The sequence below is a fragment of the Rhizobium sp. NPDC090275 genome, assembly GCF_044772225.1.
GTDB lineage: Bacteria > Pseudomonadota > Alphaproteobacteria > Rhizobiales > Rhizobiaceae > Rhizobium.
This window is the reverse complement of sequence record NZ_JBIVYL010000012.1, coordinates 110,701-166,429: the sequence shown is the minus strand read 5'-3', so window position 1 is coordinate 166,429 and position 55,729 is coordinate 110,701. Positions and strand designations below refer to the sequence as shown.

Below are 55,729 nucleotides of genomic sequence, written 5' to 3'. Positions count from 1 at the left end.
GTTCGGCGTGCTGCAGATAGTTTTCAGCCATGACACGGTCGCCGGAGCTCTGCGCGTCGCGACCGAGCTGCGAGTATTTTTCGGCGATGTGCTGCGCGGTGCCGCGGATCTTCACGTCTGGGCCGGAGCTGTCGTAGGTCCGCGTCAGCGGATTGCCGCCCTTGCGGTTGAAATTGTTGTTATTGTTATTGTTATTTCCGCCGCCGCCGCCGTTATTGTTGGTACGCCCGCGACCGCGTTTGTTCTGCTGTCCTGGCCTCATCGATCGTTCACCTGAATTCTCTGTTTGTGTGGAGTGATGGCACCGTCAACCGTGGTCGTTCGTCCGACTCAGGGTATTCGTGCCGCAAGCATAATGCGCCTTTGCGCCAACCTGCCGCTTGTTCTCAAGTCAGTTTGACTGATTCACGCATTGGGTCGTCTTCAACCTTTGAAACTCTCGTTTAAGAGAGTGGACCCCCGAGGCCGAGCTAGCTTCGAACGAACAATCGTTCTGACCTATCTCTCCAATACGTGGGGGCAACCTATATTGCTTCCCGTTTAAATCCAAGCCTTTTCTTCGCAATGACACCAATGGACTAGTCTATTCAGCCGCTTGTTGCCGATCAGTTACGGGCGAACACGAGCACACGGTCGTTGTGGCCGTAATCCTTCACCGATTCCAAGCATTTGAAGCCTTCAGCCTCAAAAACTTCGGTCACTTCCGTTCGCTGATCGTAGCCTATCTCGAGCCCTATAACACCGTCTGGATGCATGAACCTTGCGGCATCCTTGGCAATGGAACGGTAGGCGTCAAGCCCATCCATGCCGCCATCCAGTGCGGCGGCCGGATCAAATTTTGTCACTTCGGGAGCAAGAGTGTCAACGACACTGGACGCTATATAGGGCGGATTTGAGACAATAGCGTGAAACTTCCCGTCTATGGCCTGAAACCAGCTGGATTGCACCGCCTTGAAGCGCTGCTGCAGCCCGTTTCTTTCCGCGTTGGATTGCGCCGTCTTCAGCGCGTCGACGGAGATATCGCTGCCGATGCCCGATGCCTCGGGACATTCCTTGAGCAGCGCGAGGCATATCGCCCCGGTTCCCGTTCCCATATCCAGTATATGGAGATCGCCATGCTTACCCGCAAGGTCTCTCATATAAGGAAGCATTGTATCGACGAGGATTTCGGTATCCGGCCTGGGCTCCAGCGTCTCCGCCGAAAGCGACAAAGGCAGGCCGTAGAACTCCCGCTCGCCCAGAATGCGATGCACCGGCTCATGCGCCAGCCTGCGGGTGATCGCGTCCTCGATGCGCACGGCGGCCGCGTTCTCGACGACGTCGCCACCCCGTGTCAGCATCTCGGTCGTCGTGAGCCTGAGCAGCCCCGAAATCAAAACGCGCGCGTCGGCGGCCGGATCGGCCACGCCGGCCTCGGTGAAGCGTCGCCGCGCCTCTGCCAGAAGCTGGGAAACCGTCGCGCCGACCTGTTTCCCTTGATCGCTCATGGCTGCTGCTCGCCGAGCTGCGACAGCTGGCTCGCCTGGTAGTCGGCCATCAGCGCATCAACGATCTCGTCGATTTCGCCGACCATCATCCGGTCGAGCTTGTAGAGCGTCAGGTTGATGCGGTGGTCGGTGACGCGGCCCTGCGGGAAATTGTAGGTGCGGATGCGCTCGGAGCGATCACCAGAGCCGACCTGGCTCTTGCGGTCGGCGGAGCGCTCGCTGTCGGCGCGCTGGCGCTCGGCGTCGTAGAGACGCGACCGCAGAACCTGCATCGCCTTGGCGCGGTTCTGGTGCTGCGACTTTTCGGAGCTGGTGACGACGATACCCGTCGGCAAGTGGGTGATACGCACGGCCGAGTCGGTCGTGTTGACGTGCTGGCCGCCGGCGCCCGACGAGCGCATCGTGTCGATGCGGATATCTTCCGCGCGGATCTCGATGTCGATCTCCTCGGCCTCCGGCAGCACGGCAACGGTCGCCGCCGACGTATGGATACGCCCGCCCGCTTCCGTCTCCGGCACGCGCTGCACGCGGTGCACGCCGGATTCGAACTTCAGCTTGGCGAACACGCCCTTGCCGGTAATCGTCGCGATGATTTCCTTGAAGCCGCCGGCTTCACCCTCGCTGGACGAGAGAACCTCGACCTTCCAGCCGTGCGCCGCCGCATAGCGCTCGTACATGCGAAACAGGTCGCCCGCGAATAGCGCGGCCTCCGAGCCGCCGGTGCCGGCGCGGATTTCGAGGATGGCGCTCTTCTCGTCGGCCGCGTCCTTGGGCAGAAGCAGGATCTGGATTTCCTGCTCCAGCGCCTCGATCCGCTCCTTGACCTCGGGAAGCTCCATCTCGGCCATATCCCGCATCTCGCGGTCCACCGACTTGTCGTCGAGCAGCGTCTCGAGATCGGCAAGCTCCGACAGCGCCTTTTCATAGGCGCGGATCTTGGTCACGACGGGCTGCAGCTCGGCATATTCGGAGGCAAGCTTGACGTAGACGTCGGCCGAGGGACCGGCCGACATGCGCGCTTCGATCTCGCCGAAGCGGCGTTCCAGCTCGCGCATCTTTTCAACGGGAAGCTTCGCCACCCTCACTCCAATTCTGTTTGTCTCTGGCTACAGAGGGATGTTGTGTGTTTCGGCGAAATGGGCAAGCAGTTCGCGCATCGATGTCGGCGTCGTCGTATCGTCGAGCGCCTCGTGCATCGCCTTGGACAGTGCGCCTACGTCGAGGCCGAGCAGCATCGCCTTGACCGGACCGATAGAGGCCGGCGACATCGACACCGAGCGGAAGCCGATGCCTAAGAGCGCCATGGCCGAAATCGGCTTGCCCGCCAGTTCGCCGCAGAGCGTCACCGGCGTGTTGTTGCGCTCGCCGGCGCGCACGATATCGCGCAGGATACGCAGGAACGGCTTGTCCAGCGTATCGAAGCGATCGGAGACCCGCGCATTGCCACGATCGACGGCCATCGAGAACTGGAACAGATCGTTGGAACCGACCGACACGAAATCGACCGCCGCCATCAGCTCGTCCAGCTGCCAGAGCAGAGCCGGCACTTCCAGCATGGCGCCGAACTGCAGCTTGCGTGGCAGCCCGTGGCCGAAGCGCGACAGGCGCTGCACTTCCTTCTGCAGCAATTCGCGCACCGCGGTGATTTCCGATACCTCGGTCACCATCGGCACCATCAGCTTCAGTTCCATGCCGGCGGCTGCCTTCAGCATGGCGCGCAGCTGCGTGCGCAGAAGACCAGGGCGGTCGAGCGACAGGCGGATCGCCCGCCAGCCAAGCGCCGGGTTCTCTTCTTCATGGCCGCGGAAATAGGGCACGACCTTGTCGCCGCCGATATCGAGCGTGCGGAAGGTCACCGACCGGCCGGCGGCCTGCTTCAGGACGTTGCGGTAAAACTGCTCCTGCTCTTCCGCCTTGGGAAGCGTGGAGGCGATCATGAACTGCAGCTCGGTGCGGAAAAGCCCGATGCCCTCGGCGCCCGATTCAGACAGCTGCGGCAAGTCGACCAGCAGGCCGGCATTCATCTGCAGCGACACGCGCTGCCCGTCCTTGCTCAGCGGCTCGACCGCGCGCAAGGCCCGGAACTGCTCCTGCCGGCGGGCGCGGAACCGCACCTTTTCCTCGTAGGAGCGCTGATGCTCCGGCAGCGGCCGCAGATGCACATGGCCGCCGTCGCTGTCGATGATCACGGCGTCGCCATTATCGGCCAGCGCCACGATACCGGCCGCCTGGCCGATGACGGGAATGCCCATGGCACGCGCCACAATGACGACATGGCTGGTCACGGCGCCCTCTTCGAGCACCAGGCCGCGCACATTGGCGCGCGGATAATCGAGCAGTTCGGCGGCACCCATGGCGCGCGCAAGAATGATCGCGTCCGCAGGGAAGCCATCGCCCGAGGTGCGGCCGGTATAGCCGGTGAGCTGCCGCAGCAGTCGGTTCGCCAGATCCTCGAAATCATGCATCCGCTCGCGCAGATAAGGGTCCGTCAGGCGCATCATCCGCGCCTTGGTGTCGCTCTGCACCTTCTCGACCGCGGCTTCCGCCGTCAGACCGTTGCGGATCGCCTCTTCGAGCTTGCGCACCCATCCCTGGTCGTGCGCGAACATGCGGTAGGTCTCAAGCACCTCGCGGTGCTCGCCCTCCATCGAGACGTCGCGCTGCGACAAGAGATCGTCGATCGAGATGCGCAGCGAACCCAGCGCTTCGGCAAGCCGGCGGATTTCCTTGTCGGCATCGTCGTTGAGCAGATTGGTGACGACGATGCGCGGCTCGTGCAGCACGACATAGCCGAGGCCGATACCTTCATTATAGGTGTCGCCGTCGATCGTGACGGAACGGGTGAGATCGAGTTCGAGCCCCGGCTTGGTGAGCTTCTTCAGCTCGCCGGTGGCGATCATCTCGGCCAGCACCATGGCCGTCGTTTCGAGTGCTTCCAGCTCCTCGTCGCGATAGTTGCGGCTGGCCTTGTTCTGCACGACGAGAACGCCGAGCGAGCGGCCGGCGCGCAGGATCGGCACGCCAAGGAAGGAGTGATAGATCTCTTCGCCCGTCTCCGGCAGGTAGCGGAAGGCAGGGTGCGACTGCGCGTCGGAGAGATTGAGGGGGGCGGCCGACGCGGCGATCGTGCCGACGAGGCCCTGCCCCATTTTCAGCTGCGCCAGGTGGACAGCTTCGCGGTTCAGACCTTCGGTTGCATAGAGTTCGAGAACGCCGTCGGAACGCAGCACGTAGACGGAGCAAACCTCCGCCACCATGTTGCTGGCGATCTGGCGAACGATCCGGTCAAGACGCTCTTGTGGCTCCAGCGGCTCCGCCATCAACTCGCGCAGCCGCTTGAGCAGCACGCGCGGACCGCCGGAAAGGTCTCTCATTGCGTCTCAAGCTCCAAAAACAGAAGGCAAAGTGGCCCGGCAGATCGCCGCGCCACTAATCAACTTGTACGCGCGGCGGCCCTGCTGGGAATCAATTCTTATCCAGACCGTAGCAGGAATGCAAAGTCCTGACAGCGAGTTCCGCATAAGGACCATCAATCAGGATGGAAATCTTGATTTCCGAGGTGGTGATCGCCTTGATGTTGATGCCTTTATCGGCAAGTGCCTTGAAAGCGGTCGCCGCGACGCCGGCGTGGCTGCGCATGCCGATGCCGATGACCGACACCTTCACCAGGCCCGATTCGTTCTGCACGACGTCGTAACCGATCGTATCCTTGTGCTCGCCGAGCACCTTGATGGCCTTGTCCACGTCGCCCGAAGGCACGGTGAAGGTCATGTCGGTCTTCGAGCCATCTTCCGAGATGTTCTGGACGATCATGTCGACATTGATGTGGTTCTCGGCCAGCGGTCCGAAGATCGCGGCGGAGACGCCCGGACGGTCGGCGAGACGGCGAAGCGAGATCTGCGCTTCATCCTTGGCATAGGCGATGCCGGTGACTACTTCCTGTTCCACGATTTCTTCCTCGTCACAAATCAGCGTTCCGGGCGGATTCAAGAAATCACCCATGCCCGGAGCATCGGGATCTTCAAAAGACGAGCGCACGAAGGTGCGCACCTTGTGCACCATGGCAAGCTCGACGGAGCGAACCTGCAGCACCTTGGCGCCGAGCGATGCCATTTCGAGCATTTCCTCGAAGGCGATCTTCTTCAGGCGGCGCGCCTGCGGCACGATGCGCGGATCGGTCGTGTAGACGCCGTCGACGTCGGTATAGATGTCGCAGCGGTCAGCCTTGACGGCTGCGGCGATTGCGACCGCCGACGTATCCGAACCACCACGGCCGAGCGTCGCGATGCGGTTATCGGGGCCGAGACCCTGGAAGCCGGCGACGACGGCCACCTGGCCCTCGCCCATGCGCTTGATCATTTCCGAGCCGTCGATCTCGAGGATACGAGCCGCGCCATGCGCGTTGTCAGTGCGGATCGGGATCTGCCATCCCTGCCAGGAGCGGGCGTTGACGTCCATGGCCTGCAGCGCGATCGCCAGCAGACCGGATGTCACCTGCTCGCCGGAGGCGACGATGGCGTCGTATTCGCGGGCATCATAGAAAGGCGAGCTTGCGCCGACGACCTTCGGCGTGTTCTGCACCCAGCCGACCAGCTCGTTTGTCTTGCCCGACATGGCGGAAACAACGACGGCCACTTCATGACCGGCATCGACCTCGCGTTTGACGTGGCGGGCAACGTTCTTGATACGGTCCAGGTCAGCGACGGATGTTCCGCCGAACTTCATTACGATGCGTGCCATAAGCCTCTACCACAGCAAACCGCCGGGAGAGACGAACGCCAGACCCGGCACGACGAAGCCTTGGAAGCCACGGGCCGAAGAGCCGGAATTGGGAGGTTCTGGAACCCTTCTAAAGCCCTGCGCCCAAGGGCCCAAGTTGCGGCGTCTCTTAACGAGTTTGTGAGGGGGTGGCAAGGTGGGGAAAGGAGAATGACGGCCTCAATTGCGCGTGTAATTTGCAGGCCGCGCGAGGCAGCGCCGAACCGCATGTGACATGACTATGACAATCCCGCGAGGCGCTGGGCCACCAAAGCGCGCTGCCCCGTCGCCGCACATTTTTCGGCGTAAAGATTAGATTCAGCTTTTTTTGGTAATTTCCCGTTAGCAATACCCTTTGATGTTCCTGGCGCCACTCGAGTTCGGCGTCCGGCCTGTAATGAGTAACGGGTTCCCAATGCGTTTTTCGGCTGCGCCAGCAATCTTCCTTGCCTGTCTGACCCTTGCGGGTTGCACGTCGACGTCCGGCCCCGACGTCTTGGCTTCAGCCGCCCCCTCTCGCGAAACGACAAGCTCGGTGGCCCCGCCTGCAGCCGTTCCATCAGCACCCGTTCCCTCCGCCGGTATCGCCGCCGGCCAGCAGACCGCTCCGCACCAGGAAGTGCTGGCATGGGCCGGCCCGATCCCGGAATCGAAGGCCTTCGAGTCCGCCGACCGCGCTGTGGGCGCGCCGCTTCCGGCCGAGCGCCCGATGGCAGCTACGGAGGTCGCGATGATGACGCCGCCGGCCCGCCCGCCCGTTGTCACGCCCGTTGCCGCCCCGATCATGGCGCGCCCCGAGATACCTGATCTTCCCACCATGGAAGAGGCCACGCAGCAGCGCACGCGCGGCAAGCTCTATAGCCGCCAGTTCCGCGACGCCAAGCCGATCAACTTTGGCCGCGCCTCGCCGCACAAGCTCGCCGTTCACGGCGTCGACGTCTCTCGCTGGCAGGGCGATATCGACTGGCCGAGACTGCGCACCCAGGGCGCCAACTTCGCCTATATCAAGGCGACAGACGGCGGCGACCACCTCGATCCGATGTTCCGCACCAACTGGCGCAAGGCCAAGGAAGCCGGGCTGAAGCGCGGCGCCTATCACTTCTTCTACTGGTGCCGCACCGCCGGCGAACAGGCCGACTGGTTCATCCGCAACGTGCCGCGCGATCCCGATGCGCTTCCGCCCGTCATCGACGTCGAATGGAACGGCGAATCCGCCTGCAAGCGTCGCCCCTCGACCGAAAATGTGCTCGAGAAGATGCAGGTCTTCATGGACAAGCTCGAGCGCTATTACGGCAAGCGTCCCGTGATCTACACGGCGCCCGACTTCTATGCTGACAACCTGCAGGGCGCCTTCCAGAACTATCCCTTCTGGCTGCGCTCCGTCGCCGCCCACCCGTCCAAGCGCTATCCGGGCCGCAAGTGGCTCTTCTGGCAGTATTCCGGCTCGGGCCTGTCGCATGGCGTCGAAGGCAGGATCGACCTCAACGTCTTCAACGGCAGCCCGGATCAATGGATGCGCTGGTCCTCGGGACGCCCCAGCGACCGGATGATGGCCGCCAACGACTGACGATCCGACGGCGATCAACCTGCACTGATATCAATTGGGCATAGGCACAACCGTGGCGCGGCACACCCGCTGCCACGGCGCAACTATTTTGTCACACCACTAAAATTCGGGTGTCGCGTATATTTCCAAGCATAGGTAACTGTGATTCTTCTTCAATCGTAAGTATGCGGCGTAGATTGATTCGCGAATGTCTTTGATGCTGAATGATTTGGCGGAGATTCCGAATGGGAAATCTTGATATAGAAACCTGGGCACTGGCCCGCGCCCATCACATTGTGTTGAACGAGGGACTTAACCTTGCGAAAGCGGCGCAGGACCTGGATCGCAAGCGCTCCAGATCGCTGGTTTACGAACTGCGCAAGGTGATCGCGGCGGCAATACTCGAAGCCCATGCTGCCTCAAGCAAGAACGACGCGATGCCGCAGGGCTGACGCCTCGATTGAACCGTCCGAAAGGCGCGGTTGCCTCGCCCGCCTGAAACGGGCAGCTTGAAACAAAAGCTTCAGCCGGACGCGGCTCAAAACTCAGACATATGCACCGACCTCCTCGATAAAGGCTGGTCATGACACGCATGCAGAAAATCGGCGTGGTTCTCGGCCTTGCGCTCGTCGCGAGCTTCACGCTGCTGCGCGCCACCGATCCGCCGCTGCTGCGCCAGATCCGCGACATCACCTTCGACGAATACCAGCGGATCACCCCGCGCAAGTTCGAAAACACCCCCGTCCGCGTCATCGATATCGACGAGGCGTCGCTCCGGGAATTCGGGCAGTGGCCATGGCCGCGCGACCGGCTGGCGCTGCTGGTACAGCGCCTGTCCGACATGGGTGCGGCGGCGATCGCCTTCGACGTGCTGTTCGCCGAGGCCGACCGCCTGTCGCCGCGCTCCATCATGCGCGATGTCGCCGGCATCGACCCCACGCTTCTTAGCCGACTACCCGATAACGACCAGCTTTTCGCGCAAGCCATCGCAGACAAGCCCGTGGTCCTCGGCTTCGGCCTCTCCATGGACGGCAGCTACAAGCCGCCGGTCAAGGCGGGCTTCGCCTTCACCGGCGAGAGCCCGTTCAACGCCCCGCCGCGCATGACGGCGGCAACGCCGGTGCGCCCGCAATTGCAGATCAACGCCACCGGCCTCGGCCATATCAGCCTCAACCCCGGCACCTATTCCGCCACAGTCCGCCGCGTGCCGCTGCTGCTCAGCGACGGCCAGCAGCTCTATCCGAACCTGGCGCTGGAAGCGCTGCGTGTCGCCCAGGGCGCCTCGACCTATATCGTCGCGGCCGCCCCCGATATTCCCGACACGCTGACCTCGATCAAGGTCGGCGATTTCGTGGTACCCGTCACCTCGTCCGGCGAACTCTGGCTCTACACCAGCCCCGATATCGCCGATCGCTATATCTCCGCCGGCAAGGTGCTGGCGCCCGACGGCCCCGCGCCGGATGTCGCCGCAGCCGTGCAGGGCAGCATCCTCTTCGTCGGCACCTCGTCCGCCGGCCTGCAGGATATCCGCACAACCGCGCTCGGCGAAAACGTGCCCGGCGTCTCCATCCATGCGCAGACCGTCGAGCAGATCCTCTCCGGCCACTTCCTCTCGCGACCGGATTGGGCCGATGGCATGGAGATCCTGCTGATCGCGGTGCTCGGCACCTGCCTCGTCATCGTCACCACCTTCGTCAGCCCCGCGGTCGGCCTCGCCTGGGGCCTGATCGTCACCGCGCTCGCCTTCGCGAGCTCCTGGTTCGCCTTTTCGCGATGGGGTCTGCTGTTTGATCCGCTCGCCCCGATCGTCGCCGCCTCGATCATCCACTTCGCCGCCACTTCCTTCCGCATCCTGGTCATCGACCGCGAGCGGCGCGAGGTGCGCAAGGCGTTCGGCCAATATCTCTCGCCCTCGCTGCTCCACCGCATCGAGCACAATCCCGATGCGCTGCGATTGGGTGGCGACGATCGAGAGCTGACCGTCATGTTCGTCGACGTCAGGGGCTTCACGACGCTGAGCGAGCGCCTGCAGCCCGCCGAGGTCGTCCGCTTCCTCAACACGCTGCTCGATGCGCTGAGCCGCCATGTGGTGGCCAATGAAGGCACGCTCGACAAGTTCATCGGCGATTCCATCATGGCCTTCTGGAACGCGCCGGTCGATGTCGCCGACCACCCCGCCAAGGCCGTGCGCGCCGCCCTTGCCATGCGCGAGACGCTGGCGACGCTGAACGCGACCGACGCCTTCGGCTTCGGCGAAGAATACAAGGTGGGGATCGGCATCGGCATCCACACGGGCCTCGCGTGCGTCGGCAACATGGGCGCCGAAAGCCGCTTCAACTATTCCGCCGTCGGCGACGCGGTGAATGTCTCCGCCCGCATAGAAGGCTGCTGCAAGGAAGTCGGCTTCGATATCCTGGTCTCCGAGACGACGGCCGCTGCCCTGCCGCACTTCGCCCTGCTCGACGCCGGTTCGCTGGGATTGAAGGGCAAGAGCACGCGCACCCGCCTCTACGCCACGCTGGGCGACGAGACCGTCGGCCTGTCCGCAACCTTCGCGCTGCTCGAAACCGCGCACCAGGCCCTGGTCGAAGCCTTTGCCACCCGCTCCACCGACAGCCGCAAGCTGCTCGCTCGTGTCCGGCAGCGGGCGCAGCCCTACCCGGCGACACTGCCGGAGTTCTACCGCCGCCTCGCCCGTCGCGCCGATCATTTCAGGGAAAGCCCGGCAGACGATCCCGCCCCGCTATCGGAGCAAGCGTCGTGAGGACGTCCATATCAGGATAAAGCCGGCCTAGTCGCTGCTGCTACCGTCGCCACCACCGCCATCGCCGCCGCTCCGGTCGCGCATATGGCGACCGCCTCCGCCCCGCCAGCCACCGTTCTGGTCGCCGTTGTGGCCATGCCACCCGCCACGATGTTCACCCGAGCCGGCCCCATCGCCGCCCCCGGCGCCAGTGTCGGATTCACTTCCGGCACCGCCTTGGCCACCATCGCCGACAGCGGACCCTGCCCCGCCGGCCTGCGTCTGACCATCATTACCAGGCGAAGCATCGCCGTGCGGCCCGTCGCGATGCCCGCCATGCCCGTTGCGCTCGCCATTGCCGCCATCGGAACGGCCCTCACGATCCCGGCCTCCATGATCCCGGCCGCCATTGTCCCGGCCTCCGCGATCTCGATCGGCATGATCGCGACCTCCATCACGAGTCGCACTGCCGCGATCGGCGTGATCCCGCGCACCGTGATTGTCGCCTCCACGATCCCGCGACCCTTCATGCCGATTGCCCCAACCGTCGCGCGGTCCATGCCCATTTTGACCGTCGTGATTTCCGCTGCGCTGGCCCCATCCGCCGCCGTCATTGCCCCGGTCGTGATGCCCGTCGCGATCCCCTCCGCGTCCGCCCCAATGGCCGTGATCCCCGTCACGGTCATTGTCGCGGCCATGGTGGTGATGATCGTCGTCGTCCCTGTCATGGTGATGCTTGTCGGGGCGATGATGATGCGGTTTGTCCGGCTTTTGCGGTTTATCCGGCTTCTGTGGCCGGTCCGGTGTCTTTGGCGGCGCCTGCTCCTGCGGCGGAAACAGCGTCGGCACCGGCGTGCTCTCTTGCGGCCGATCCTGGCGTTCGGCGCGGATGCTGCGCAGGCCGCAGGTGGTGCGGATATTGCCGAGCGGCCCCGACAGTTGCTGGTTTCCCGAGAGGAAGGGCAGCGCCTTGTTGTTTCGCAGCGTCCGCAATGTCGTCTCGTCGACCTTGCGCGGATCCGATACCCCGCCGCCGCGCGATGCGATCACGCAGTCGCACTGCTCGCGCAGCTGCTTGCAGCCGCCGGCGCCGCAAAATTGTGCCGAACCGTTGAGAAGAACCATCGCCGTGGTGCCGTTGGGCGCGACATAGACGTCGAACGCCGTGCCGCGCACGCCGATAGTTCCCGCCGGCGTCACGATCGAATAGGCCGATGAGGAGGAATTGCCGCTGATCCAGCGAAACGTGCCCTTCGCCGCCTTGATCGTCAGCTTCTTGACCGAGTTGGCATCGTCGTAAACGTAGCTGTCGATCACCACCGACGAGCCGGCGCCGACGGCAAGCTTGGTACCATCCCGGAAGACGAATTGACCAAGCCCGCCGATCGAGGTGCGGATGCGTTCGTCGCGATGAACAGGGTCCTTGACCACCAGAGGCCCGTTTTCCCCAGCCACCTCTGTCTTGATGAGAGTCGCCTCGCCGACCGCAACCTCCGCGTACGCCGGAAACGGGAAACACAACGGAAAACACATGGACAGGCCGAGCATGGCGGCCAATGCATTACGCACACGCAACATCGCCCTTACCCTCAACAACATATTAATTATATCACAATGTGTTGATGTACGTCGCCTTATCCACTTGTAGTAGCCAAGCGCCAAAGCCGGACACTACCGCGACCACGCGACACTGCCTCTGGCTCTTGACTTCGCGTACCGTTCGTCCGACTTCACTCCTGAGCAATCAAGGAGCATGACCATGACGGAAGCGGCGAAGAGCACCATCGACCAGAGCGAAGTGGACCGCTTCTCGGCCATGGCCGCCGAGTGGTGGAGCCCGACCGGCAAGTTCAAGCCGCTGCACAAGTTCAACCCCGTCCGCCTCGCCTATATCAGGGACAAGGCCGCCGAAAACTTCGGCCGCGATCCGCGCTCGGCCCGACCTTTGGAAGGCCTGCGGGTGCTCGATATCGGCTGCGGCGGCGGCCTGTTGTCGGAGCCGGTCGCCCGCATGGGCGCGACCGTCATCGGCGCCGACCCATCCGAGAAGAACATCGGCATCGCGTCGACCCATGCAAAGGCGTCGGGCGTGCCGGTCGATTACCGCGCAGTCACCGCGGAGCAGCTAGCCGAGGCCGGCGAAACCTTTGATATCGTCCTCAATATGGAAGTGGTGGAACACGTCGCCGACGTCGATTTCTTCATGACCACCTGCGCGAAAATGGTCCGCCCCGGCGGCCTGATGTTCGTGGCAACAATCAACCGCACGATGAAGGCAGCGGCGCTGGCGATCTTCGCCGCCGAAAACGTCCTGCGCTGGCTGCCGCGCGGCACCCACCAGTATGAGAAGCTGGTGCGTCCGGAAGAGATCGAAAAGCCGGTCACTGCGGATGGCCTCACCATCATCGACCGCACCGGCGTGTTCTTCAATCCGCTGTCCAACCAGTGGAATCTGTCGCGGGATATGGACGTGAACTACATGCTGCTCGCCAAGCGCGGGGCGTAAGCGCACCCGCCGGCATTTCGCCTAAAGCATGTCGCGCAAAAGTGTGCAGCGGTTTTGCGGCACCGACATGCGACAGAACAAGAACTTAAAGCGTGACGAGCGAATCCGAAGGATCGCGACACGCTTTAGACTTTCAAGGTTCTGACATGCGCAAGCAGATCGGCTTGCGTCTCGGCGTTGCGCGCCGCCAGTTCCTTGACGCGGCCGCGGTCGATCTCGACCGCCGCCCCATCAGGCCCAAAGGGTATCTTGAACGTGAAGGCCCGGGCGCTCGGGCCGTTATCCGCCAGATGCTCAAAGCGCTCGACTGCCTCGGCCCAGTCAGGCCGATGATGCGGCCCCACCCACCAGAGAACGAGCGGCGGCCATGACGGCTTGACGTTCCAGTTGCGCGCGTGTTTCAGCGCATCGGCATGCACGCCGTCATAACTGAACGCCATCAGCGATTCGATATCGGCCCAGAGCGACAGGGACGATGGCGCGCTATCGAAACCACTGTCTTCAATGAAACGCGGAAAGACCTGCGGCCCCCAGCTTCGCACGCCCGGCTCGCCGGCATAGCCGGAGCGGCCGATAAAGCCGCAAGCGCGCCGCGCCGCCTCGAAATTGGCCGGTTCGCGCAGGCGAAAACCCTCGACGGCGTCGCTCTCGAAGGGCGCCACGTGCAAACCGAAGTTATACATCGCAAGGCGCGCTTCAGAACTCATCTCAGTGCACGTCGTCGGGAAGTACGGGAAGGGCGGCAATCTCGATGCCCTCGTCGATAAGCGCCTGCGCCTCATCAGGTGTCGTCTGGCCGATGATCCCGCGCGCATCGGCCTCGCCGTAATGGATCTTGCGCGCCTCCTCGGGGAAGCGTTCGCCGACATCCTCGGAGTTGGCCTTAATCGCGGTTACCGCCTCTTTCAGCTTCTGGAAGGCCTCGCGACGCACCGCATCCATGGCGACCGTCTGCATCTGGTCCTTCTTGCGCGCGGTCGAAACCGACGGCGCCATCAACACCTTGGAGACGGCGGCCGAGTTGCAAGTGGGACAGGTGAGAAAACCGGATGCGACCTGGCGGTCGAAATCGGCGCTTTCGGAAAACCAGCCTTCGAACTCATGGGCATTGTCACAACGCAGCGAATAACGGATCAAGCGGCCACGCCTCCGGACACATCGCCGCCAACCGTCTCGATCGAGAACTCGCGGGCATTCTTCAAATTCGGGATCTTGTCGCGCGCGGCCTTCACGGCGGCTGGATCGATCTCGGCGATCACGATCGCCTCGCCGGTGCCACCAGCCGACGCCAGGATTTTGCCCCAGGGATCGATGATCATCGAGTGCCCGAAGGTCTCGCGCCCATCCTCATGCACGCCGGCCTGGGCGGCGGCGATCACGAACATGCCGTTCTCGATGGCGCGCGCCCGCAGCAGGATTTCCCAATGCGCCTCGCCCGTCTGGCGGGTGAAGGCGGCAGGCACCGTCATCACCTGCGCTCCGGCGACCGCCTGGGCGCGGAACAGCGCCGGGAAGCGAACATCGTAGCAGATCGCAAAGCCCATCTCGGCGAACGGCAGCGACACGACACGCGCCTCCTGCCCCGGCCGGTAGGCAGCACTCTCCCGCCAGCTCTCGCCATTGTCGAGATCGACGTCGAACATGTGGATCTTGTCGTAGCGGTTCAGGATCTTGCCGTCGGGACCGAAGAGATAGCCGCGATTAGCAAGCTTGCCGTCCTCGAGCGCGATCGCCGTCGACCCGACATGCACGTAAATCTGCAGTTCGCCGGCGAGCTCTCGCGCGGTGCGAACGATGATGTCGTTGGCCTCGTCGCGCAGGTGCAGCTTGCCGGCGGCGCGGTCGCGCTGCAGCATCCCGGTCATCTCGGGCGTCTGGACATAAGTGGCGCCCGAGGCGGCCGCCTCGCGCACCAGCCGCGCCATGGCGGCCGCGTTGCGCTGCGGATCGATACCCGAACACATCTGAATGGCGGCGGCCTTGAAGGTCATAGGCTTGTCCTAGGCGGCCAGCAGCGGGTCGAGCTTGCCCGCACGCTCCAGCGCATAGAGATCATCGCACCCGCCGACATGCTTGTCGCCTATGAAAATCTGCGGGAAAGTCGAGCCGCCATTGGCGCGCGCGATCATCTCGGCGCGGAAGGCCGGGGTGGAAGTCGCATTGTGCTCGACGAAATCGACACCCTTCTCGGAAAGAAGAGACTTGGCGCGAACGCAAAAACCGCAGCCATCGCGCGTATAAATCGTAACCGGTACCATCGTAACTCCAGACAAGGCAGTAATCTCCCTGTCATATAGTTTCGGATAGCGCCCTTGCAAAGGTCAAAACCGTGATATCGGCGGCACCTGCGCGGCGCAGCACCCTGGCAGCCGCCGCCACCGTCGCGCCGGTCGTATAGACATCGTCGACCAGCACCAACCGCTTCCCGAACACATCGCCCTCGCGGCCACTGGCGATCGCAAAGGCGCCACGCACATTCTCCTGCCGCGCCTTGGCACCCAGCCCCACCTGCTGGCGCGTGCGGCGAACACGCAGCAGCGTCGCGGACAGCAGCGGGCGCTCTACCTGTTTTGCCATGTGGCGCGCCAGCTCCGCCGCCTGATTGAACCGGCGCGACAGGATACGGGTGCGATGCAGCGGCACCGGCAGGATCGCGTCACAGCGCTCGACGGCGCCATCGGATGCCCTGAGCATCCACGCCGCCATCATCGGCGCCAGATCGGTGCGGTCGCGATATTTCAGCCCATGCACGAGATTGCGCACCGCCTCGTCGTGAAAGGCCGCCGTGCGCAGGCGGTCGAAAGGCGGCGGGTCGGCGATGGCAGCGGCACTCAAAATGCCCGGGCCGAGATCATGCGAAAAGGGAATGCCGAGAACCTCGCAATAGGGTCGCTCGATGAAGCGCAGCGCCGACCAGCATTTTGGGCAGACGCCGCGATGCTGTCCCGTCGATACGCCGCAGACGGCACAGGCGGGTGGATAGATGAGGTCGACCATAGCCGACAGCGGACGCCCCAGCGCCCGGTCGATCCCCGCCAAACCTTGCCACCCGCGCAACCCCATGGCGAAACGATAGCGCATTTCGCGCAACAGGAAAATCGCCTTGCTGCTCCGGCCTAGCAGGATTATTGACGTCGGCATGGACATCATCTTCGATACCACCCGGATCGCGGCGAACCGGCATCGCGCGCTTCGCAACAACGATCCGAAGGCAAGCTTCCTGCTCGATATCGCCGCCGACGAACTGGGCGAACGCCTCGCCGTCGTCGAGCGCACCTTCGAACACGCCGTCGAACTGCATGGCGCGACCGGTTCGGCCGCCCGCGCCGCCAAGGCGACCGGCAAGATCGGCAGCCTCACCCGCGTCGAAAGCGAACAGGCCTACGCCACCTCCGACGATACCTTCATCGAGGCGCCGCTGGAGATGGTTCCGCTGGAGCCGCAATCCGCCAATCTGGTGATCGCGCCGCTCAGCCTGCACCTGACCAACGACACGCCCGGCGTCTTCATCCAGATCCGCCGTGCGCTGCGTCCCGACGGGCTGTTCCTCGCCGCCATTCCCGGCTCCGGCACGCTGCAGGAACTGCGCGAGGTCCTGCTCGCCACCGAGATCGAGATGACCGGCGGTGCCAGCCCGCGCGTCATTCCCTTCGCCGATGTCCGCGATGTCGGCGGCCTGATGCAGCGCGCCGGTTTCGCGCTGCCGGTCATCGATGCCGAGACCTATACGGTCCGCTACGATTCCATCTTTCCGCTGATGCGCGACCTGCGCGCCATGGGCATGACCAACCCGCTCGCCGAGCGCAGCAGCAAGCCGTTGACGCGCGCCTTCTTCATACGCGCCGCCGAACTATACGCGGAGCGCTATTCCGATCCGGATGGCCGCATCCGGGCCACCTTCTCGATCATCTATGTCTCGGGATGGGCGCCGCATGAGAGCCAGCAGAAACCGCTGCGGCCGGGATCGGCAAAGGTCAGGCTCGCCGACGCATTGAAGGTCGAGGAGCACAAGCTCAAGCAGTAGGGCTTTTTGCGAGCCCTAGCGCCGCTCAGGTCAGCGACGGTATCTGGTTTGCAATGTAGGTGAAGACGTTGTTTAGCGATCCGCTGAGCGCGCCGACGCCGGTGATCAGCGCGGTGGCGATCAGGGCGGCGATGAGGCCGTATTCGATGGCGGTGGCGCCGTTGCGATCGGCGACAAATGCTTTCAGAAGTCTCGTCATTCGTCCCTCGTCGCTCGACATCACAGTCGATTTCTTCGCATCGCCTCGGGCCTCACGCCCTCAGCAGCCAACGCCGCTTCCATAGCCCTGCACCACGCAGACGGAACCCGGCGTATCCTGCAGAATGCTGCGGCGGATCGTGTAGCGCTTGCCGTTTTCGCTCTTCGGGCCGTTCTCGCTCTTCGGGATAGAACCCGTCGTGATGGTATCGAATTCAGACGGCGCGCTGGCGAAAACGCTCGACTTCGACTTGTCGGCGAGCATCGGTGTCAGGATCAGCGTCAGGGCCACGACGGCCGTGCCGAACAGCAAGGCAATGTTCAGCGCCCCCGTCTTGCGCGAGGAAACCGAAGCCTGCTCTTTCTCCCGAACTGCTTTCCAGAAATCGTCGTCCATGCGTCAAGCCTTCTACACACACGCCAGTTGCTTGATTGAGGCCGATCTTTGCCAGAATCTGTTAAACGATCGATTAATATCCACAGCCAGATTGGCACAGAAAAAGTTATAAAATAGAAATTTCTAAAGTAAGTCCTGCAGGATGGGGATCAGCGGCTCATCGGCCGGCGGCATGGGATAATCGCGCAGCGCCTGCGGCTTCACCCACTTGATCGCCTGCCCTTCGCGGCCGACGGGAATGCCCTCGAAACGACGGCAGACATAAAGCGGCATCAGCAGGTGGAATTTCTCGTAGGTGTGGCTGGCGAAAGTGAGCGGCGCCAGGCACGCCACCTTGGTGGTGATCCCGAGCTCTTCGTGGAGTTCGCGCACCAGCGTTTCCTCCGGCGTCTCGCCCGGCTCCATCTTGCCGCCGGGAAACTCCCAGAGACCGGCGAGCGATTTGCCTTCAGGCCGCTGCGCCAAGAGGATGCGGCCATCCGTGTCGATCAACGCGCAGGCGACGACGAGAAGAATGCTGTGGCCAGTCGCGCTCACACCTGTCTCGCTCATCGGCAAAGATCCCGCCGCCAGTAGGAATAGCGATAGGCTTCGACGAAGCCGAGGCGCTCGTAGAGCGTGATGGCAGGCACATTGCCGGTCTTGACCTGCAGCCAGGCCGAGCGGGCGCTGCGCATCCGCGCCCAGCGCAGAGCGGACGTCAAAATCTCCAGCCCGAGCCCCTCGCGGCGACGCGACGGCGTGACCGAGAGCGACATGATGCCGGCCAGATCATTGTCCTGCACGCAGAGCACGGTCGCCAGCGGCCCCGTTTCCGGATCTTCCACCATGAACAGGCCGGATGGCGGCTTGATCGCGTTGATGACTTCGGCAAGCGCCGGCTTCAGCTTCGTCGACACCTGGTCAGTCGCCAGATTGGCGTCCACGAAGCGGCTGATGTCATGCGTCGGCAAGTGATCGAGCGTATCCGGCAGGTCGGCATTGGCGAGATCGCAGGTCATGACGATGGTCTCGTCGAACGGCACCCAGCCCTCGGCTTTCACCAGATCGATCAGCACAGGCGAGGCCAGCGGCGTCTGCCGCAGCACGGCCGGGCGGCCATAGGCTTCGAACTTGCGGCTCGCCTTGGCCAGCCTGATCTCGACGTCGCGATGGTCGGACGGATCGAGCGGCACGATCGAGTTCAGCCGGTTCGACGGATGCCCTGCCGTCAGCCGCACCTGCCAGCTGCCGTCGTAGACCACGGACGAGGCAGGCCAGGCCCGGAAACCGACGGCTTCCAGCCTGCGCACGAGCGGCAGATTTGCCTTCTTAGGGAATGCTTCAGTCAATGAAAAATCAGCTCCGGTAGTCACCGTTGATGGCGACATACTCCTTTGTGAGGTCGCACGTCCAGACCGTTGCCGTACCGTTTCCGAGGCCGATTTCGACCTTCACCGGAATGTCCTGCTTTTTCATGACGTTGGAGGCGGCCTCTTCCGAGTAGCCGGCGTCACGTTCGCCGTTGACGGCAACGCGCACGTCGCCGAACCAGATGGCCAGGCGGTCGCGATCGGCCATTTCGCCTGATTTGCCGACGGCCATGACGATACGGCCCCAGTTGGCGTCCTCGCCGGCGGCCGCGGTCTTGACCAGCGGCGAATTGGCGATGGAGAGCGCGATCGTCTTGGCGGCGGCATCGCTTTCGGCGCCCGTCACGGTGATCTCGAGCATCTTGGTGGCGCCTTCGCCGTCGCGCACGACCTGCAGCGCCAGATCCTTGAGGAGATCGTTGAGCGCGGCACGGAACGACGCGAGGCGCGGATCGTCAGCCGTCTCGACGCGAGCCTGGCCGTCTTCGGCGGCAGCTCCGGTGGCAAACAGCATCAGCGTGTCGGATGTCGAGGTATCGCTGTCGACAGTCATCGAGTTGAAGGTCGGGTTGACACCGGCGGACAGCATCGCCTGAAGTGCTGCCGGCGCGATGTCGGCGTCGGTGACGACGAAGGAGAGCATGGTCGCCATATCAGGCGCGATCATGCCTGCGCCCTTGGCGATGCCGTTGATAGAAACAGTAACGCCGCCGATCTCGGCCGTGCGGGTCGCGACCTTCGGATAGGTGTCAGTGGTCATGATCGCCTTGGCGGCCTCGAACCAGAAATCGCCGGTGGCATCCGAATAGAGCGTGTCGAGCACGCCGGAAAACTTGGTGGCGTCGAGCGGCTCGCCGATGACACCGGTGGAGGCGAGGAAGATCTCGCTTTCGCTGCAGCCAACGGCGGCAGCCGCGGACTTGGCGGTGAGCGCGGTCGCTTCACGGCCCTTCACGCCGGTAAAGGCGTTGGCATTGCCGGAATTGACGACCACGGCGCGCGCGATGCCGCCAGCCAGGTTGGCGCGGCAGAAATCGACAGGCGCCGACGGGCACTTCGAGCGGGTGAAGACACCGGCAACGGCCGCCGGCTTGTCGAACACCATCATCAGGACATCGGTGCGGTTCTTGTACTTGATCCCCGCCGAGGCGGTCGCCATGCGGACACCGCGCAGTGCTGGCATGGACACGAAGGTTTTGGGAGCGAGCGGGGAAACGGAACCGGACATGATCATCGACCTGGCATGAAAGGGGATACGGAAGGGCCCGGAAAAACCGGGCCCTCGATGGATAGTGTTACTGCTGAGCCGGCGCTGCTGCGGGCGCGTCACCCGGCTGTGGCTGCTTGTTGGCGTCGTCGTAGCCCTTGCGGAGCGCCTCGTCCGTGATGTCGATCTTGGACTTTTCCTTGGCGGAGGCGAGAAGCGCAAGATACTTGTCGCGCATGACGAGCTGACGAACCTGATCCTTGACCTGGTCGTAAGCCGGAGGAGCGGCGTCGCGCTTGTCCTCGACGAGGATGACGTGGTAGCCGAAATCGGTCTTAACAGGGGTCTTGGTGTAGGCACCCTTGTCGAGCGCGAAAGCCGCGTCTTCGAATTCCTTGACCATGCGGCCCTTGGTGAAATAGCCGAGATCGCCGCCGTCAGCCTTGTTCGGGTCGGTGGACTTTTCCTTTGCGAGGTCGGCGAAGTTCTTGCCGGCGTCGAGCTGCTTGATGACGTCCTTGGCTTCGTCTTCCGTCTTCACCAGGATGTGGCGGGCGTGAACTTCTTCCTGCTTCGGAAGGGCTGCGACTTCCTTGTCGTAGCGTGCCTTGACTTCAGCGTCGGTCACGGTGTCGACGACGTGCTTCTTGAAGTAGGCGTTGTGCAGTTCGCGATCGGCGAGGTACTGCATGCGCTTCTTGAACTCAGCCGACTGGTCGAGCTTCTCAGCAGCCGCGTCCTTGGCGAGCAGCTTCACGTCGATAGCGGCGGAAAGAGCTGCGACCTTCTTCTGGTCGTCAGGCAGCTGCGCCAGCTGCGGATCGAGGTTGGCGATCGCCAGGTCGAGTTCCGACTGGTGGATCTCGACATCGCCGACCTTGGCAACGACGGCGTCAGCGCCGTCCTGTGCCCGCACCGGCGCCTGGAAGGCGACGAACGTGGCGAGTGCCATCACGGCGATTCTGTTGTAGTTCAACATCAAACATTCCTTCACAGTTAACCCACCGGCTTCAACTTCTTGAATCCTGCCCTGAACAGGCATCAACACTGGAATGTGGCCTTTCTATATCAGCCAAATCCGTTGACATCATTCGACCCCCCTCTTATCTGTCACGCAACCTCGCGTCCAGAAAAGTTTCCTGGCGTTTCGATACGTGCGCCCGAAATTCGGCCGGGCCGCCCTTACGAGAAGCCCGGGATGAATATTCAGAAAGGACCAGTCGTATGGTCAGCTTTGGCGGCATCGCCCGCAAACTATTTGGCTCCGCCAATGATCGCCGCGTGCGGTCCTTCCAGCCGAACGTCGCCGCAATCAATGCGATTGAGGAAAAGACAAAGGCGCTGTCCGACGAACAGCTCGCCGCCCAGACGGTGGAGTTCCGCAAGCTGCTCGCCGAAGGCAAGACGCTCGACGACATCCTCGTCCCGGCCTTCGCCGTCGTGCGCGAAGCATCGCGCCGCGTGCTCGGCATGCGCCCCTTCGACGTCCAGCTGATCGGCGGCATGATCCTTCATTCCAACGCGATCGCGGAAATGAAGACGGGCGAAGGCAAGACGCTGGTCGGAACACTTCCCGTCTATCTGAACGCGCTGTCGGGCAAGGGCGTCCACGTCGTTACCGTCAACGACTACCTCGCCCAGCGCGACGCGGCCACCATGTCGCGCCTTTACAGCTTCCTCGGCCTGACCACTGGCGTCATCGTCCACGGTCTGTCGGACGAGGAACGCGCGGCGGCCTATGGCTGCGACATCACTTACGCGACCAACAACGAACTCGGCTTCGATTATCTGCGCGATAACATGAAGTACGAGAAGGGCCAGATGGTTCAGCGCGGCCACAACTACGCCATCGTCGATGAAGTGGACTCGATCCTCGTCGACGAAGCGCGCACGCCGCTGATCATCTCCGGTCCGCTCGACGACCGCTCCGATCTCTACAACACGATCGACACTTTCATTCCGCTGCTCGTCGAAAGCGACTACGAGATCGACGAAAAGCAGCGCTCGGCCAACTTCTCCGAAGAAGGCACCGAGAAGCTCGAAAATCTCCTGCGTGAAGCCGGCCTGCTCAAGGGCGCCAGCCTCTACGACATCGAGAACGTCGCGATCGTCCATCACGTCAACAACGCGCTAAAGGCCCACAAGCTCTTCACCCGCGACAAGGACTATATCGTCCGCAACGACGAGATCGTCATCATTGACGAATTCACCGGCCGCATGATGCCGGGCCGCCGTTATTCGGAAGGCCAGCACCAGGCGCTGGAAGCCAAGGAACATGTGAAGATCCAGCCTGAGAACCAGACGCTGGCGCAGATCACCTTCCAGAACTACTTCCGCATGTACGACAAGCTCGGCGGCATGACCGGTACCGCGCAGACGGAAGCGGAAGAATTCGGCAACATCTACGGTCTCGACGTCGTCGAAGTACCGACCAACCTGCCGATCCAGCGTATCGACGAAGACGACGAGGTCTACCGGACCTTCGAAGAGAAGTACAAGGCGATCATCGCCGAGATCGCGGATGCGCAGAAGCGCGGCCAGCCGGTTCTGGTCGGCACGACCTCGATCGAAAAGTCCGAACTGCTCGCCGACCTGATGCGCAAGCAGGGCTTCAACAACTTCCAGGTTCTGAACGCCCGCTACCACGAGCAGGAAGCCTATATCGTCGCCCAGGCCGGTGTGCCCGGCGCCGTCACCATCGCCACCAACATGGCGGGTCGCGGTACCGACATTCAGCTCGGCGGCAACCTCGACATGCGTGTCGAGCGTGAGCTCGGCGAAGTCGAGGAAGGTCCGGAGCGCGACGCCAAGATCGAGGCGATCCGCGAAGAGATCAAGCAGCTCAAGGAAAAGGCGCTGGCCGCCGGCGGTCTCTACGTTATCGCGACGGAACGCCACGAAAGCCGCCGTATCGACAACCAGCTGCGCGGCCGTTCCGGCCGTCAGGGCGACCCTGGCCGCTCGAAGTTCTATCTCTCGCTTCAGGACGACCTGATGCGCATCTTCGGCTCGGACCGCATGGATTCGATGCTGACCAAGCTCGGTCTCAAGGAAGGCGAAGCGATCGTCCATCCCTGGATCAACAAGGCTCTGGAACGCGCGCAGAAGAAGGTCGAAGCCCGCAACTTCGACATTCGTAAGAATCTGCTCAAGTACGACGACGTTCTGAACGACCAGCGCAAGGTGGTCTTCGAACAGCGCCTCGAGCTGATGGAAGCAACCAACATCTCCGAGACCGTTTCCGACATGCGTCGCGAAGTGATCGAGGATCTGGTTCAAAAGCACATTCCCGAGCGCGCCTATGCCGAACAGTGGGATGCCGTCGGCCTCAAGGAGCAGGCCAACGCGCTCCTCAATCTCGATCTGCCGATCGAGGACTGGGTCAAGGAAGAGGGCATCGGCGAAGACGATATCCGCGAACGCCTGACGGAAGCGGCCAACGCCGTCTTCACCGAAAAGGCCGAGCGCTTCGGCGACGACATCATGCATTACGTCGAGCGTTCGATCGTCATGCAGACGCTGGACGCGCTGTGGCGCGAGCACATCGTCAATCTCGACCACCTGCGTTCCGTCGTCGGTTTCCGTGGCTACGCCCAGCGCGACCCGCTGCAGGAATACAAGTCGGAAGCCTTCGAGCTCTTCAACACGCTGCTCAACAGCCTCCGCCAGGCCGTCACCGCCCAGCTGATGCGTGTCGAACTGGTGCAGCAGGAGCAGCCGGAACCGCCGGCCATGCAGGCGCACCACATTGACCCCAATACCGGCGAAGACGAGTTCGGCTCGGTCTACCAGGCATCGGAAGTCATCGTTGCGCCTGAAAACCGTAACCCCGACGACCCCGCAACCTGGGGCAAGGTCGGCCGCAACGAAGTTTGCCCCTGCGGTTCGGGCAAGAAGTACAAGCACTGCCACGGTGCCTTCGAGCAGGCCTGAGACCTGATCGAGACCTGAGATCGAAGCCCTCGCGACCTGGACGTCGCGAGGGCTTTTTCATGTGTGCAGCGCGCTCCTGTGCCCGCCCATGAGCAGAACCCGCCCACAACTTCCAATTTCATGATCCGCTCGAAATTCAGCCGCAAAACAGTCGCTTTGTTCGCCGAGCTTGCGCCGATATCAGAATTGATTTCAGGGAAACGCGATGAACCGCACCGCCTGCAAGGCCCCCTATTTCAGCCAGTGGGAAACGGCGTCGATGACGCTCTCCGTGCTGGAGCGCGGCGCTTCCGCCTTGCTGGATGACCCGCTCTGGCAACAATCCGGCGCGGACACCGCCGAGGAATATGCGCGCTGGGCCGTCAACATCTGCGGCATGGCCTGCCTGAAGATGATCCTCGCCGCCAGGGGCGAAGACCACCGCACGATCGACCTCGCGCGCGGCTGCACCCGCTTCGGCGGCTATGTCGTCAACGAGGAAGACCAGTCGATCAAGGGGCTGATCTACGCGCCCTTCGTCACCTATGTCGGCGAAACCTTCGGCCTCGACGCGAAAACGATCACCGGCCTTCAGACAGCAGATATCGCCGACATCCTGAAGGACAACGCCTTCTTCATCGCCTCGGTCAACAGCCAGATTCGCTGGCCGGACCGCCAGCCACCCTCAAAAGGCGGCCACCTTGTGCTGGTGACGGCGGCAAGCGCCGATACCATCCGCTTCCACAATCCATCCGGCCATGACGAAGCCAGCCAGGCCGACGTCGAGCTGCCGACCGAGATCTTCGACCGCTTCTTCGCCAATCGCGGCGTCGCCGTCAGGCTCGACCAATAACAACGATCCAAAGGGGACCCATCCGCCATGCCGACACAGCCCGCCCGCCCAACATCGTCGCGCCCGCGCATCGCCATCCTCTTCGGCGGCCGCTCGCCCGAACACGATGTCTCCATCCTCTCGGCGACCAATGTCGTCGCGGCCCTCGACGCCGAGCGCTACGACGTCCTGCCGATCTTCGTGACCCGGGAAGGGCAATGGCGGCTTCTGCCCAAGGGCACCACGCTGTCTTCCGCCGCCAAGGTCGAAGAAGCCGTCGAAGTCAGCCTTCTGCCCGGCGGCCATGGCCGAATGCTCGCCATCCCGCAAGGCGCGCAGCCCTATGAAGTCCCCGCGATCGACGTCCTTTTCCCCGTTCTGCACGGGATGCATGGCGAGGATGGCTCGATCCAGGGTCTTGCATCCGTTGCGCGCGTCCCGCTCGCCGGCTGCGGCCTGCTCGGATCGGTGACCGCGATCGACAAGGACATCGCCAAGCGCCTGCTCCGGGAAGCTGAGCTACCCGTGGCGAAAGCGCTCTGCATCGAGGAAGACAGCGTGCCGACTTTCGACGCCGCCTCGCGCCAACTCGGCCTGCCGCTCTTCATCAAGCCCGCCCGCCAGGGCTCCTCGGTCGGCGTCAGCAAGGTCAGGACACAAGAGGACTTCGCCGTCGCGCTTGCCGAGGGCTTCAAGCACGACAGCAAGCTTCTCGCCGAGGAATTCATCGCCGGCCGCGAGATCGAGTTCAGCGTGCTCGAGCACGCGAATGGCGAAATCACCGTCTCGCTGCCGGGCGAGATCGCGCCGGCCAAGAGTCACGGTTTTTACAGCTACGAAGCAAAATATATCGATGAAGCAGGTGCAGCACTCCGCGTGCCCGCGCAGCTGCCGAAGGAGATCGAGGACGAGCTGCGCAAGACCGCGCGCCAGGCCTTCAAGGCGCTCGGCTGCGACGGCATGGCCCGCGTCGATTTCTTCCTGATGCACGACATGTCCTTCGTGGTCAACGAGCTCAACACCATCCCCGGCTTCACCAATATCAGCATGTACGCCAAGGCGATGGCGGCATCGGGTGTCAGCTACGCCGAGGTGCTGGATGTCCTGATAGACAGGGCGTTGGCGCGCGGTGGCGGCTGAGGCTTTGAGCTGGGGACAGGTTAAGCCTGAGGACCCGGTCACAACCGTTTCTTAACCGTGTCATGCCACTACTCTAGGCACGATTTGCCAGAGAGTTTTGCGTGTCCATTATGGCGGTCATCGAGACGGCGGAGAAGATGCTACCGGCGAGCCTGCGTCCTGCGGGCGGTCGCCTTCTTCGCATGCTCGGCGATATCATGACCAGGCGCGGCGAAAAGGCCGCCGCCCAGCGCATGGCGCTCACCGCATTTTTGATCCGCGTCATCAGCGCCGCCCTCGCCTTTCTCTCGCAGATCATCCTGGCGCGCCTGATGGGCGAGTACGAATACGGCATCTTCGTCTTCGTCTGGGTGCTGATCGTCCTCTTCGGCGATCTCTCCTGCCTCGGCTTCCACACCGCCATCGTCCGCTTCCTGCCGCAGTACAAGGCATCGGGCGCCTTCGAAGAAATCCGCGGCCTGACCGGCACCGCCCGGATCTTCGGGCTGCTGTCGGGCACCGCGGTGCTCGCCATCGGCATGATCGGCCTGCATCTCTTCGGCGATCGCATCCAGAGCTATTATGTCGTGCCGATCTTCCTCGGGCTGCTCGCCATGCCGATGATCGCGCTGGGCGACATTTTGGAAGGCACCTCGCGCGCCAATCACTGGCCCGTCATGGCGCTGAGCCCCGTCTATATCATCCGCCCGATCCTGATCATCACCTGCATGCTTGCAGCGATCGTCCTCGGCGCGCCGCACACGGCGGTCACCGCCATGCAGGCGGCGCTGGTCGCAACCTATCTCACCGCGCTCGGCCAGTATGTCGCGACCCTCATTCGCCTGCGCCGACATTATCACCAGGGTCCCAGCAAGATCGATTTCCTGAGCTGGCTAAGCGTCGCCTTCCCGATCTTCCTGATCGAGGGCGTCAGCTTCCTGCTCACCAATTCCGATGTCGTCGTCGTCGGCATTTTCCTGGAGCCGCACGAAGTCGCCATCTACTTCGCAGCCGCCAAGACCATGGCGCTGGTGCACTTCATCAACTTCTCGGTCAAGGCCGCCTCCGGCCCGCGCTTTTCCAGCATCATTGCGGAGGGCACCCGCGCCGAACTCGCCGCCGCCGCCTTCGACGCCGCCAGATGGACATTCTGGCCGGCGCTGGCCGTCGGCCTCGTGGTGCTCGCGGCCGGGCACCTGCTGCTGTCGCTCTTCGGCGGCGCCTTTACGGCGGGCTATGTGCTGATGGCGATCCTGCTTGCCGGCATTCTTGCCAAGGCGCTGGTGGGCCCTGCCGAAACGCTTTTGATGATGGCCGGAAAGCAGAATATCTGCGTCGCGCTCTATGCCGGCGCGCTGACGGCAAACGTCACCCTCAACATTCTCCTTATTCCCCATTTCGGCATCGAGGGCGCGGCGATCGCCACGGCCTCCGCCATGGGCGTCGAGGCCGTGCTCTTGCATCTCGCAGTCCGCCGCACGCTCGGCATCGCCCTCTTCGCCTTCGCCAGACCGGCCAGTGCCGGCAACGATATGGAAGCCTGACAGTATGGTGCGCAATCCTCCCGGAACCCAGACCACAGACTCGACCGCCAACCGCATGGTCCACGAGCTGGCATCGCTGGAATTCGATGCACCGCAGGCCGAAGCCCGCGTCGAGATCGGCCGTCCTGGCCGCGAGCTCTGCGTCTATTCCGGCAAGCTCGGCTACGATCTGCAGGACGAGCTGGACTTCCTCTCCAACCGCGCGCTGGAACCCAACGTCTTCTTCACCGGCCGCTTCCTGGCGCCCGCCATGCCGCGTCTCGACGACCGCGAGGTCAATTTCGCGCTGCTGCGCGACCAGAACGAGACCCGCAGCCGCCTGCGCGTGCTGATGCCCTTTTCGGTCGAAAAGCCGGGCTTCGCCGTCGGCCCCTCGATCATCCGTGTCTGGGCGAACAGCTTCGCGCCGCTCGGCACGCCGCTGCTCGACGGCGAGGATGCCGCCGAAACGCTTGATAACTTCCTCGAGGGCCTCACTGCCCGCGACCTGCGCATGCCCGGCATCCTGGTGCTGCCGGATCTGCGCCTCAACGGCATCTTCGCCCGCATGATCCGCGCCGTCGCCATCGGCCGTAACCTGCCGATCACGACCACCAACCCCTATCTGCGCCCGATGCTGCAGAGCGACGAGGACGCCGTCGCCTATCTGCGCCAGTCGGTCTCCTCCTCGCACATGCGCGAGATGCGCCGGCAATGGCGCCTGCTCGAGGAAAAAGGCACCGTCGTCTACAACGTCGCCCGCCAGCCGCGCGATATCCATATGCGCTTCGAGGAATTCCTGGCGCTCGAAGCCGGCGGCTGGAAGGGCAAGAAGCGCAGCGCGCTGGTCACCGACCGCCTGCACATGGCCTTTGCCCGCGAGGCGATCTCCAACCTGGCTGCCGTCGACGCCGTGCGTATCCACTCGATCGACTTCAACGGCAAGTCGATCGCCTCTACCGTCGTCCTGATGATGGGTGGCGAGGCCTATACCTGGAAGACCGCCTATGACGAGGCCTACGCCCGCTACTCGCCGGGCAAACTGCTCATGGGCGAACTCACCGAATGGCACCTCGACGACGCCAACATCGTCCGCTCCGACAGCTGCGCCGTCCCCGATCACCCGATCATGAGCCGCTTCTGGCAGGAACGCGAAGAGATGGGCACCGTCGTCATCGGCCTCAACCAGAACGCCGACCGCGACGTCCGCCAGGTCGCCACCCAACTGCATCTCTACAGCAGCACCCGCAATGTCGCGAAGATGCTGCGGCAGAAGATCATGTCGCTGGCTGGGCGGGGGTGAGTGGGCGGTTCTTATCCGGCCGTGGTACGTGTGATACCCCCCTCTGCCCTGCCGGGCATCTCCCCCACAGGTGGGGAGATCGGTTGGGCGCACCCGCTCGTTCCAACCTTCGATGTGTGGCGAAAGCCTAACCGCGAGTCGATCTCCCCCCTTGTGGGGGAGATGTCCGGCAGGACAGAGGGGGGTGCCACACGGCACAACGGAAATCAGACGATGAATGGAGCCGCCGCCACCGTGCAGTGATGGCGCCAGCCCCTGACAAATCAAAGGACGTCTTGCAACTGCGCCTCGCCGTCGTGCAGGAAGCAAGCCTTCTTGAACAGGCCGAGATCGACGAAGTTCGGAAGGCGTACGTCGGCAATACCGGGAAGGCGCTTTTCCGCAGCTTCGAATGACCTGTCTACCTGGGAAATGAACCCCAATATCACACCGGTCTCCCGTGCGAATGCCCCGAGGGACTGCAACTGCTCTGAAAGAGCAGGCTTGCTTCGCTGCTGGTCGAGCAGTTGAAGGTAATCGATAACCGCGATTGTTCCCGGCTTTGATCCCATCATGTATGTCGTGATGTAGTCGGCGCTTATCTCATCGGACGTGGAGATATCAATTCGATCGGCAACAACGCCGCTCCCCTCGTCTAGCGTTCTCAAGCGCCTTCGCGCCTGCTCCTCCGTGAATTCAAGCGTGAACAACACGGCTCGGCGGCCACTGCGAGCCGCATCCACCAGAAGTTTAAGGCCAAGCATGGTCTTGCCGTGTCCGGGGCGTCCCGCAAGCAGCAACAAATCCCCATGTTCCAATCGGGACAATATTGTTTCGGAAAGCGGTCCCGAAGACATGCTGGCTGAGAGCAGGCTCCACCTTGCAAAACCCTCGTCTCGGGCGATCTGGTCCAATGCTTCGTTGAGCGCAATGCCATCGTTGCGCGCCATCAACTTGGCCCGCCGTTTAAGCTGAAATATCGGTGCCGAAAGCTTCATTACAAACCTCCATCACGAGCCGAACCGCAACCCCTCCTTATGCGATGCTCGAACAGATGGTTCGATGAATGGCGTCACCCTGCATGTGAGATGCTTTCCCGAAAGGAGGGAGGAGGCTTGGGTCCAGCCTGTGGCGCAAATCTAGCGAGTTGCGTGATTCGCGGCAAGCACCACTCAGGGCATTGGCCGTCTCTACCCCTCACTCACCGCCCGTTCCCGCAACATCCGCCGGATCACCTTGCCCGATGTCGTCAGCGGCAGCGCGTCGACGAACGCCACCTCGCGCGGATATTCGTGCATCGACAGCCGCATTTTCACCCAGTCGCGGATTTCCGCCGCCAGCGCGTCGCTTTCAGCAAACCCCGGCGCCAGCACCACGTAAGCCTTGACGATCTCGGTTCGCAGCGCGTCGGGTTTGCCCACCGCCGCCGCCATCTGCACGGCCGGATGGCCGGTCAGGCAGTCCTCGATCTCGGCCGGGCCGATGCGGTATCCCGACGAGGTGATGACGTCGTCGTCGCGGCCGAGGAAGGTGACGTAGCCGTCTTCATCCTGCCGGCCGAGATCACCGGTCAGCAACCAGTCGCCGGCGAATTTGCGTGCGGTCGCCTCCGCGTCGTTCCAATAGCCGAGAAACATCACCGGATCAGGCCGCGCGATGGCGATCTGGCCGACAGCACCCGGCGCCAGCGCCGCGCCGACCTCATCGACGATCGCCACCTTATGCCCCGGCACTGCCTTGCCGATCGCCCCAGGTTTGCTCACGCCAAGCGCGGCGTTGGACGACAGCACGAAATTGCACTCCGTCTGCCCGTAGAATTCGTTGACCTCGATGCCGAGCGTGCGGCTTGCCCAATCATGCGTCTCCGCCCCCAGCGCCTCGCCGGCAGCGCCGATGGTGCGCAGCGTGAGATCGTATCGCTCACGCGGATCGGGCACCGATTTCATCAACCGCAAGGCTGTCGGCGGAATGAAGCCGTTGCGCACCCTCATCTCGGCCATGATCCTGTAGGCCATATCGGCATCGAATTTCTGCGCCGGCGACGAGACCACGGGCACGCCGAGCATCAGGCTCGGAAGCAGCGCGTTGAGCAGCCCGCCTGCCCAAGCCCAGTCGGACGGCGTCCACATCCTGTCGCCAGCTTGCGGAAAACCCTCATGCGCGAACTGGATGCCAGGAATATGCCCGGCCAGCACCCGGTGCCCGTGCAGCGCCCCCTTCGGCGCGCCTGTTGTGCCCGAGGTGAAGATCATCAGCGCCGGCTCGTCCGGCCCTGTCGGCGGCACGTCGAAGATGGGCGCATGGCGCTCGACAAGGCTGCCGAAGGAGACGACGCCATTGCTGTCGTCAGAAGCGTCGACGCTGATCACCGTCTTGAGGTCCGGCAGCCGGTCGCGGATTTCATGGATACGTTCGAGCCCGAAGCCGTTGGTCACGACAGCGGCCGCACCCGACGTCTTCAACCTGTATTCCAGCGCCTCGACACCGAAGAGCAGCGCCAGCGGCACCGCGATCGCCCCCATCTTGTAGATCGCCATATGGGCGATCACCGTCTCGAAGGATTGCGGCAGAAGCAACGCCACTCGGTCGCCTTTTGTCAGACCCAGTGCGACGAGCCCGTTGGCAAGCGAGGCCGAGCGCGCCGCAAGCGCGCCATAGCTCAACGAGAGATGATCGCCATCCGGGCTGAAATGCTGAAGACAGATCCGCTCCGGCTCGCGTGCCGCCCAATCGTCCGAGCACACGCGGCCGATGTTGAAATCCTCGGGGATCGTCCAGGCGAAATCGCGGTAGCGATCGTCATAGCGAGCGCGCGGCGGCAGCTTCATGGGCGCAGGATCATCGATGGGGTCTCGGGGCAAGAGTCCGTTTATGCTGCAGCAGCTAACACCGTGGGCGGGGATCACGCAAGCGTGAAGCCTGATCGCCCTTCCCGCCCTGGGGAACGCATGGTTGTTTGTTGCGGCCGCTGCCAATCTGGCGGGTAGCGCCCTAGATAGGGGTAGCGCCAGGGTTTCTAGTCTCATCACGGAGCGATTTCATGGAATACGTCAAATTCGGCGGCACCGGCCTCGAAGTCTCGAAGATCTGCCTGGGCTGCATGACCTTCGGCGAGCCCGGCCGCGGCAATCACAGCTGGACGCAGGCCGAGGAGCCGAGCCGCGCATTGATCCGCCAGGCGCTCGAAGCCGGCATCAATTTCCTCGACACCGCCAACACCTATTCCGACGGCTCGTCCGAGGAAATCGTCGGCCGTGCGATCAGGGATTTTTCGCGGCGCGACGAGATCGTGCTCGCCACCAAGGTGTTCAACCGCATGCGCCCAGGCCCGAACGGCGCCGGCCTGTCGCGCAAGGCGATCTTTGACGAGATCGACAACAGCCTGAAGCGCCTCGGCACCGACTATGTCGACCTCTACCAGATCCACCGCTTCGACCCGACGACGCCGATCGAGGAAACGCTGGAGGCACTGCATGATGTCGTGAAGGCGGGCAAGGCGCGCTATATCGGCGCTTCGTCCATGCATGCCTGGCAGTTCGCCAAGATGATCTACACCTCCAGAGCCAATGGCTGGACGCCCTTCGTCAGCATGCAGGACCACCTGAACCTGCTCTACCGCGAGGAAGAGCGCGAGATGCTGCCCTTCTGCCAGGATCAGAAGATCGCCGTCATCCCCTGGAGCCCGCTGGCGCGCGGCCGCCTGACCCGCGACTATGACGAAAAGACCGCCCGCAGCGAGACTGACGAATTCGGCAAGACGCTCTACCAGCAGGCCGAGGACGCGGACCGCGCCATCATCGGCAAGGTCGGCGATCTCGCCAGGAAGCACGGCGTATCCCGCGCCCAGATCGCCACGGCCTGGATCCTGCAGAAAAGCGCCGTCACCGCCCCGATCATCGGCGCCTCGAAATCCGGTCATATCGACGACGCCGTCGGCGCTCTCTTGGTCAAGCTCTCGGCTGAGGATATCGCGGCGCTGGAAGAGCCCTACGTGCCGCACCGCGTCGAGGGCTTCAAATAAGGTCGCAGGATACCTTGCCTGCCCCCGAAACGGGGCAGGCGCACGATCCAATTCAAGATATCGCCCCCGAGGATATCCCCATGACCGTCATCCCCTTCGAGGCCCGCCGCTTCCGCTCGACGGCCGCCTATTATACCCGCTACCGCGTTCCCTATCCGGACGAGCTGATCGCCTGCGTCACGGAGCGCGCCGGCCTGCAAACAGGCGAGCGCCTGCTCGACCTCGGCTGCGGCCCCGGCCAACTCGGCATCGCCTTCGCCCGCATGACAGGCGCAAAGGTCACCGGTATCGACCCCGAACCGGAGATGCTGGAGACCGCGCGCGCCGATGCAGGCACAGCCGGTGTGACCATCGACTTCATCCACGGCTCGTCCTACGATCTCGGCCCGTCGCTCGCGCCGCTGAAGATGACGGTCATGGGCCGCTCCTTCCACTGGATGGACCGCCCGGCGACGCTCAAGGCGCTCGACGCGATCACCGTCGACGCCGGTTGCGTCGTGCTCTTCGGCGATCGCCACATAGCCTCCACGCCGGATTGGCGCGCCGCCGTCAACACGCTGTCGGAAACCTTCGCGCCGGAACGCAACGCCGACCGCGAGCGCCGCAAGGGCCCGGATTGGGTCGCCCACGAAACGGTCCTGCTGCAATCGCCCTTCAACCATCTCGAGCGGATCGGCATCGTGAGCGAGCGCCAACTGACCGCGGACGACATCATCGGCCGCGCCTTCTCGACCTCGGTGACGTCACCGGAAACGCTGGGAGACAAGGCGGAAGCGTTTGAGACCGAGCTCCGCGCCGCCCTGGCACGGCTTTCGCCTGATGGCCGCTTTGCCGAGACCGTCGAGATCAGCGGCCTGATCGCCCGACATGGCTAACCCTTAGCCGGCGAAAGAGCGTCGCGCGTCGTGAACAGGAAATTGTCGGAAAGCTCCCGGCTCTCCACGGCGCGCGCCAAAATCACCGCTCCCATCATCGCCGACAGCGTCGTGAACCCCTTGGCGCGGCGCTCTTGCGCGCTGTCGCCGGGCACGATCTCGGAGAGTATATCGACCAGCGCCGACAGCCCGTCATTGAAGGTCGAGCGCACGGCACCGTGGCTGCGGCTGACCTCCTGCACCAGCGAGGCGAAGACGCAACTGCCGCCGGGATCATCGACGCTGCAACGGGAGAGATAATGATTGAGGAGCGCATCGAGCGGCGCATCCGGCGCGCTTGTTATAATCTCGTTCCAGCGGACCTTCACCCGCTCGATCAGCGCCCGGCTGACTTCGAGCGCCAGATCTTCCTTCGACTGGAAATGGCCATAGAAGCCGCCATGGGTCAGCCCCGCGGCCTTCATGATCTCCGCCACGCCCGTGGATTCGAACCCCTTCTCGCGAAACAGCACGCCCGCGACACCGAGGATCTTCTCCCGGTTTTCCGCGAATTTCTCCCGGCTGACACGCATAGCAAGGCTCCTAAAAAACACCGCTTGACAATTTATATGACGCGCATCATCAATAATCAACAATGATGATGGCCGTCATCTAAATATTTGTATTAGCCTTCCGGCAACCCCCGAACGGAACAGCCCCATGGTCTCCACTGCACTTGCCTCCACGCTGGCGCGGCGCAACATCCACTACGGATGGGTCGTCGTCGCCGCCACCTTTCTCACCATGCTGGTCACTGCAGGCGCCATGGGCGCGCCGGGCGTGCTCATCAAGCCGCTGCAGGACGAGTTCGGCTGGGAGACCTCGCAGATCTCGTCGGCGCTTGCCGTCCGCCTGCTGCTCTTCGGTCTGATGGGCCCCTTCTCCGCCGCCTTCATGAATTATTTCGGCGTCCGCAAGGTCATTGTCTTCGCCATGATCCTGATTTCGAGCGGCTTCGTCGGCTCGCTGTTCATGACCGAGATCTGGCAGTTGCTGCTGCTCTGGGGCATCGTCGTCGGCCTCGGCACCGGGCTGACCGCCATGGTGCTGGCCGCCACCGTCTCGGCCCGCTGGTTCACCAAGCATCGCGGCCTCGTCGTCGGCATGCTGTCGGCCAGCTCCGCTACCGGCCAGCTGGTCTTCCTACCCCTGATGGCACAGCTGACGGAGAGCTACGGCTGGCGCGCCACCGTCTTCTTCGTCTGCGGCATGATCCTGTTCGCCGCGCTGGTCGTGCTCGCCTTCATGCGCGACCGCCCCTCCGATCTCAACCTCCCCTCCTTCGGCGAGGACCGCATCACCCCGCCGCCCGTACAGACCGGCGGCCTGCTCACCATGCTCGCGGCCCCGATCGTCGTCCTCAAGGAGGTCTCGAAGACCTCGACCTTCTGGATCCTGTTCGCCACCTTCTTCATCTGCGGCCTGAGCACGAATGGCCTGATCCAGACCCATTTCGTCACGCTTTGCGGCGATTTCGGCATCCTGCCGGTGGCCGCCGCCAGCGTGCTTGCTGTCATGGGCATCTTCGATTTCTTCGGCACGATCGGCTCCGGCTGGCTGTCGGATCGCTTCGACAATCGCTGGCTGCTCTTCTGGTATTACGGCCTGCGCGGCCTGTCGCTGCTCTTCCTGCCGTTCAGCGATTTCTCCTTCTACGGCCTGTCGATCTTCGCCGTCTTCTACGGGCTGGACTGGATCGCCACCGTCCCCCCGACGGTCAAGCTCGCCGCCGAACGCTTCGGCAAGGAGAAGGTCGGCATCGTCTTCGGCTGGGTCTTCACCGGCCACCAGCTGGGTGCCGCCACGGCAGCCTATGGTGCTGGCCTGTCGCGCACCGAGCTGCAGAGCTATCTCCCCGCCTTCTTCATCGCCGGCGCCTTCTGCCTGCTCGCCTCGATCCTGGCGATCACGATCAAGAAATCCGGTCTCCCCACCCCGGCCGTCTCCGTCGCGCACTGAAGACATCCTTCCGGCCGAGCCCATTCGGCCGGAAGCCCCACGAAATCAGCCCGATACCCATATCCCCGTCTTGCGCCATCAGTCAAACGCATGCTAGACACCCGCCTCGTCGGTATCCGTTGCCCCATTGGCGGAATTGGTAGACGCGCTCGACTCAAAATCGAGTTTCGAAAGAAGTGCTGGTTCGACTCCGGCATGGGGCACCACTGGACTGCGGCAGACCCGACGTCTGCATGAACCGCCATCTTCTCTTTTGTGTTTTCAAGCCGCGCGCTTGAACGTTTCGATCGCTGCATCCAGCTGGATGATCTTCGCCGTCCGTCCAAGCAGCGGCAGATGCGGCGTGTTCTCGCTGTCGGTGATAACAGCGACGCGTACCGGCGATTGTTCGCCGAGATCCTTGATGTCGAGGAATTTCGACACTGCGGCGTGAACGGACGACGCATGAGGCACGACCAGATCGAACAACGACGTGTGTCCGCCGATCTCAATCATCGCATCAAAATTCCAGGGCGAACTCGCGCCTCGAACCATGACCTCGCGTTCGACATGCGCCTGAGGAAAAGCCGCCGTCAACCGCGACCAAAGCTCATATCGCTGGTCCATCGCACGCTTTTCGGATATCCGCGCCGCCGTGTGATCGACAGCTTCCTTCGACGCGTTGGCAACCGCGATTGCCGCGGAAACCAGCGCTTCGCGAGGCACCTCGATATCGAAGACCATATCGCTGTCGAATCTGACGCCAAAGCGCTCTGCGGCCGCCTTGGCTATTCTCGTGAAAACAGTGCTTCCGTCCATAAGGTCGGCTTCGCGCCGTCCTGCCCCTAGGTCGGAGACGAAGTATCCATCCTCGCTTTCCTGGAAACGCAGCACGACGCGCGCGCCGCCTGGATATAGCAGCGGCGTGACCACCATTGCCCCCTCGTTTCCGCCACGGGAATAGGAGAGCGCGCGGGACACCTCTTCGGCAATCGCGTTTATCGAGATTCTATCGATCATATCGCAGGCTCCCATTCCATTCAGGTGCAGGCAAATCATCAAGGCCGGAAATGTTGAAATGCGCCCCGATCACTGCCCAGATTTCCCGGAAAGACTGTGGTTCCTTATCCAGCGCCCGAGCATTTGGCAAATTGCTTACCGGAACGAATGCATCGGCTCCGATCCTGGCATTATCCTCGCATGTGTGGATATGAGAACCGTTAATTTCCGGCGGTAGATGAAATCGTCGCCAGTGTCTGTTCGTATGCGGCGCAATCGGTGCAAAGTCGATCCGGCTGACGCACACCCACCGAACTGCGTCATATATCTCAAAAGTTGCCGTGACATCTTCCATAGGTCGATTACGCCACACGCCGATCCGAATGCGAATGTCTTCCAGCGCAATATCGTTGCGATCGGAAACCGTGATGATCATCTCGGATCGCGACGCCATATCGGAGATTAAAGGAAGCCTCCCGGCGTCAGTAGCTTGTTTCCGGCTTTCACGATACATGGCCCCATCGGACCATGCAGGCCAACCGAATATGTTCTTTGGTTCGGCGACGATTGCCTGCCAAGCTTCCAATTTGGGCGGACGAGAAGAACTCACCAAACCTCCCGGACAGCAACGATTTACACGCCCTCGTTTAGAAACAAATCTCCGCTACTCGCGATATTGGTGTCAAGAGTGCCGCTTCACGATATTTGAACCTTGGCATGGTGGTGTAGCCATCACCACCGATATTGCCGTCTCAATTTAAATCAGCAGTTTAATTTCCCCCGCACATCGGTCAAAGTGCCGGCTCCCAAAAGGAGAACACATAAGCGTGCATCACGACGTCCCCCTCATTGCCACCATTGCCGTCAGTTTCGGGTTCGCGGCGATCCTTGGCTATCTTGCCGATCGCCTGCAGTTGCCGCCGCTGGTGGGCTATCTGCTGGCCGGGATTTTGATGGGGCCGATCACGCCGGGTTTCGTGGCCGATACCGGGCTTGCGAGCCAGCTGGCCGAGATCGGGGTAATCCTTCTGATGTTCGGTGTCGGGCTGCATTTCTCGGCGCGTGACCTGCTTGCGGTGCGCGGCGTCGCCATTCCAGGCGCGATCGTGCAAATCCTGGTCGCGACGCTGCTCGGCGTCGGGTTGGCGGAGTGGTGGGGCTGGAGCCTCGGCGCCGGCATCGTCTTCGGGCTCAGCCTGTCGGTCGCCAGCACCGTGGTGCTCCTGAAAGCGCTGGAAGAGCGAAATCTGGTCAATGCCGCCAGCGGCCGTGTCGCCGTCGGCTGGCTGATCGTCGAGGATCTGGCCATGGTGCTGGCGCTGGTGCTGCTGCCGGCCCTGGCCGAGCTGCTCGGCGGCCACGCGCCATCGGGCGCGCATGGCGCTGCCATGCCACTGCCGCTCACCATCGCGCTGACGCTGCTCCAGGTCGGTGCCTTTGCCGCGATGGCGATCTTCCTCGGCCCCAAGGTCGTGCCGTGGCTCCTGATCCGCGTCGCCCGCACCGGCTCGCGCGAACTCTTCACGCTGACGGTCCTGGCATTGGCGCTCGGGATCGCCTTCGGCTCGGCGCAGATCTTCGGCGTATCCTTCGCGCTCGGCGCCTTCTTCGCCGGCGTGGTCATGAGCGAGTCCAGCCTTAGCCACCGCGCCGCCGCCGATTCCCTGCCGCTGCAGAACGCGTTTTCGGTACTGTTCTTCGTGTCCGTCGGCATGCTGTTCGATCCGTCGATCCTCCTGCGCCAGCCGCTCGGCGTTCTCTCCGCCCTGCTCCTGATCATCGTCGGCAAGGGGGTCATCTCCTTCGTCGTCGTCACGCTGCTGCGCTATCCCATCGGCATGGGCCTGACGGTGGCCGGCGGTCTGGCGCAGATCGGCGAATTCTCGTTCATCCTGGCCGGCCTCGGCGTCACGCTCGGCCTGCTGCCGACAGATGGGCAGGACATCATTCTCGCCAGCGCCATCATCTCGATCACGCTCAACCCCATCGTCTGCGCCGGCGCCGAGGCGCTGCATGGCTATATCCAGCGCCGCTGGCCGCAAAGCGCGCGCCACGGCCACGCCAATTTCGACCTGCTGAACGACGAGCTCGACAATATCCGCGCCATCACCGAAGCGCGCGAACACCAGCACCAGCTGGAAATGCGCGAGCTCAGCGAAACCTTCCCGCTGTTTGCCAATGTCGACGAGAACTCGCAGGAGGAGCTGCTCCTGCTGTTCCGCCCGAAATCGGCGCTTCCCGGCGAGCGCGTCATGCGCAAGGGCGATCGCGGCGGCGGCATGTATTTCCTTTCGGCGGGCGCCGTCGAGGTGCAGCTGCCGGATGATGCGATAAGGCTCGAGCCCGGCGCCTTCTTCGGCGAGATGGCCTTGCTCAGCGGCGGGCGGCGCAATGCCGATGTGGTCGCCGTCGATTTCTGCCATTTCTTCGTGCTGGAACGGCGTGATTTCAACATGTTCACGGCGAAACATCCGGCGCTGCGCCAGATGGTGAGCGAGATGGCGCGCGAACGCACCGAAATGAACGTCATGCGCCAGAAGCGCGTCCCTTCCCCTGGTATCGCCTCCTGATCCGGCGCGATCACGGCACAATCCCCTCGCACGATCACGAAGAGTTTTTTACCGCACTGCCGCATGACTGACACAGCAGCCATTTACAGGCCGATATCGGGCCCATAAAGCTCATGCACGCAACCTGAAAGGACCGGAATGCTTCGCAGATTGTACGACTGGACCATGTCGCTGGCATCTCGCAAATCGGCCGAAGTCTGGCTTGCCGTTATCGCCTTCGTCGAAAGCTCCGTCTTTCTCGTTCCGGCCGATGTCCTTTATCTTCCGATGGCACTTGCCAAGCCCGAGCGCGCCTATCGCTACGCGCTGGTGGCGACCGTCGCTTCCGTGCTCGGCGGCATCGCCGGCTGGGCGCTCGGCTATTACGCCTATGACACGATCGCCCGCCCTGTCCTTGAATTCTACGGCAAGCTCGATGCCTTCGAGCAGATGCGAACCTACATCCACGACGAATGGGAAATCCTGCTGCTGTTGCTGGTGACGTCTGGTCTCGCGCATCTGCCGCCGATCAAGATCGTCACCATTCTTGCCGGCGTCATCCACATGAACCTCGGCTTCTTCATCATCTCGGCCATCATCGCCCGTGGCGCGCGCTTCCTGTTCCTCGCCTGGCTGCTGCGTCGCTATGGCGAACCGATCCGCCACTTCATCGAAAAGCGCCTCGGCCAGATCACCGCGATCGTCGCCGGCGTGCTGATCGTGGCAGGTGTCGGCTACAAGCTGCTTGCCCACTGATTATCCATTAGTCCCCATGCGCCATTTGCCCGGAGCCCCCGCATGACCTTCTCTGTCCGCCGTCCCACTTTCATCTACTCCATCGTGCTGGCGATCGGCATGGCCGTGGTCATCGGCTCCGCGCTCGGCTTCCAGTATATCGGCGGCTATATTCCCTGCGAGCTCTGCCTGATGCAGCGCCAGCCCTATTATTACGGCATCCCGCTGGTCATCATCGGCGCCATCACGTCGGCGCTCGGCCTGCCCAACTGGATCGGCCGCACCTTCCTGCTCGCAGGTGGCCTGCTGATGATCGTCGGCGCGGGCATGGGCGTCTATCACGCCGGTGTCGAATGGCACTTCTGGGCTGGCCCCACCGCCTGCTCGACCAGCGCCAGCAGCATGACGCAGAATGCCGGCGATCTCCTGACCGAACTCAACACCATCAAGGGCCCCTCCTGCACGGAAGCGGCACTGCGTGTCGCTGGCCTCTCCATGGCTGGCTGGAACGTGATCGCAAGCCTCATCCTCGCCGCCTTCGCCTTTATCGGCGTGCGCAAATCGGCCTGATCAGAGAAGTCTGCCTGACCAAGCCGGGCTGATCCATCGAAGCGTGAAGCAGTCCTGCCCGGAAACGGGCTGGACTGGGGATCAGGGCTGCAGTTCGCTATCCCAGTAGAGATAGTCGAGCCAGCTGTCGTGCAGATAGTTCGGCGGGAAGAGCCGGCCATTGTTGTGCAGGTCCTGCACGGTCGGCTGGTAGGGTTTCTGGTGCGGGAACATGCCTGCCTGCTTCGGAAGCTTGCTGCCCTTCCTGAGATTGCAGGGAGAGCAGGCCGCCACGACATTCTGCCACGTCGTCTCGCCGCCATGGGCGCGCGGAATGACGTGATCGAAGGTCAGGTCGTTATGATCGCCGCAATACTGGCACTCGAACTTGTCGCGAAGGAACACGTTGAAGCGCGTGAAAGCCGGATTGCGCGAAGGCTGCACATAGGTTTTCAGGCACACGACGCTCGGAAGCCGCATCGAATAGCTCGGCGAGGAGACCGAATGTTCGTATTCCGCGATGATATTGACACGGTCAAGAAAGACCGCCTTGATCGCGTCCTGCCAGGACCAGAGCGACAAGGGATAATAACTCAGCGGCCGATAGTCAGCGTTCAGAACGAGCGCTGGCAGGGCCTGAGGTGAAACAGCAATCGTCAAGGCACTCTCCTGATCGATTCGGCATCTGCACTCTTATATTAGGCCGGTTGTGACGGCATTGTGAAGTCCAATAAATTCAAGCCACACAATGGCATTTGTATGTGTTGCCGTTCAGCCGACCGGAACCAGGCCGCGGCCCAGTTTCGCTGCATAATACGCCCAGAAAAGCCGCGCCGCCACCGATCTCCACGGCGCCCAGTCCGCCGCCAGTTTTGCCAGCTGTCGCGCCCCCGGACGCGCATCCAAACCGAAGGCAGCCGCCACCGCATTCTGCAGCGCCACGTCGCCGGACGGAAAGACGTCTGCGTGGCCGCCGCAGAACATCAGATAGACCTCCGCTGTCCAAGGCCCGACGCCCTTCAGCGCCGTCAGCGCCGCCAAAGCCTCTTCCGGCGGCAGGCCGGAGAGTGCCTGCAGGTCGAGCTCGCCGGAGGCGACAGCCTCGGCGATCCGCATCAGCGTCTCCGCCTTGGCGCGAGACAAGCCGACCTCGCGCCACGCCTCCGGATGCAGACCGGCATAGGCCTCGGCGGTCAGCACGGCATCACCAGGCAGCATCCGCCGCCAGATCGCCTCGGCGCTCGCCCGCGACACCATCTGCGATACGATGATATGCGCCAGACCCTCGAAACCAGGCTCCCGCAATCGCAGCGGCAGCGGACCGGCATCGGCGGCGATCGAGACGAGACGTGGGTCGATGATGATGAGTTCGGCCAATCCCTGGGCCACATCCCCGTCGTTGCGAATGATATGCACGCTTCCTCGCGATATTCAAAAATCCGTGGCAGAAGAAAGCATGATCGCGATTCCCCGTCAAAAGCCCGTCTTCCGTTTTGCCCCGAGCCCCAACGGCCCGCTGCATCTCGGCCATGCGCTTTCGGCCTTCCTGAACCGCGACATGGCCGATGCCGCCGACGGCCGCTTCCTGCTGCGCATCGAAGACATAGATCTCACCCGCTGCACACCCGAATTCGAAGCCGGTATTTATGCAGACCTCAAGTGGCTCGATATCGACTGGGAAGAGCCGGTGCGCCGGCAATCGGAGCACTTCGACGCCTATCAAGCGGCATTGGCAACCCTGATCGACCGCGGCCTCGCCTACCCCGCCTTCCTCACCCGGGGCGAGGTCAAGGCCAAGGTCGCGGCATCAGAGACAAAAGGCGTCGCATGGCCGCGCGATCCAGATGGCTCACCGCTCTACCCCGCTGACGATCGCGACCGCCCCGTAGCCGAGCGGCAGGCGATGCTCTCCTCCGGCCTGAAACACGCCTGGCGGCTGGACATGGCGAAGGCGCTAGACCTGATCGGCGAACCGCTCACATGGCAGGAGACCGGCGACGCCGAACAAGGCGTGATCGACGCCGACCCTTCGTCCTGGGGCAATGTCGTGCTGTCGCGCTCGGATGCGCCGTCGAGCTATCATCTTTCCGTGGTGGTCGACGATGCGCTGCAGGGCGTCACCCATGTCGTGCGCGGTCTCGATCTCTTCCACGCGACCTCGGTGCACCGCGTGCTGCAGACGCTGCTCGATCTTCCGGCACCGACCTATCATCACCATCGCCTCGTCACCGACGCGGCCGGCCGCAAGCTCTCGAAAAGCAGCGGCGATACCGGCCTCTCGGACCTACGAGCCCGAGGCGTCCCGGCGCACGATATTCGCAACCTCATCGGGCTTTGACGGCTTCTGGCCCTGGCCGCTCAGGAAGTTGTGCGAGAAGATCGCCCGCACCCGGAATTTCAGGAGTGCCGCGTTGAGCTCGGCGCCGATGATGAAGATCACCCCGATCATGTAGAGAAAGATCAGCACGATCATCACCGATGCGAGGCCCGCATAGGTGGCGGCGTAATTGGCGAAAGTCGCGAGATAATAGGCGAAGATCAGCGCGCCGATGAACCACAGGATCAGCGTCAGAAGCACGCCCGGCACGACATCGAACACCCTGCGTCGTCCGGCCGGAAGCCACAGATGCACGACCAGAAGACCGACCGTCAGCACGAACAGCGTGCCGTAGATACGCCAGTTGAAGACGATGTCGAGCGTGTCGGCGAATAACGGAAACCACTGCCGGGCATAATCGAGCGCCAGCGGCACCGCCACGAGCAGGATACTGATCGCCGCGAAGATGACCACCGCGATCATCACGAAGCCGAGGCTGGCAAGACGGGTGAAATACCACGGCCGCGTTTCCTGCACGCGGTAGGCGCGGTTAAGGGATATGCGCAGCGCCTCGACGCCGTTGGAGGCGAAGTAGGCGGCGGCCAGCACCGAGATCGTCAACAGCCCGCCGCGCGGCACGGTGAGCACCAGGAGAACCTGGTCGGCGAGCGGCTTGGCGATCGCCTCTGGCCAGGTGTCGAAGACGAGATGCACGGCGGTCATCGAGAACTGGTCTGCGCCGAGGAAATTGGCAAGCGCGGTGCCGAAAATCAGGAATGGGAAGACAGCAAGCAGCGTGGAAAGCGCGACATGGCTTGCCATGGCGAAGCCGTCATCTTCAAGGAAATGCCAGATCGCATCGTAAAGCACATCATACAAGATGCGAAAAAGTTTCAGCATTCCGGCTCCCGGCATTCCTCATTGTGTCGCCCGATCGAATATGGGAAACGAGTCCTAGTTTGTACAGGAATCATTCCATGTCGGATCAACGCACTATCATCATTACCGGATGTTCGTCCGGGATCGGTGCTTATTGTGCCCGTGCGTTGAAGGCCGACGGCTGGCGCGTTTTCGCGACCGTCAGAAAGTTCGACGATCTGGCGCCGCTTGAGGCCGATGGTATCGAAGCCTTCCGCATGGATTACACCAGCAGCGATTCGATCGCCGACTTCGTCCGCGAGGTCACGGAGCTGAGCGGCGGACGCATCGACGCGCTCTTCAACAATGGCGCCTATGGCCAGCCGGGCGCTGTCGAGGACCTGACGACGGACGTGCTGCGCGAGCAGTTCGAGACCAACTTCTTCGGCTGGCACGAGCTGACGCGACAGATCATTCCGCTGATGCGCAAGCGCGGCCGCGGCCGTATCGTCCAGTGCTCGTCGATCTTGGGCGTCGTGCCCTACCGCTATCGCGGTGCCTATACCGCCTCGAAATTCGCCCTCGAGGGGCTGAGCATCACGCTGCGCATGGAGCTCGAAGGCAGCGGCATCCATGTCAGCCTGATCGAGCCCGGCCCGATCGCCTCCCGCTTCGTCGCCAATTCGCTCGCGAAGATCAACGAGCACATCGATGTCAGGGGCTCGGCGCATGCGGTGGATTACCGCCGCCAGCTGGCAAGGCTCGACGGCTCCGGCCCTGCCAACCGCCACAAGCTCGGCCCCGAGGCCGTCTATGATGTCTTGAAGCACGCATTGAACGCCCCGCGCCCGCGACCACATTACCCAGTGACGCGGCCGGCCAAGCAGGGCATGTTCTTGAAAAAGCTCTTGCCCGCGGACCTCTTCTACCGGCTGCTGCGCAGGTTCGATTGAGGAGGAGGAAACCCAATGTCTACTGTCGTCTACGTTCTCGCCATCATCGTGATGGGCCTTGTCGCCATCGTTCTGATCCGCGGCCTGTTTAACATGATGAAGGGCGGCGACGCCAACCTGTCCAACAAGCTGATGCAGCTGCGCGTGTTGCTGCAGGCCGTCGCCGTGCTCCTGATCATGCTGACGCTCTGGCTGACCGGCGGCGGTCGCCCCAGCTGATCACCCCACCGAGGAGGAGATAAAGCATGGTCAAGCTCAACAAGATCTACACCAAGACGGGCGACGACGGCACGACCGGCTTGGTCGCCGGCCCGCGCCGGCTGAAGGATGATCTGCGCGTCGAAGCCTTCGGCACCATCGACGAGGCCAATTCAGCGATCGGCATCGCCAGGCTTCACATGCAGGGCATGCCCGATCTGGATTCCATGCTGATGTCGATCCAGAACGATCTCTTCGATCTCGGCGCCGATCTCGCCACTCCCGACACCGGCACGCCACCGGAATACGAGCCGCTGCGCATCGTCGAAAGCCAGGTGACGCGCATCGAAAACGACATCGACAAGCTGAACGCCGATCTGCAGCCGCTCAAATCCTTCGTGCTGCCGGGCGGCCACTCCGCCGCAGCTCACCTGCATCTGGCGCGCACAATCACCCGTAGGGCCGAACGGCTGATGGTGACGCTGTCGCGCAGCGAAGGCGAGATCGTCAGTGCCGCGGCACTGAAATACGTGAACCGCCTCTCCGATTTCCTCTTCGTGGCTGCCCGCCATGCCAACGATCGCGGCCATGCGGATGTGCTTTGGGTTCCCGGAAAAAACCGCTAGGTTTGACTGATATCAAGCAACTGGACCGCCGGCCCATATGTTCATACCGCTGCACGATGCCAACACGCTGAAGCATATCAAGCTGCAATGGGTGACGATGGGGCTGATCGCGGTCAACATCGTCGTCTGGCTGTTTACCGGCGTCATCGCCACGGAATCGGTCGCGCAGGCGGCCTTCGTCGGCCTCGGCTACATCCCGGCGGTCGCCTTCCACTACGCCCATCTCGAACCGGCGCTCGCAATCACGCCCGAGCCGCTGACTTACATCAGCTATTCCTTCGTCCATTCCGGCTTCTGGCACCTTGCCTCCAACATGCTGTTCCTCTGGGTCTTCGGCGACAATGTCGAGGATGCGATGGGCCATCTGCGCTTTCTCGTCTTCTATCTCCTTTGCGCCATCTCCGGCGCGCTTGTGCATGGCCTGATCGGCATGACCTCGCAGGCGCCGCTGATCGGCGCGTCCGGCGCCATATCGGGTGTGGTCGCCGCCTATCTGATGTTGCACCCGCGCGTGAAGGTCTGGGTGCTGGTCTTCATGCGCGTGCCGCTCCCGCTTCCAGCCTTCGTGCCGTTGATCCTCTGGACCGGCCAGCAATTCGTCATGCTGGCGCTCGAGCCTGATGGTAACGTCTCCTGGGGCGCCCATGTCGGCGGCATCATAGCCGGCGCTCTGCTGGTGCTCGTCATGCGCCGGCGCGGGGTGCCGCTCTTCGACAGCGAGGTGGTGACGCCCAAGGCCGTGCGCGACCGCCCGACCCCCAATCCCGCCATGATCACTGTCCCCGGCCAGCCACCCCGCCCGCGCTTGCCCTGGGACAAATGAAGCCGAAAATATTGACGTGAACGTAAAGGTAATATAATCCCCATGGAATTTGCCTGTCTGCGTCATGGAAGCGTTGTCTTTGGAGGAAAAACGCGTATCCATGTCGCCATTCGACAATCGGAGCAGCGCGGAAACGCGCATTTTCTTGGCGAAAGAGTTGAAGGAAGGACCACATGAAGATTCTCGTCCCAGTAAAGCGGGTGGTTGATTACAACGTGAAGATCCGCGTGAAGCCGGATGGCACGGGCGTCGAACTGGCCAACATCAAGATGTCGATGAACCCCTTCGACGAAATCTCGGTGGAAGAGGCGCTTCGCCTGAAGGAAGCCGGCAAGGCAGAGGAAGTGATCGTGGTCTCGATCGGTCCGGCCAAGGCTGAAGAAACGCTGCGCACCGCGCTCGCCATGGGCGCCGACCGCGCCATTCTGGTCGAGACCGACGACCAGGTCGAGCCGCTCGCCGTCGCCAAGATCCTGAAGGGCGTCGCCGACGCCGAACAGCCGGGCCTCATCATCGTCGGCAAGCAGGCGATCGATGACGATTCGAACCAGACCGGCCAGATGCTGGCGGCCCTCTTGGGCACCGCTCAGGCCACCTTCGCCTCGAAGATCGAGATCGACTCTGCTGGCCCTGGGGGCAAGGCAACCGTGACCCGCGAAGTCGACGGCGGCCTGCAGACGATCGAGGTCAAGTTGCCTGCCGTGGTCACCACCGACCTGCGTCTTAACGAGCCGCGCTACGCTTCGCTGCCCAACATCATGAAGGCGAAGAAGAAGCCGCTCGATAAGAAGGCGCCCGCCGATTTTGGCGTTTCCACGGCGCCGAAGCTCAAGGTGCTGAAGACCGAAGAACCCTCCGGCCGCAAGGCAGGCGTCAAGGTCGCATCGGTCGCTGAGCTCGTCGAAAAGCTCAAGTCCGCTGGCGTCCTCTAAGGTTCGAGAAAGGAGATATCATCATGGCCATTCTTCTTCTGGCTGATCACGACAACGCAACCCTTTCCGACCAGACCGCCAAGACGCTTGCGGCAGCTGCCAAGATCGGCGGCGACGTGCATGTGCTGGTCGCCGGCAAGGGCGCAAAGCCCGCAGCCGATGCCGCCGCCAAGCTCTCCGGCGTCTCCAAGGTCCTGCTCGCCGAAAGCGACGAGCTTGCCAACAATCTGGCCGAGCCGCTGGCCGACCTGATCGTTTCGATGGCAGCCGGCTACGACACCATCATCTCGGCCGCCACCTCGGTCGGCAAGAACGTCCTGCCGCGCGTTGCCGCCCTGCTCGACGTCGCCCAGGTCTCCGAGATCATCGAAGTCGTCTCGGCGGACACCTTCAAGCGCCCGATCTATGCCGGCAACGCCATTCAGACGGTGCAGTCGACCGACGCCAAGAAGGTCATCACCGTGCGCACGGCGTCCTTCGCCGCTGCCCCTGAGGGCGGTTCGGCTTCCGTCGAGGCGATCCCCGCCGTCTCCGATCCGGGTCTCTCCACCTTCGTCAAGGATGCGCTGTCGACCTCCGACCGTCCGGAACTGACCTCGGCCAAGATCATCATCTCCGGCGGCCGCGCACTGGGTTCCTCGGAGAAGTTCCAGGAAGTCATCCTGCCGGTTGCCGACAAGCTCGGTGCTGCCGTCGGTGCCTCGCGCGCTGCCGTCGATGCCGGCTACGCGCCGAACGACTGGCAGGTTGGCCAGACCGGCAAGGTGGTCGCACCCGATCTCTACATCGCCTGCGGCATCTCCGGTGCCATCCAGCATCTGGCCGGCATGAAGGATTCGAAGGTCATCGTCGCGATCAACAAGGACGAGGAAGCACCGATCTTCCAGGTCGCCGATTTCGGCCTCGTCGCCGATCTCTTCGACGCCCTGCCCGAGCTGCAGAAGGCTCTCTAAGTCGGTGGATGCCCGGTTTCGCATGCGACCCCGGGCTTCCATGATCGCGCGTCATCTTTCGCACATGCGAGCGACTGGAAAATTATCTTTTTAGGGGCTACTACTGCTGCCGGGCGATCATTCGTCCGGCAGTTTTGTTGAATAGGTACGGCAATCGCGGGGGCGAAGGCCGAGCAGGGGTGTGGAGATGACTGCGGTGTTCAAGACAATCGGAATTATCGGCGCGGGCCAGATGGGTTGCGGCATCGCGCAGGTTTCGGCTAGCGCAGGCTACAAGGTCCACATCTACGATCTCACCCAGGATCGCATCGAGCGCGGGCTCGCCACCATCAACGGCAACCTCGCCCGCCACGTCACCAGCGGCAAGATGACCGACGAGGAGCGTTCGAGCACGCTTTCCTTGATATCGGGCTCCGCCGACATCAACGACCTCGCCTCCTCCGATCTCGTCATCGAGGCCGCGACCGAGGACGAAAGCGTCAAGCGCAAGATCTACGCTACGGTCTGTCCGGTCCTGAAGCCGGAAGCGATCATCGCCACCAACACCTCTTCTCTTTCGATCACCCGCCTGGCATCCGCCACCGACCGCCCCGAGCGTTTCATGGGCATCCATTTCATGAACCCGGTGCCGGTGATGAAGCTGGTCGAGCTCGTGCGCGGGATCGCCACCGAAGAGACCACCTTCAAGAAGGCCCGCGAATTCGTGGCCTCGCTCGAAAAGACCGTGACCGTCGCCGAGGACTTCCCGGCCTTCATCGTCAACCGTATCCTGCTGCCGATGATCAACGAGGCGATCTACACGCTCTACGAAGGCGTCGGCACCGTCGATGCCATCGACACCGCCATGAAACTCGGCGCCAACCACCCCATGGGCCCGCTGCAACTCGCCGACTTCATCGGCCTCGACACCTGCCTGTCGATCATGCAGGTGCTGCATGACGGCCTGGCGGACAGCAAGTACCGCCCCTGCCCGCTGCTGGTGAAGTATGTCGAAGCCGGCTGGCTTGGACGGAAGTCGGGGCGTGGGTTCTATGATTATCGCGGTGAGGTTCCGGTTCCGACGCGGTAGGGTTTAGTCTTCGGAAGACCGGCTGTAATCGCCGAGCCTGGAGCCCCCTCATCCGCCTGCCGGCACCTTCTCCCCGTTGGGGAGAAGAGACTCGGGGCGGGCTGCTCGCCTAACCATCAGCGAAGTTTTCTATCCAAAGGCCTGAGAAGCGCAAAACGCCACCACCTGCCCCTTCTCCCCAACGGGGAGAAGTGCCGGAGCGTCAGCGAGGCGATGAGGGGGCCACGGGCGCAAACGCCGCGACGACCACCCCCCCCAAAAAAACTAAATCCCCACAGCCCCCTTGATCAGCGCCTTGGCATCCGCGCTATCCCAGGCCGCCGGGCCGTTCATCGCCGAGATCAGGCACCCCTTGTCGTCGATCAGCAACGTCACCGGCAGACCGAACGCCAGCCCCTGCTTCTTCAGCCCGTTGAACACCGCGATCGTGTCGTCGCGGTAAAGCTTAAGCGCATCGACGCCCGTCTCGGAGAGAAACGTCTTCGGCTTCTCGTCGTCGCCGGTGTCGATGTTGACGGGCACCACCTGGAACTTGTCGCTGCCGAGTTCTTTCTCCAGCGCGTTCAGCGCCGGCATTTCCTCGCGGCAGGGCACGCACCATGTCGCCCAGAGATTGAAGAGCACCGTCTTGCCGGCGAAATGGTCGAGCGTCATCGGCTTGCCGTCGGCATCCTTGAAGGCGATCGATGTCATCCGGACCGGCTGTTCGGGCGCCACCATGGCGGCCACCTCGCCCTTCAGGAAGGGCTTGATGCGGGTCGCGATGTCCTTCGTGGCCTTGCATTCGCCCGCCGCCATATCGGCGCCGCCATTGCCAGACCCCGTCTCCTTAATGTAAACCGCTGCCGCACCGGCAATAATGCCTGCGACGACCGCGATCCCGATCAGTTTCAGGGATGGCAGGCGCAAGGGCGTTCTTGTTGTCATTTCATTCTCCCGGACACGCGTTCTTCAAGGCAGGCATCTTTCATGGCCGACAGCACGGACACCAAATCCTCCAACCAGATGTGGGGCGGACGTTTCGCTTCCGGCCCAGATGCGATCATGGAGGAGATAAATGCCTCGATCGGTTTCGACAAGAAGCTGTTTGCGCAGGATATTCGCGGATCGATCGCCCACGCCACCATGCTCGCCCACCAGGCTATCATTTCGGCCGATGATAAGGACAAGATCGTCGAAGGGCTAAACACGATCCTGTCAGAAATCGAGAGCGGCAATTTCGAATTCTCCCGCAAGCTCGAGGACATTCACATGAATGTCGAGGCACGCCTTGCAACGCTGATCGGCCCGGCCGCCGGCCGCCTGCACACCGCCCGCTCGCGCAACGACCAGGTGGCGCTCGATTTCCGCCTGTGGGTCAAGGAAGAACTGCAGAAGACCGAACAGCTGCTGACCAACCTGATCGCGGCCTTCCTCGACCGCGCCGAAGAGCATGCCGAAACCGTCATGCCCGGCTTCACGCATCTGCAGACCGCCCAGCCCGTCACCTTCGGCCATCACTGCATGGCCTATGTCGAGATGTTCGGCCGCGACCGCTCGCGCGTGCGCCACGCCATCGAGCATCTGGACGAGAGCCCGATCGGCTCGGCGGCCCTTGCCGGTACCGGCTATCCGATCGACCGCCACATGACGGCGAAGGCGCTCGGCTTCCGCGAGCCGACCCGCAATTCGATCGACACCGTCTCCGACCGCGACTTCGCCATCGAGTTCCTGGCGCTGGCATCGATCTGCGCCATGCACCTGTCGCGCCTGGCAGAAGAAATCGTCATCTGGTCGACGCCGCAGTTCGGCTTCGTGCGCCTGTCGGACGCCTTCTCCACCGGCTCCTCGATCATGCCGCAGAAGAAGAACCCCGATGCCGCCGAGCTGGTGCGCGCCAAGACCGGCCGCATCAACGGCTCGCTGATCGCGCTTTTAACAATCATGAAGGGCCTGCCGCTCGCCTATTCCAAGGACATGCAGGAAGACAAGGAACAGGTCTTCGACGCAGCCGAAAGCCTGGAGCTCGCCATCGCCGCGATGACCGGCATGGTCCGCGACCTGACGATCAACACCGAGCGCATGAAGGCTGCCGCCGGCACCGGTTACTCGACCGCGACCGACCTCGCCGACTGGCTGGTGCGCGAGGCGGGCCTGCCCTTCCGCGACGCTCACCATGTGACCGGCCGGGCCGTCGCTCTTGCCGAAAGCAAGGGCTGCGATCTCTCCGACCTGTCGCTCGCCGATCTGCAGGCAATCAACGCCGCGATCACGGACAAGGTCTACGACGTGCTTACCGTCGAGGCCTCGGTCGCCAGCCGCAAGAGCTTCGGCGGCACCGCACCGTCTGAAGTCAGGAAGCAGATCGCCTACTGGCGCGCCCGCAACTGATCCCGAAAAGGGCGGAGCGCAACCCGCTTCGCCCCTTCGATTTCGCAAAGCGCGAGACCGCAACAATCAGGGTGCACAAGGCGGATAAACTTCGCTATGAAGGTGTCCATCGTGCCGCTTCCCAAGAGGAATTCCATGCAGACCAGCTTCCCGCAGATCATCCGCCTGACGGTCGTTTTTGCCGTGATCGGCCTTGCCGTCGCCGGATGCGGGCGCAAGGGCGACCTCGATCCGCCAAGCGTGCAGGCAACGAAGGAGGGCGACTCGTCCAAACCGACGCAGCAGCCCGGTGTCAAGGACAAGCACTTCTTCCTCGATCCTCTTCTGTAACAGGCGACTAAAGTGAACCATTTCGAGTATCGCGACGGCATCCTCTACGCCGAGAACGTTCCCGTTCCCGAGATTGCCAAGGCCGTCGGCACGCCCTTCTACGTCTATTCGACGGCAACGCTCGAGCGCCACTACAAGGTCTTCTCGCAGGCCTTCAGCGATGTCGACTCCATGGTCTGCTACGCCATGAAGGCCAATTCGAACCAGGCCGTCCTGAAGACGCTCGGCAATCTCGGCGCCGGCATCGATGTCGTCTCCGAAGGCGAGCTGCGCCGCGCGCTGGCAGCCGGCATCCCGGCCAACCGCATCATGTTCTCCGGCGTCGGCAAGACCGCGCATGAGATGGACTATGCGCTCGAAGCCGGCATCTACTGCTTCAACGTCGAATCCGAGCCTGAGCTCGAGATCCTTAACCAGCGCGCCGTCAAGGCCGGCAAGAAGGCGCCCGTCTCCTTCCGCATCAATCCCGATGTCGACGCCCGCACCCACGCCAAGATCTCGACCGGCAAGAAGGAAAACAAGTTCGGCATCTCCTGGGAACGTGCCCGCGCCGTCTACGCCCGCGCCGCCACCTTGCCCGGCATCGAAGCCACCGGCATCGACATGCATATCGGCAGCCAGATCACCGAGCTGCAGCCCTTCGACGACGCCTTCAAGCTGCTGCGCGAGCTCGTCAGCACGCTGCGCGCCGACGGCCACGACATCCACCATGTCGATATCGGCGGCGGTCTCGGCATTCCCTACAAGGACGACAACAACCCGCCGCCATTGCCCGACGCCTATGCCGCGATCGTCAAGAACCAGCTGCGCGAGCTCGGCTGCAAGATCGTCATGGAGCCCGGCCGCCTGATCGTCGGCAATGCCGGCATCCTGGTGACCGAAGTGCTCTACGTGAAGGACGGCGGCGAAAAGACCTTCGTCATCGTCGATGGCGCCATGAACGACCTCATCCGCCCGACGCTCTACGAGGCCTATCACGAGATCCGCCCCGTGGTGATCTCCGCCGCCAACGCGCCGCGCATCAAGGCCGATGTCGTCGGCCCTGTTTGCGAGACCGGCGACTACCTGGCGCTCGACCGCGAAATGGCGATGCCGAAATCGGGCGATCTCTTCGCCGTCTCGTCCGCCGGAGCCTATGGCGCGGTACAGGCAGGCACATACAACAGCCGCCTGCTGGTGCCCGAAGTGCTGGTCAAGGGCAGCGATTTCCACGTCATCCGCCCGCGCCGGACCTATGAAGAGCTGATCGCGCTCGACAGCGTCCCCGCCTGGCTCGACTGATCAACGGCAATCACTTTTTGGCGAAGACGCGGGAAAAACCGGCATTGACCGGCCCCTGCCCTCGTCTTCGCCACAAAGAGTGTTATCCTTTCCGCATACCGTCTTGCCCGGTCGCCGCCGCGCAAGCCCTCTCTGCCCTTTAACGCCAGGCCCCTAACGCCAGATCGCGGAGACCGGATTGAAGAACAGCACCAAGAGCGAAAAGAAAGGTGCCTTTGCCCTGAAGCCGTCGCTCGCACGGCTGGTGGCGGCAAAGCGCCTGACCGCCCAATGCGTGTTGCTGTTCGAGCAGGTGCTGCCTCTCACCCTGCCCATCCTGTCGCTTGTAGCACTTTATCTGGCCGCATCCTGGTTCGGCGTCTTCCGCATCGTTCCCGATTGGCTGCGCATCGTGCTGCTATTCGGCTTCGGCCTCGGGCTGCTGGCAACGCTCTATCCCTTCCGCAAGCTGCACTGGCCGGGATCGGCCGCTGCCGACCGGCTGCTGGAAGAGCGCAACGGCCTTCCGCATCAGCCGGTCGCCGTGCAGGAAGACGAGCCGGCCTTCGACACACCCTTCGCCCGCGCGCTGTGGCGCGAGCACCAGACCCGCATGGCCGAGAAGATCGCCTCGCTGGACGCCGGCTTCCCGCAGCCCGATATCGCCTCGCATGACCGCTGGGCGCTGCGCGCCATCCCCGCCCTCCTGATCGTCGTCGCCTTCGGCTATTCGCTGTCGACCAACGGCGGCTCGATCAGCGATGCGCTGCAGCCGCGCCCGCAGGCGCAGGCAACCGACCCGGCCGTTCGCATCGACGCCTGGATCACCCCGCCCGCCTATACCGGCCGCGCCCCCGTCTATCTCACCGCGACCGGCAGCGAGCAGGGCGCGATCAAGATCCCGCAATCGTCGAACCTCACCGTGCGCGTCTCCGGCGGCAAGGCCGACGAGAAGGTGGTCTTCGCCCGCGAGGACGGCCAGCGCATCGAGATCGCCGCAGCCGAAAACGCCCCCGCTCCCGGAACGCCCGCGACACCCGCGCCCGCAACGACCGAGGCTCAGCAGCCGGCAACGGCAACGCCGCAGCAGCAGACCGCCTCCACGCATCTTATGAAGCTTGAGGAAAACGGTACGCTCGAGGTCAACGGCCGCAAATGGGCCTTCGACGTCATCCCCGACAAGGCGCCCGAAATCGCATTCAACGGCCTGCCGAAGCCAACGGTCAACGGCGCGCTGGAGATCGGCTACACGATCAAGGACGACTACGGCGTCCAGGAAGCCACGGCCGAAATCGTGCCTGTCGAGACAGACACGAGCGCCACGCCGCTCTATCCGCTGCCCGAATACAAGCTCGACATTCCGCGCCGCAACGCCCGCGACGCCAAGGGTGTGGCCAGCAAGAACCTCACCGAGCATCCGCTCGCCGGCAAGCGCGTGCGCATCACGCTGATCGCCAAGGACGCCGCCGGCCAGACGGGCCGCAGCCCGCCGCACGAGATGACGCTGCCCGCCCGCCCCTTTAGCGAGCCGCTCGCAGCCGCCGTCGCCGAACAGCGCCAGACCTTCGCGCTCGACACGCGCAAGATGCCCGAGGCGATCGCGCTCAACGAAGCGCTGACACTGCGTCCGGAAGAGACGATCCCCAACCTTACCAATTACCTGCTGATCGAATCCGCCCGCCAGCGCATGAAGCTCGCCAAGGGCGACGAGGCGCTGAAGGACACCGCAGACTATCTGTGGGACATCGCCATCGGCATGGAGGACGGCAATCTCTCTGAGGCCGAGCGCAACCTGCGCAACGCCCAGCAGAACCTCGCCGACGCCCTGCAGCGCAACGCGCCCGACGCAGAGGTCAAGAAGCTCATGGACGAGCTGCGCAAGGCGATGCAGGACTACATGAAGGAGCTGGCGCAGCGCATGCAGAATGCGCCGATGCAGCCCAACCAGAACGCCCAGAACGTCATCCGTCAGCAGGATCTGGAGCGGATGATGGACCAGATCGAAAACCTGGCCCGCTCCGGCAACCGCGACGCCGCCCAGCAGATGCTGTCGGAGCTGCAGCGGATGATGAACAACATGCAGGCCGGCCGCCCGCAGCGCGGTCAGCAGCAGCAGGGCCAGGACAACAGCCAGATGCGCCAGCAGATGGACAAGCTCGGCCAAATCCTGCGCGACCAGCAGAAGCTGATGGAAGAGACCTTCAAGCTCGACCAGCAACTGAAGGACCGCATGCAGCGCGGCGATCCCAACAGCATGAACCCCGACCTCGGGATGAACGACCCGCTTCTGAACGACATGCCGATGGACAATGACGGCATGCCGCAGGATCAGCAGCAACAACAGGGCCAGCAAGGCCAGAACCAGCAGGGCCAGCAGCAACAGGGCCAGCAAGGCCAGCAGGGCCAGAACCCGTCGGACGAGATGACGGCCGAACAGCTGCGCGAGGCG

At 63.1% G+C, this 55,729-nt stretch carries 53 protein-coding genes, 1 tRNA gene and 1 pseudogene (2 of these 55 running past the window's edge); 29 read left to right on the top strand and 26 right to left on the bottom strand.

The window, feature by feature from the left end; all coding sequences use genetic code 11:
* The 5 genes from ACIQUB_RS26210 to ACIQUB_RS26190 all read right to left on the bottom strand — a co-directional run.
* Positions 1 to 262, bottom strand: partial view of a DUF4167 domain-containing protein gene (locus ACIQUB_RS26210; RefSeq protein WP_113237546.1) — the 5' end (the start) only. Its footprint begins 662 nt before the window's first position; the window shows 262 of its 924 coding nt (coding positions 1-262); the start codon lies at positions 260 to 262; the stop codon falls past the left edge of the window.
* 343 nt (positions 263 to 605) lie between these two features.
* Positions 606 to 1,487 (bottom strand): peptide chain release factor N(5)-glutamine methyltransferase, encoded by an 882-nt coding sequence (gene prmC / locus ACIQUB_RS26205; protein ID WP_113237547.1) that lies wholly within the window; start codon positions 1,485 to 1,487, stop codon positions 606 to 608.
* Complete coding sequence (gene prfA, locus ACIQUB_RS26200; protein ID WP_047508567.1) at positions 1,484 to 2,566, bottom strand: peptide chain release factor 1; 1,083 nt, start codon at positions 2,564 to 2,566, stop codon at positions 1,484 to 1,486. The genes prmC and prfA overlap by 4 nt, the downstream gene beginning before the upstream one ends.
* Before the next feature lie 27 nt (positions 2,567 to 2,593).
* Positions 2,594 to 4,861: a phosphoenolpyruvate--protein phosphotransferase gene (gene ptsP / locus ACIQUB_RS26195; protein WP_018901545.1), complete on the bottom strand. Its 2,268-nt coding sequence runs from the start codon at positions 4,859 to 4,861 to the stop codon at positions 2,594 to 2,596.
* 91 nt (positions 4,862 to 4,952) lie between these two features.
* On the bottom strand, positions 4,953 to 6,227 hold the full coding sequence (locus tag ACIQUB_RS26190) for an aspartate kinase (protein WP_026283559.1): 1,275 nt from the start codon (positions 6,225 to 6,227) through the stop codon (positions 4,953 to 4,955).
* A gap of 433 nt (positions 6,228 to 6,660) precedes the next feature.
* On the opposite strand from ACIQUB_RS26190, the gene ACIQUB_RS26185 reads away from it, so the two are divergent.
* The 3 genes from ACIQUB_RS26185 to ACIQUB_RS26175 all read left to right on the top strand — a co-directional run bounded on the left by ACIQUB_RS26185 (position 6,661) and on the right by ACIQUB_RS26175 (position 10,555).
* Positions 6,661 to 7,812, top strand: coding sequence for a GH25 family lysozyme (locus ACIQUB_RS26185; protein WP_113237548.1), 1,152 nt, complete (start codon positions 6,661 to 6,663; stop codon positions 7,810 to 7,812).
* Between the two features lie 224 nt (positions 7,813 to 8,036).
* The gene (locus ACIQUB_RS26180) at positions 8,037 to 8,243 is read left to right on the top strand and encodes a hypothetical protein (RefSeq protein WP_018901542.1); all 207 of its coding nucleotides are present in this window, start codon (positions 8,037 to 8,039) and stop codon (positions 8,241 to 8,243) included.
* Positions 8,244 to 8,374: 131 nt separating this feature from the next.
* Positions 8,375 to 10,555: an adenylate/guanylate cyclase domain-containing protein gene (locus ACIQUB_RS26175; RefSeq protein ID WP_113237549.1), complete on the top strand. Its 2,181-nt coding sequence runs from the start codon at positions 8,375 to 8,377 to the stop codon at positions 10,553 to 10,555.
* Positions 10,556 to 11,113: 558 nt separating this feature from the next.
* Here ACIQUB_RS26175 and ACIQUB_RS26170 read toward each other — a convergent pair.
* Positions 11,114 to 12,112: pseudogene (locus ACIQUB_RS26170) on the bottom strand (FecR domain-containing protein); the annotation flags it as partial.
* 181 nt (positions 12,113 to 12,293) lie between these two features.
* Between ACIQUB_RS26170 and ubiG the strand changes: the two are divergent.
* Entirely contained in the window at positions 12,294 to 13,040 is a 747-nt protein-coding gene (gene ubiG / locus ACIQUB_RS26165) for a bifunctional 2-polyprenyl-6-hydroxyphenol methylase/3-demethylubiquinol 3-O-methyltransferase UbiG (protein WP_112943775.1), read from the top strand.
* 125 nt (positions 13,041 to 13,165) lie between these two features.
* Here ubiG and ACIQUB_RS26160 read toward each other — a convergent pair whose 3' ends face one another.
* Genes ACIQUB_RS26160 through ACIQUB_RS26140 form a run of 5 tightly spaced genes read right to left on the bottom strand, consistent with a single transcriptional unit; the run spans position 13,166 to position 16,103 of the window.
* Positions 13,166 to 13,747, bottom strand: coding sequence for a DUF3291 domain-containing protein (locus ACIQUB_RS26160; protein ID WP_402933629.1), 582 nt, complete (start codon positions 13,745 to 13,747; stop codon positions 13,166 to 13,168).
* A gap of 1 nt (position 13,748) precedes the next feature.
* Entirely contained in the window at positions 13,749 to 14,177 is a 429-nt protein-coding gene (locus ACIQUB_RS26155) for a DUF1178 family protein (RefSeq protein ID WP_047508577.1), read from the bottom strand.
* Positions 14,174 to 15,031, bottom strand: coding sequence for a carbon-nitrogen hydrolase family protein (locus tag ACIQUB_RS26150; protein ID WP_113235383.1), 858 nt, complete (start codon positions 15,029 to 15,031; stop codon positions 14,174 to 14,176). Before ACIQUB_RS26150 ends, ACIQUB_RS26155 begins: the two co-directional genes overlap by 4 nt.
* Before the next feature lie 9 nt (positions 15,032 to 15,040).
* Positions 15,041 to 15,298 (bottom strand): glutaredoxin 3, encoded by a 258-nt coding sequence (grxC, locus tag ACIQUB_RS26145; protein ID WP_047508583.1) that lies wholly within the window; start codon positions 15,296 to 15,298, stop codon positions 15,041 to 15,043.
* A gap of 31 nt (positions 15,299 to 15,329) precedes the next feature.
* A complete protein-coding gene (locus tag ACIQUB_RS26140; protein WP_113235404.1) occupies positions 15,330 to 16,103 on the bottom strand; it encodes a ComF family protein in 774 nt (257 codons plus the stop codon).
* A 76-nt stretch (positions 16,104 to 16,179) separates the two neighbouring features.
* Between ACIQUB_RS26140 and ACIQUB_RS26135 the strand changes: the two genes are divergently transcribed.
* Positions 16,180 to 17,064, top strand: a complete 885-nt coding sequence (locus ACIQUB_RS26135; protein WP_113235384.1) for a methyltransferase domain-containing protein — start codon at positions 16,180 to 16,182, stop codon at positions 17,062 to 17,064.
* 25 nt (positions 17,065 to 17,089) lie between these two features.
* On the opposite strand, the gene ACIQUB_RS26130 is transcribed toward ACIQUB_RS26135, so the two are convergent.
* The 6 genes from ACIQUB_RS26130 to ACIQUB_RS26105 all read right to left on the bottom strand — a co-directional run bounded on the left by ACIQUB_RS26130 (position 17,090) and on the right by ACIQUB_RS26105 (position 21,197).
* Positions 17,090 to 17,263: a Flp family type IVb pilin gene (locus ACIQUB_RS26130; protein ID WP_113235385.1), complete on the bottom strand. Its 174-nt coding sequence runs from the start codon at positions 17,261 to 17,263 to the stop codon at positions 17,090 to 17,092.
* 60 nt (positions 17,264 to 17,323) lie between these two features.
* Positions 17,324 to 17,659: a hypothetical protein gene (locus tag ACIQUB_RS26125; RefSeq protein ID WP_113235386.1), complete on the bottom strand. Its 336-nt coding sequence runs from the start codon at positions 17,657 to 17,659 to the stop codon at positions 17,324 to 17,326.
* 123 nt (positions 17,660 to 17,782) lie between these two features.
* Complete coding sequence (gene mutT / locus ACIQUB_RS26120; RefSeq protein WP_113235387.1) at positions 17,783 to 18,211, bottom strand: 8-oxo-dGTP diphosphatase MutT; 429 nt, start codon at positions 18,209 to 18,211, stop codon at positions 17,783 to 17,785.
* Positions 18,208 to 19,029, bottom strand: a complete 822-nt coding sequence (locus ACIQUB_RS26115) for a GNAT family N-acetyltransferase (protein ID WP_047508598.1) — start codon at positions 19,027 to 19,029, stop codon at positions 18,208 to 18,210. Before ACIQUB_RS26115 ends, mutT begins: the two co-directional genes overlap by 4 nt.
* Positions 18,998 to 20,239, bottom strand: coding sequence for a bifunctional glutamate N-acetyltransferase/amino-acid acetyltransferase ArgJ (gene argJ / locus ACIQUB_RS26110; RefSeq protein ID WP_113235405.1), 1,242 nt, complete (start codon positions 20,237 to 20,239; stop codon positions 18,998 to 19,000). The genes ACIQUB_RS26115 and argJ overlap by 32 nt, the downstream gene beginning before the upstream one ends.
* A 67-nt stretch (positions 20,240 to 20,306) precedes the next feature.
* Positions 20,307 to 21,197, bottom strand: coding sequence for a peptidylprolyl isomerase (locus tag ACIQUB_RS26105; RefSeq protein ID WP_111564836.1), 891 nt, complete (start codon positions 21,195 to 21,197; stop codon positions 20,307 to 20,309).
* Positions 21,198 to 21,442: 245 nt separating this feature from the next.
* On the opposite strand from ACIQUB_RS26105, the gene secA reads away from it, so the two are divergent.
* The 5 genes from secA (at position 21,443) to ACIQUB_RS26080 (ending at position 28,907) form a co-directional block, all read left to right on the top strand.
* Complete coding sequence (gene secA / locus ACIQUB_RS26100; RefSeq protein WP_113235388.1) at positions 21,443 to 24,151, top strand: preprotein translocase subunit SecA; 2,709 nt, start codon at positions 21,443 to 21,445, stop codon at positions 24,149 to 24,151.
* Positions 24,152 to 24,356: 205 nt separating this feature from the next.
* Positions 24,357 to 24,983 (top strand): C39 family peptidase, encoded by a 627-nt coding sequence (locus tag ACIQUB_RS26095; protein WP_113235389.1) that lies wholly within the window; start codon positions 24,357 to 24,359, stop codon positions 24,981 to 24,983.
* Between the two features lie 27 nt (positions 24,984 to 25,010).
* Positions 25,011 to 26,102 carry a D-alanine--D-alanine ligase family protein gene (locus ACIQUB_RS26090; protein ID WP_113235390.1) on the top strand — a complete coding sequence of 364 codons (1,092 nt, stop codon included), beginning with the start codon at positions 25,011 to 25,013 and terminating at the stop codon, positions 26,100 to 26,102.
* 110 nt (positions 26,103 to 26,212) lie between these two features.
* On the top strand, positions 26,213 to 27,625 hold the full coding sequence (locus tag ACIQUB_RS26085) for an oligosaccharide flippase family protein (RefSeq protein ID WP_113235391.1): 1,413 nt from the start codon (positions 26,213 to 26,215) through the stop codon (positions 27,623 to 27,625).
* Positions 27,626 to 27,629: 4 nt separating this feature from the next.
* Positions 27,630 to 28,907 (top strand): GNAT family N-acetyltransferase, encoded by a 1,278-nt coding sequence (locus tag ACIQUB_RS26080; protein ID WP_112950915.1) that lies wholly within the window; start codon positions 27,630 to 27,632, stop codon positions 28,905 to 28,907.
* Positions 28,908 to 29,170: 263 nt separating this feature from the next.
* Here ACIQUB_RS26080 and ACIQUB_RS26075 read toward each other — a convergent pair whose 3' ends face one another.
* Both ACIQUB_RS26075 and ACIQUB_RS26070 read right to left on the bottom strand, forming a co-directional pair.
* The gene (locus ACIQUB_RS26075) at positions 29,171 to 29,884 is read right to left on the bottom strand and encodes a DNA helicase (protein WP_113235392.1); all 714 of its coding nucleotides are present in this window, start codon (positions 29,882 to 29,884) and stop codon (positions 29,171 to 29,173) included.
* A 192-nt stretch (positions 29,885 to 30,076) separates the two neighbouring features.
* Positions 30,077 to 31,714 (bottom strand): AMP-binding protein, encoded by a 1,638-nt coding sequence (locus tag ACIQUB_RS26070; protein WP_113235393.1) that lies wholly within the window; start codon positions 31,712 to 31,714, stop codon positions 30,077 to 30,079.
* A gap of 212 nt (positions 31,715 to 31,926) precedes the next feature.
* On the opposite strand from ACIQUB_RS26070, the gene ACIQUB_RS26065 reads away from it, so the two are divergent.
* Complete coding sequence (locus tag ACIQUB_RS26065; RefSeq protein ID WP_113235394.1) at positions 31,927 to 32,907, top strand: aldo/keto reductase; 981 nt, start codon at positions 31,927 to 31,929, stop codon at positions 32,905 to 32,907.
* Between the two features lie 80 nt (positions 32,908 to 32,987).
* Positions 32,988 to 33,782, top strand: a complete 795-nt coding sequence (locus ACIQUB_RS26060; RefSeq protein WP_113235395.1) for a class I SAM-dependent methyltransferase — start codon at positions 32,988 to 32,990, stop codon at positions 33,780 to 33,782.
* Here ACIQUB_RS26060 and ACIQUB_RS26055 read toward each other — a convergent pair.
* Positions 33,779 to 34,354, bottom strand: a complete 576-nt coding sequence (locus ACIQUB_RS26055) for a TetR/AcrR family transcriptional regulator (protein ID WP_113235396.1) — start codon at positions 34,352 to 34,354, stop codon at positions 33,779 to 33,781. The genes ACIQUB_RS26060 and ACIQUB_RS26055 overlap by 4 nt on opposite strands.
* Positions 34,355 to 34,481: 127 nt before the next feature.
* Between ACIQUB_RS26055 and ACIQUB_RS26050 the strand changes: the two genes are divergently transcribed.
* Together ACIQUB_RS26050 and ACIQUB_RS26045 are read left to right on the top strand one after the other, a co-directional pair.
* Complete coding sequence (locus tag ACIQUB_RS26050) at positions 34,482 to 35,780, top strand: MFS transporter (protein WP_113235397.1); 1,299 nt, start codon at positions 34,482 to 34,484, stop codon at positions 35,778 to 35,780.
* A 121-nt stretch (positions 35,781 to 35,901) separates the two neighbouring features.
* A tRNA-Leu gene (locus ACIQUB_RS26045) sits at positions 35,902 to 35,986 on the top strand.
* 55 nt (positions 35,987 to 36,041) lie between these two features.
* Here the strand turns inward: ACIQUB_RS26045 and ACIQUB_RS26040 are convergent.
* Both ACIQUB_RS26040 and ACIQUB_RS26035 read right to left on the bottom strand, forming a co-directional pair.
* On the bottom strand, positions 36,042 to 36,779 hold the full coding sequence (locus ACIQUB_RS26040; protein WP_113235398.1) for a hypothetical protein: 738 nt from the start codon (positions 36,777 to 36,779) through the stop codon (positions 36,042 to 36,044).
* Positions 36,769 to 37,368, bottom strand: a complete 600-nt coding sequence (locus ACIQUB_RS26035) for a hypothetical protein (protein ID WP_162737354.1) — start codon at positions 37,366 to 37,368, stop codon at positions 36,769 to 36,771. Before ACIQUB_RS26035 ends, ACIQUB_RS26040 begins: the two co-directional genes overlap by 11 nt.
* Before the next feature lie 217 nt (positions 37,369 to 37,585).
* Here ACIQUB_RS26035 and ACIQUB_RS26030 point away from each other — a divergent pair, with 217 nt between their 5' ends.
* The 3 genes from ACIQUB_RS26030 (at position 37,586) to ACIQUB_RS26020 (ending at position 40,612) form a co-directional block, all read left to right on the top strand.
* Positions 37,586 to 39,328: a cation:proton antiporter gene (locus ACIQUB_RS26030; RefSeq protein ID WP_113235399.1), complete on the top strand. Its 1,743-nt coding sequence runs from the start codon at positions 37,586 to 37,588 to the stop codon at positions 39,326 to 39,328.
* 138 nt (positions 39,329 to 39,466) lie between these two features.
* The gene (locus tag ACIQUB_RS26025) at positions 39,467 to 40,063 is read left to right on the top strand and encodes a YqaA family protein (protein WP_018901513.1); all 597 of its coding nucleotides are present in this window, start codon (positions 39,467 to 39,469) and stop codon (positions 40,061 to 40,063) included.
* Between the two features lie 42 nt (positions 40,064 to 40,105).
* Positions 40,106 to 40,612, top strand: a complete 507-nt coding sequence (locus tag ACIQUB_RS26020) for a disulfide bond formation protein B (protein ID WP_018901512.1) — start codon at positions 40,106 to 40,108, stop codon at positions 40,610 to 40,612.
* Between the two features lie 81 nt (positions 40,613 to 40,693).
* On the opposite strand, the gene ACIQUB_RS26015 is transcribed toward ACIQUB_RS26020, so the two are convergent.
* Both ACIQUB_RS26015 and ACIQUB_RS26010 read right to left on the bottom strand, forming a co-directional pair.
* Entirely contained in the window at positions 40,694 to 41,251 is a 558-nt protein-coding gene (locus ACIQUB_RS26015; protein WP_018901511.1) for an HNH endonuclease, read from the bottom strand.
* A 111-nt stretch (positions 41,252 to 41,362) separates the two neighbouring features.
* On the bottom strand, positions 41,363 to 42,007 hold the full coding sequence (locus tag ACIQUB_RS26010; protein ID WP_113235400.1) for a DNA-3-methyladenine glycosylase: 645 nt from the start codon (positions 42,005 to 42,007) through the stop codon (positions 41,363 to 41,365).
* Positions 42,008 to 42,047: 40 nt separating this feature from the next.
* Between ACIQUB_RS26010 and gluQRS the strand changes: the two genes are divergently transcribed.
* Positions 42,048 to 42,929, top strand: coding sequence for a tRNA glutamyl-Q(34) synthetase GluQRS (gene gluQRS / locus ACIQUB_RS26005; RefSeq protein ID WP_113235406.1), 882 nt, complete (start codon positions 42,048 to 42,050; stop codon positions 42,927 to 42,929).
* Here gluQRS and ACIQUB_RS26000 read toward each other — a convergent pair.
* Positions 42,876 to 43,808: a YihY/virulence factor BrkB family protein gene (locus ACIQUB_RS26000; protein ID WP_047508642.1), complete on the bottom strand. Its 933-nt coding sequence runs from the start codon at positions 43,806 to 43,808 to the stop codon at positions 42,876 to 42,878. The genes gluQRS and ACIQUB_RS26000 overlap by 54 nt on opposite strands.
* 77 nt (positions 43,809 to 43,885) lie before the next feature.
* On the opposite strand from ACIQUB_RS26000, the gene ACIQUB_RS25995 reads away from it, so the two are divergent.
* The 7 genes from ACIQUB_RS25995 to ACIQUB_RS25965 all read left to right on the top strand — a co-directional run bounded on the left by ACIQUB_RS25995 (position 43,886) and on the right by ACIQUB_RS25965 (position 49,320).
* The gene (locus ACIQUB_RS25995; protein WP_113009481.1) at positions 43,886 to 44,719 is read left to right on the top strand and encodes an SDR family oxidoreductase; all 834 of its coding nucleotides are present in this window, start codon (positions 43,886 to 43,888) and stop codon (positions 44,717 to 44,719) included.
* A gap of 15 nt (positions 44,720 to 44,734) precedes the next feature.
* Positions 44,735 to 44,938, top strand: coding sequence for a twin transmembrane helix small protein (locus ACIQUB_RS25990; RefSeq protein ID WP_018901506.1), 204 nt, complete (start codon positions 44,735 to 44,737; stop codon positions 44,936 to 44,938).
* 26 nt (positions 44,939 to 44,964) lie between these two features.
* A complete protein-coding gene (locus ACIQUB_RS25985) occupies positions 44,965 to 45,543 on the top strand; it encodes a cob(I)yrinic acid a,c-diamide adenosyltransferase (protein ID WP_113200669.1) in 579 nt (192 codons plus the stop codon).
* Between the two features lie 37 nt (positions 45,544 to 45,580).
* On the top strand, positions 45,581 to 46,366 hold the full coding sequence (locus ACIQUB_RS25980; RefSeq protein WP_113235401.1) for a rhomboid family intramembrane serine protease: 786 nt from the start codon (positions 45,581 to 45,583) through the stop codon (positions 46,364 to 46,366).
* 173 nt (positions 46,367 to 46,539) lie between these two features.
* Complete coding sequence (locus ACIQUB_RS25975; RefSeq protein ID WP_113235402.1) at positions 46,540 to 47,298, top strand: electron transfer flavoprotein subunit beta/FixA family protein; 759 nt, start codon at positions 46,540 to 46,542, stop codon at positions 47,296 to 47,298.
* A 23-nt stretch (positions 47,299 to 47,321) separates the two neighbouring features.
* Positions 47,322 to 48,251, top strand: coding sequence for an electron transfer flavoprotein subunit alpha/FixB family protein (locus ACIQUB_RS25970; RefSeq protein ID WP_113235403.1), 930 nt, complete (start codon positions 47,322 to 47,324; stop codon positions 48,249 to 48,251).
* Positions 48,252 to 48,438: 187 nt separating this feature from the next.
* Positions 48,439 to 49,320: a 3-hydroxybutyryl-CoA dehydrogenase gene (locus ACIQUB_RS25965; protein WP_026283550.1), complete on the top strand. Its 882-nt coding sequence runs from the start codon at positions 48,439 to 48,441 to the stop codon at positions 49,318 to 49,320.
* Between the two features lie 264 nt (positions 49,321 to 49,584).
* Here ACIQUB_RS25965 and ACIQUB_RS25960 read toward each other — a convergent pair whose 3' ends face one another.
* Positions 49,585 to 50,247 (bottom strand): thiol:disulfide interchange protein TlpA, encoded by a 663-nt coding sequence (locus ACIQUB_RS25960; protein WP_111565130.1) that lies wholly within the window; start codon positions 50,245 to 50,247, stop codon positions 49,585 to 49,587.
* 42 nt (positions 50,248 to 50,289) lie between these two features.
* On the opposite strand from ACIQUB_RS25960, the gene argH reads away from it, so the two are divergent.
* The 4 genes from argH to ACIQUB_RS25940 all read left to right on the top strand — a co-directional run.
* Positions 50,290 to 51,690, top strand: a complete 1,401-nt coding sequence (gene argH / locus ACIQUB_RS25955) for an argininosuccinate lyase (RefSeq protein WP_113235407.1) — start codon at positions 50,290 to 50,292, stop codon at positions 51,688 to 51,690.
* A gap of 135 nt (positions 51,691 to 51,825) precedes the next feature.
* Entirely contained in the window at positions 51,826 to 52,020 is a 195-nt protein-coding gene (locus tag ACIQUB_RS25950) for a lipoprotein (protein WP_112941407.1), read from the top strand.
* Between the two features lie 12 nt (positions 52,021 to 52,032).
* Positions 52,033 to 53,301, top strand: a complete 1,269-nt coding sequence (gene lysA / locus ACIQUB_RS25945; protein WP_018901497.1) for a diaminopimelate decarboxylase — start codon at positions 52,033 to 52,035, stop codon at positions 53,299 to 53,301.
* Positions 53,302 to 53,479: 178 nt separating this feature from the next.
* Positions 53,480 to 55,729 carry the 5' portion of a TIGR02302 family protein gene (locus tag ACIQUB_RS25940; RefSeq protein WP_113235408.1) on the top strand. Its footprint extends 492 nt past the window's final position, so 2,250 of the gene's 2,742 nt are visible here — the first part of the coding sequence; the start codon lies at positions 53,480 to 53,482; the stop codon falls past the right edge of the window.

Excerpts from the sequence above, each read along its gene's own strand:
- grxC (WP_047508583.1), bottom strand. The coding sequence starts at position 15,298 with ATGGTACCGGTTACGATTTATACGCGCGATGGCTGCGGTTTTTGCGTT.
- ACIQUB_RS26190 (WP_026283559.1), bottom strand. The coding sequence starts at position 6,227 with ATGGCACGCATCGTAATGAAGTTCGGCGGAACATCCGTCGCTGACCTG.
- prmC (WP_113237547.1), bottom strand. The coding sequence starts at position 1,487 with ATGAGCGATCAAGGGAAACAGGTCGGCGCGACGGTTTCCCAGCTTCTG.
- ptsP (WP_018901545.1), bottom strand. The coding sequence starts at position 4,861 with ATGAGAGACCTTTCCGGCGGTCCGCGCGTGCTGCTCAAGCGGCTGCGC.
- ACIQUB_RS26090 (WP_113235390.1), top strand. The coding sequence starts at position 25,011 with ATGCCGACACAGCCCGCCCGCCCAACATCGTCGCGCCCGCGCATCGCC.
- ACIQUB_RS25960 (WP_111565130.1), bottom strand. The coding sequence starts at position 50,247 with ATGACAACAAGAACGCCCTTGCGCCTGCCATCCCTGAAACTGATCGGG.
- ACIQUB_RS25970 (WP_113235403.1), top strand. The coding sequence starts at position 47,322 with ATGGCCATTCTTCTTCTGGCTGATCACGACAACGCAACCCTTTCCGAC.
- ACIQUB_RS26175 (WP_113237549.1), top strand. The coding sequence starts at position 8,375 with ATGACACGCATGCAGAAAATCGGCGTGGTTCTCGGCCTTGCGCTCGTC.
- ACIQUB_RS25965 (WP_026283550.1), top strand. The coding sequence starts at position 48,439 with ATGACTGCGGTGTTCAAGACAATCGGAATTATCGGCGCGGGCCAGATG.
- ACIQUB_RS26125 (WP_113235386.1), bottom strand. The coding sequence starts at position 17,659 with ATGGACGACGATTTCTGGAAAGCAGTTCGGGAGAAAGAGCAGGCTTCG.
- ACIQUB_RS26180 (WP_018901542.1), top strand. The coding sequence starts at position 8,037 with ATGGGAAATCTTGATATAGAAACCTGGGCACTGGCCCGCGCCCATCAC.
- ACIQUB_RS26070 (WP_113235393.1), bottom strand. The coding sequence starts at position 31,714 with ATGAAGCTGCCGCCGCGCGCTCGCTATGACGATCGCTACCGCGATTTC.
- ACIQUB_RS26185 (WP_113237548.1), top strand. The coding sequence starts at position 6,661 with ATGCGTTTTTCGGCTGCGCCAGCAATCTTCCTTGCCTGTCTGACCCTT.
- ACIQUB_RS26105 (WP_111564836.1), bottom strand. The coding sequence starts at position 21,197 with ATGTTGAACTACAACAGAATCGCCGTGATGGCACTCGCCACGTTCGTC.
- ACIQUB_RS26080 (WP_112950915.1), top strand. The coding sequence starts at position 27,630 with ATGGTGCGCAATCCTCCCGGAACCCAGACCACAGACTCGACCGCCAAC.
- mutT (WP_113235387.1), bottom strand. The coding sequence starts at position 18,211 with ATGAGCGAGACAGGTGTGAGCGCGACTGGCCACAGCATTCTTCTCGTC.
- ACIQUB_RS26060 (WP_113235395.1), top strand. The coding sequence starts at position 32,988 with ATGACCGTCATCCCCTTCGAGGCCCGCCGCTTCCGCTCGACGGCCGCC.
- argJ (WP_113235405.1), bottom strand. The coding sequence starts at position 20,239 with ATGTCCGGTTCCGTTTCCCCGCTCGCTCCCAAAACCTTCGTGTCCATG.
- ACIQUB_RS25950 (WP_112941407.1), top strand. The coding sequence starts at position 51,826 with ATGCAGACCAGCTTCCCGCAGATCATCCGCCTGACGGTCGTTTTTGCC.
- ACIQUB_RS26085 (WP_113235391.1), top strand. The coding sequence starts at position 26,213 with ATGGCGGTCATCGAGACGGCGGAGAAGATGCTACCGGCGAGCCTGCGT.
- ACIQUB_RS25980 (WP_113235401.1), top strand. The coding sequence starts at position 45,581 with ATGTTCATACCGCTGCACGATGCCAACACGCTGAAGCATATCAAGCTG.
- ACIQUB_RS26115 (WP_047508598.1), bottom strand. The coding sequence starts at position 19,029 with ATGTCGCCATCAACGGTGACTACCGGAGCTGATTTTTCATTGACTGAA.
- ACIQUB_RS25975 (WP_113235402.1), top strand. The coding sequence starts at position 46,540 with ATGAAGATTCTCGTCCCAGTAAAGCGGGTGGTTGATTACAACGTGAAG.
- ACIQUB_RS26020 (WP_018901512.1), top strand. The coding sequence starts at position 40,106 with ATGACCTTCTCTGTCCGCCGTCCCACTTTCATCTACTCCATCGTGCTG.
- ACIQUB_RS26040 (WP_113235398.1), bottom strand. The coding sequence starts at position 36,779 with ATGATCGATAGAATCTCGATAAACGCGATTGCCGAAGAGGTGTCCCGC.
- ACIQUB_RS25995 (WP_113009481.1), top strand. The coding sequence starts at position 43,886 with ATGTCGGATCAACGCACTATCATCATTACCGGATGTTCGTCCGGGATC.
- ACIQUB_RS25990 (WP_018901506.1), top strand. The coding sequence starts at position 44,735 with ATGTCTACTGTCGTCTACGTTCTCGCCATCATCGTGATGGGCCTTGTC.
- ACIQUB_RS26140 (WP_113235404.1), bottom strand. The coding sequence starts at position 16,103 with ATGGGGTTGCGCGGGTGGCAAGGTTTGGCGGGGATCGACCGGGCGCTG.
- ACIQUB_RS26065 (WP_113235394.1), top strand. The coding sequence starts at position 31,927 with ATGGAATACGTCAAATTCGGCGGCACCGGCCTCGAAGTCTCGAAGATC.
- ACIQUB_RS26160 (WP_402933629.1), bottom strand. The coding sequence starts at position 13,747 with ATGAGTTCTGAAGCGCGCCTTGCGATGTATAACTTCGGTTTGCACGTG.
- ACIQUB_RS25985 (WP_113200669.1), top strand. The coding sequence starts at position 44,965 with ATGGTCAAGCTCAACAAGATCTACACCAAGACGGGCGACGACGGCACG.
- ACIQUB_RS26130 (WP_113235385.1), bottom strand. The coding sequence starts at position 17,263 with ATGACGAGACTTCTGAAAGCATTTGTCGCCGATCGCAACGGCGCCACC.
- ubiG (WP_112943775.1), top strand. The coding sequence starts at position 12,294 with ATGACGGAAGCGGCGAAGAGCACCATCGACCAGAGCGAAGTGGACCGC.
- ACIQUB_RS26095 (WP_113235389.1), top strand. The coding sequence starts at position 24,357 with ATGAACCGCACCGCCTGCAAGGCCCCCTATTTCAGCCAGTGGGAAACG.
- ACIQUB_RS26055 (WP_113235396.1), bottom strand. The coding sequence starts at position 34,354 with ATGCGTGTCAGCCGGGAGAAATTCGCGGAAAACCGGGAGAAGATCCTC.
- argH (WP_113235407.1), top strand. The coding sequence starts at position 50,290 with ATGGCCGACAGCACGGACACCAAATCCTCCAACCAGATGTGGGGCGGA.
- ACIQUB_RS26075 (WP_113235392.1), bottom strand. The coding sequence starts at position 29,884 with ATGAAGCTTTCGGCACCGATATTTCAGCTTAAACGGCGGGCCAAGTTG.
- gluQRS (WP_113235406.1), top strand. The coding sequence starts at position 42,048 with ATGATCGCGATTCCCCGTCAAAAGCCCGTCTTCCGTTTTGCCCCGAGC.
- secA (WP_113235388.1), top strand. The coding sequence starts at position 21,443 with ATGGTCAGCTTTGGCGGCATCGCCCGCAAACTATTTGGCTCCGCCAAT.
- ACIQUB_RS26025 (WP_018901513.1), top strand. The coding sequence starts at position 39,467 with ATGCTTCGCAGATTGTACGACTGGACCATGTCGCTGGCATCTCGCAAA.
- ACIQUB_RS26000 (WP_047508642.1), bottom strand. The coding sequence starts at position 43,808 with ATGCTGAAACTTTTTCGCATCTTGTATGATGTGCTTTACGATGCGATC.
- ACIQUB_RS26135 (WP_113235384.1), top strand. The coding sequence starts at position 16,180 with ATGGACATCATCTTCGATACCACCCGGATCGCGGCGAACCGGCATCGC.
- ACIQUB_RS26150 (WP_113235383.1), bottom strand. The coding sequence starts at position 15,031 with ATGACCTTCAAGGCCGCCGCCATTCAGATGTGTTCGGGTATCGATCCG.
- ACIQUB_RS26050 (WP_113235397.1), top strand. The coding sequence starts at position 34,482 with ATGGTCTCCACTGCACTTGCCTCCACGCTGGCGCGGCGCAACATCCAC.